General features: G+C 44.1%; 47 protein-coding genes (2 of these 47 cut by a window edge). 20 read left to right on the top strand and 27 right to left on the bottom strand.

Annotated features, from left to right (window positions below; genetic code table 11):
* The 3 genes from emrD to xthA all read left to right on the top strand — a co-directional run.
* Positions 1-388, top strand: partial view of a multidrug efflux MFS transporter EmrD gene (gene emrD, locus CWO08_RS14145; protein WP_048659687.1) — the 3' end only. It extends 818 nt beyond the left edge of the window; 388 of the gene's 1,206 nt are visible here — the last part of the coding sequence; the start codon falls outside the window, past its left edge; its stop codon occupies positions 386-388.
* A gap of 336 nt (positions 389-724) precedes the next feature.
* The gene (locus tag CWO08_RS14140) at positions 725-2,815 is read left to right on the top strand and encodes a S9 family peptidase (RefSeq protein ID WP_181360053.1); all 2,091 of its coding nucleotides are present in this window, start codon (positions 725-727) and stop codon (positions 2,813-2,815) included.
* Positions 2,816-2,985: 170 nt separating this feature from the next.
* Positions 2,986-3,792 carry an exodeoxyribonuclease III gene (xthA, locus tag CWO08_RS14135; RefSeq protein WP_019824400.1) on the top strand — a complete coding sequence of 269 codons (807 nt, stop codon included), beginning with the start codon at positions 2,986-2,988 and terminating at the stop codon, positions 3,790-3,792.
* Between the two features lie 37 nt (positions 3,793-3,829).
* On the opposite strand, the gene CWO08_RS14130 is transcribed toward xthA, so the two are convergent.
* The 5 genes from CWO08_RS14130 to CWO08_RS14110 form a co-directional block, all read right to left on the bottom strand.
* Positions 3,830-6,667, bottom strand: coding sequence for an ImpA family metalloprotease (locus CWO08_RS14130; protein WP_108020653.1), 2,838 nt, complete (start codon positions 6,665-6,667; stop codon positions 3,830-3,832).
* 227 nt (positions 6,668-6,894) lie between these two features.
* Entirely contained in the window at positions 6,895-7,572 is a 678-nt protein-coding gene (locus CWO08_RS14125) for an ABC transporter permease (protein ID WP_048664666.1), read from the bottom strand.
* Between the two features lie 2 nt (positions 7,573-7,574).
* A complete protein-coding gene (locus CWO08_RS14120) occupies positions 7,575-8,315 on the bottom strand; it encodes an ABC transporter permease (protein ID WP_108020652.1) in 741 nt (246 codons plus the stop codon).
* 79 nt (positions 8,316-8,394) lie between these two features.
* The gene (locus tag CWO08_RS14115) at positions 8,395-9,165 is read right to left on the bottom strand and encodes an ABC transporter substrate-binding protein (RefSeq protein ID WP_107898506.1); all 771 of its coding nucleotides are present in this window, start codon (positions 9,163-9,165) and stop codon (positions 8,395-8,397) included.
* A 136-nt stretch (positions 9,166-9,301) separates the two neighbouring features.
* Positions 9,302-10,072 (bottom strand): ABC transporter ATP-binding protein, encoded by a 771-nt coding sequence (locus tag CWO08_RS14110; protein WP_004736532.1) that lies wholly within the window; start codon positions 10,070-10,072, stop codon positions 9,302-9,304.
* Positions 10,073-10,864: 792 nt separating this feature from the next.
* Between CWO08_RS14110 and CWO08_RS14105 the strand changes: the two genes are divergently transcribed.
* The 5 genes from CWO08_RS14105 (at position 10,865) to CWO08_RS14085 (ending at position 17,819) form a co-directional block, all read left to right on the top strand.
* Positions 10,865-12,406, top strand: coding sequence for a DUF3360 family protein (locus CWO08_RS14105; protein WP_048664665.1), 1,542 nt, complete (start codon positions 10,865-10,867; stop codon positions 12,404-12,406).
* A gap of 307 nt (positions 12,407-12,713) precedes the next feature.
* Positions 12,714-14,990, top strand: coding sequence for a formate C-acetyltransferase (gene pflB, locus CWO08_RS14100; protein WP_055319744.1), 2,277 nt, complete (start codon positions 12,714-12,716; stop codon positions 14,988-14,990).
* 200 nt (positions 14,991-15,190) lie between these two features.
* The gene (locus CWO08_RS14095) at positions 15,191-16,192 is read left to right on the top strand and encodes a lipid A deacylase LpxR family protein (RefSeq protein WP_108020651.1); all 1,002 of its coding nucleotides are present in this window, start codon (positions 15,191-15,193) and stop codon (positions 16,190-16,192) included.
* A 164-nt stretch (positions 16,193-16,356) separates the two neighbouring features.
* Positions 16,357-17,097 (top strand): pyruvate formate lyase 1-activating protein, encoded by a 741-nt coding sequence (gene pflA / locus CWO08_RS14090; RefSeq protein WP_102432542.1) that lies wholly within the window; start codon positions 16,357-16,359, stop codon positions 17,095-17,097.
* Positions 17,098-17,318: 221 nt separating this feature from the next.
* Entirely contained in the window at positions 17,319-17,819 is a 501-nt protein-coding gene (locus CWO08_RS14085) for a YfbU family protein (protein ID WP_017631241.1), read from the top strand.
* 106 nt (positions 17,820-17,925) lie between these two features.
* On the opposite strand, the gene CWO08_RS14080 is transcribed toward CWO08_RS14085, so the two are convergent.
* Positions 17,926-18,681 (bottom strand): MipA/OmpV family protein, encoded by a 756-nt coding sequence (locus tag CWO08_RS14080; protein WP_108020650.1) that lies wholly within the window; start codon positions 18,679-18,681, stop codon positions 17,926-17,928.
* A 354-nt stretch (positions 18,682-19,035) separates the two neighbouring features.
* Here CWO08_RS14080 and CWO08_RS14075 point away from each other — a divergent pair, with 354 nt between their 5' ends.
* The 3 genes from CWO08_RS14075 (at position 19,036) to CWO08_RS14065 (ending at position 23,918) form a co-directional block, all read left to right on the top strand.
* Entirely contained in the window at positions 19,036-20,970 is a 1,935-nt protein-coding gene (locus CWO08_RS14075; protein ID WP_048659697.1) for a PrkA family serine protein kinase, read from the top strand.
* Between the two features lie 102 nt (positions 20,971-21,072).
* A complete protein-coding gene (locus CWO08_RS14070; protein ID WP_048659698.1) occupies positions 21,073-22,344 on the top strand; it encodes a YeaH/YhbH family protein in 1,272 nt (423 codons plus the stop codon).
* An 11-nt stretch (positions 22,345-22,355) separates the two neighbouring features.
* Complete coding sequence (locus tag CWO08_RS14065; protein WP_107898508.1) at positions 22,356-23,918, top strand: SpoVR family protein; 1,563 nt, start codon at positions 22,356-22,358, stop codon at positions 23,916-23,918.
* 169 nt (positions 23,919-24,087) lie between these two features.
* Here CWO08_RS14065 and sohB read toward each other — a convergent pair whose 3' ends face one another.
* Entirely contained in the window at positions 24,088-25,149 is a 1,062-nt protein-coding gene (gene sohB, locus CWO08_RS14060) for a protease SohB (RefSeq protein ID WP_107898542.1), read from the bottom strand.
* Between the two features lie 143 nt (positions 25,150-25,292).
* Here sohB and CWO08_RS14055 point away from each other — a divergent pair, with 143 nt between their 5' ends.
* The 4 genes from CWO08_RS14055 (at position 25,293) to CWO08_RS14040 (ending at position 31,555) form a co-directional block, all read left to right on the top strand.
* Positions 25,293-26,033 carry a YciK family oxidoreductase gene (locus tag CWO08_RS14055; RefSeq protein WP_017629695.1) on the top strand — a complete coding sequence of 247 codons (741 nt, stop codon included), beginning with the start codon at positions 25,293-25,295 and terminating at the stop codon, positions 26,031-26,033.
* 154 nt (positions 26,034-26,187) lie between these two features.
* Complete coding sequence (gene imuA / locus CWO08_RS14050) at positions 26,188-26,895, top strand: translesion DNA synthesis-associated protein ImuA (protein WP_048659701.1); 708 nt, start codon at positions 26,188-26,190, stop codon at positions 26,893-26,895.
* Between the two features lie 3 nt (positions 26,896-26,898).
* Positions 26,899-28,368 (top strand): DNA polymerase Y family protein, encoded by a 1,470-nt coding sequence (locus tag CWO08_RS14045; protein WP_108020649.1) that lies wholly within the window; start codon positions 26,899-26,901, stop codon positions 28,366-28,368.
* A 94-nt stretch (positions 28,369-28,462) separates the two neighbouring features.
* A complete protein-coding gene (locus tag CWO08_RS14040) occupies positions 28,463-31,555 on the top strand; it encodes an error-prone DNA polymerase (protein WP_108020648.1) in 3,093 nt (1,030 codons plus the stop codon).
* Between the two features lie 333 nt (positions 31,556-31,888).
* On the opposite strand, the gene CWO08_RS14035 is transcribed toward CWO08_RS14040, so the two are convergent.
* Positions 31,889-32,830, bottom strand: coding sequence for a chemotaxis protein CheV (locus tag CWO08_RS14035; RefSeq protein ID WP_048659704.1), 942 nt, complete (start codon positions 32,828-32,830; stop codon positions 31,889-31,891).
* A 167-nt stretch (positions 32,831-32,997) separates the two neighbouring features.
* Entirely contained in the window at positions 32,998-34,215 is a 1,218-nt protein-coding gene (locus tag CWO08_RS14030) for an ROK family protein (RefSeq protein WP_048607464.1), read from the bottom strand.
* Positions 34,216-34,534: 319 nt separating this feature from the next.
* On the opposite strand from CWO08_RS14030, the gene pyk reads away from it, so the two are divergent.
* A complete protein-coding gene (pyk, locus tag CWO08_RS14025; RefSeq protein WP_048659705.1) occupies positions 34,535-35,980 on the top strand; it encodes a pyruvate kinase in 1,446 nt (481 codons plus the stop codon).
* Positions 35,981-36,127: 147 nt separating this feature from the next.
* On the opposite strand, the gene CWO08_RS14020 is transcribed toward pyk, so the two are convergent.
* Entirely contained in the window at positions 36,128-37,342 is a 1,215-nt protein-coding gene (locus tag CWO08_RS14020) for a patatin family protein (RefSeq protein ID WP_108020647.1), read from the bottom strand.
* 41 nt (positions 37,343-37,383) lie between these two features.
* Positions 37,384-37,473 carry a YnhF family membrane protein gene (locus tag CWO08_RS14015; protein WP_102432550.1) on the bottom strand — a complete coding sequence of 30 codons (90 nt, stop codon included), beginning with the start codon at positions 37,471-37,473 and terminating at the stop codon, positions 37,384-37,386.
* Positions 37,474-37,618: 145 nt separating this feature from the next.
* Here CWO08_RS14015 and CWO08_RS14010 point away from each other — a divergent pair, with 145 nt between their 5' ends.
* On the top strand, positions 37,619-38,212 hold the full coding sequence (locus CWO08_RS14010; protein WP_048659707.1) for an outer membrane beta-barrel domain protein: 594 nt from the start codon (positions 37,619-37,621) through the stop codon (positions 38,210-38,212).
* A 93-nt stretch (positions 38,213-38,305) separates the two neighbouring features.
* Here CWO08_RS14010 and CWO08_RS14005 read toward each other — a convergent pair whose 3' ends face one another.
* From CWO08_RS14005 to yceD, 15 genes are all read right to left on the bottom strand, one after another.
* Positions 38,306-38,710, bottom strand: a complete 405-nt coding sequence (locus tag CWO08_RS14005; protein WP_048659708.1) for a hypothetical protein — start codon at positions 38,708-38,710, stop codon at positions 38,306-38,308.
* Between the two features lie 228 nt (positions 38,711-38,938).
* Positions 38,939-40,369 (bottom strand): PTS glucose transporter subunit IIBC, encoded by a 1,431-nt coding sequence (gene ptsG / locus CWO08_RS14000; protein WP_017062145.1) that lies wholly within the window; start codon positions 40,367-40,369, stop codon positions 38,939-38,941.
* A 445-nt stretch (positions 40,370-40,814) separates the two neighbouring features.
* The gene (locus CWO08_RS13995; RefSeq protein WP_102530182.1) at positions 40,815-41,582 is read right to left on the bottom strand and encodes a TatD family hydrolase; all 768 of its coding nucleotides are present in this window, start codon (positions 41,580-41,582) and stop codon (positions 40,815-40,817) included.
* Positions 41,573-42,538: a DNA polymerase III subunit delta' gene (locus tag CWO08_RS13990; RefSeq protein ID WP_102530181.1), complete on the bottom strand. Its 966-nt coding sequence runs from the start codon at positions 42,536-42,538 to the stop codon at positions 41,573-41,575. The genes CWO08_RS13995 and CWO08_RS13990 overlap by 10 nt, the downstream gene beginning before the upstream one ends.
* Before the next feature lie 6 nt (positions 42,539-42,544).
* A complete protein-coding gene (gene tmk, locus CWO08_RS13985) occupies positions 42,545-43,177 on the bottom strand; it encodes a dTMP kinase (RefSeq protein WP_048610583.1) in 633 nt (210 codons plus the stop codon).
* Positions 43,178-43,187: 10 nt separating this feature from the next.
* Entirely contained in the window at positions 43,188-44,204 is a 1,017-nt protein-coding gene (mltG, locus tag CWO08_RS13980; protein WP_017062149.1) for an endolytic transglycosylase MltG, read from the bottom strand.
* Positions 44,201-45,079 (bottom strand): aminodeoxychorismate lyase, encoded by an 879-nt coding sequence (gene pabC / locus CWO08_RS13975; protein WP_102432554.1) that lies wholly within the window; start codon positions 45,077-45,079, stop codon positions 44,201-44,203. Before pabC ends, mltG begins: the two co-directional genes overlap by 4 nt.
* Before the next feature lie 104 nt (positions 45,080-45,183).
* Entirely contained in the window at positions 45,184-46,428 is a 1,245-nt protein-coding gene (gene fabF / locus CWO08_RS13970; RefSeq protein ID WP_019821243.1) for a beta-ketoacyl-ACP synthase II, read from the bottom strand.
* Between the two features lie 93 nt (positions 46,429-46,521).
* Positions 46,522-46,755 carry an acyl carrier protein gene (gene acpP, locus CWO08_RS13965; RefSeq protein ID WP_004737381.1) on the bottom strand — a complete coding sequence of 78 codons (234 nt, stop codon included), beginning with the start codon at positions 46,753-46,755 and terminating at the stop codon, positions 46,522-46,524.
* Positions 46,756-46,921: 166 nt separating this feature from the next.
* On the bottom strand, positions 46,922-47,656 hold the full coding sequence (gene fabG / locus CWO08_RS13960; protein WP_029235138.1) for a 3-oxoacyl-ACP reductase FabG: 735 nt from the start codon (positions 47,654-47,656) through the stop codon (positions 46,922-46,924).
* A 24-nt stretch (positions 47,657-47,680) separates the two neighbouring features.
* On the bottom strand, positions 47,681-48,604 hold the full coding sequence (gene fabD, locus CWO08_RS13955; protein WP_102478249.1) for an ACP S-malonyltransferase: 924 nt from the start codon (positions 48,602-48,604) through the stop codon (positions 47,681-47,683).
* A gap of 80 nt (positions 48,605-48,684) precedes the next feature.
* The gene (locus tag CWO08_RS13950) at positions 48,685-49,635 is read right to left on the bottom strand and encodes a beta-ketoacyl-ACP synthase III (RefSeq protein ID WP_010437276.1); all 951 of its coding nucleotides are present in this window, start codon (positions 49,633-49,635) and stop codon (positions 48,685-48,687) included.
* A gap of 5 nt (positions 49,636-49,640) precedes the next feature.
* On the bottom strand, positions 49,641-50,666 hold the full coding sequence (gene plsX / locus CWO08_RS13945) for a phosphate acyltransferase PlsX (RefSeq protein WP_017062152.1): 1,026 nt from the start codon (positions 50,664-50,666) through the stop codon (positions 49,641-49,643).
* A gap of 9 nt (positions 50,667-50,675) precedes the next feature.
* On the bottom strand, positions 50,676-50,846 hold the full coding sequence (rpmF, locus tag CWO08_RS13940; protein ID WP_004737376.1) for a 50S ribosomal protein L32: 171 nt from the start codon (positions 50,844-50,846) through the stop codon (positions 50,676-50,678).
* A 35-nt stretch (positions 50,847-50,881) separates the two neighbouring features.
* Positions 50,882-51,409, bottom strand: coding sequence for a 23S rRNA accumulation protein YceD (yceD, locus tag CWO08_RS13935; protein ID WP_046222705.1), 528 nt, complete (start codon positions 51,407-51,409; stop codon positions 50,882-50,884).
* Between the two features lie 149 nt (positions 51,410-51,558).
* Here yceD and CWO08_RS13930 point away from each other — a divergent pair, with 149 nt between their 5' ends.
* Positions 51,559-52,140: a nucleoside triphosphate pyrophosphatase gene (locus tag CWO08_RS13930; protein WP_102432555.1), complete on the top strand. Its 582-nt coding sequence runs from the start codon at positions 51,559-51,561 to the stop codon at positions 52,138-52,140.
* A gap of 273 nt (positions 52,141-52,413) precedes the next feature.
* Here CWO08_RS13930 and rluC read toward each other — a convergent pair whose 3' ends face one another.
* Positions 52,414-53,358 carry a 23S rRNA pseudouridine(955/2504/2580) synthase RluC gene (gene rluC / locus CWO08_RS13925; RefSeq protein WP_102432556.1) on the bottom strand — a complete coding sequence of 315 codons (945 nt, stop codon included), beginning with the start codon at positions 53,356-53,358 and terminating at the stop codon, positions 52,414-52,416.
* Positions 53,359-53,976: 618 nt separating this feature from the next.
* Between rluC and rne the strand changes: the two genes are divergently transcribed.
* Together rne and CWO08_RS13915 are read left to right on the top strand one after the other, a co-directional pair.
* Positions 53,977-57,093 carry a ribonuclease E gene (gene rne / locus CWO08_RS13920; RefSeq protein ID WP_108020646.1) on the top strand — a complete coding sequence of 1,039 codons (3,117 nt, stop codon included), beginning with the start codon at positions 53,977-53,979 and terminating at the stop codon, positions 57,091-57,093.
* Positions 57,094-57,351: 258 nt separating this feature from the next.
* Positions 57,352-57,671, top strand: partial view of a SulP family inorganic anion transporter gene (locus tag CWO08_RS13915; RefSeq protein ID WP_060982310.1) — the 5' end (the start) only. The gene runs 1,228 nt beyond the window's last position; only the first 320 of its 1,548 coding nucleotides appear in the window; its start codon is at positions 57,352-57,354; its stop codon lies beyond the right edge, outside the window.

Below are 57,671 nucleotides of genomic sequence, written 5' to 3'. Positions count from 1 at the left end.
TGAGCGTCGCGCACTGAATGTTGGCCTAGTGTCGATCTTAGTCGGTTCAGCCGTGGTGCTGATACCGGGTCTGTTTGGTCAAACAACAGCATTAACTTTGATTGGCGGTGCAACCATTTACTTCTTGGGCGCTGGTATCTTATTCCCAGCAGCAACAACGGGAGCACTTTCGCCATTCCCATACCACGCAGGTACAGGAGGCGCGATCTTAGGGGGTATGCAGAACCTAGGTGCAGGTATCGCAACATTATTGGCATCGTTCTTCCCAGCTCAAGATCAACTGCCGCTCGGTTGCCTGATGATTGCTATGTCATTTATCGTGATGCTTGGTTTACGTTGGGTCAATCGCAAGCCTGACCACTCAAACGAAATGCCATTGGCTATCTAAAGTAAAGCTCGAATCCAGCCCAAACGAAGAAAAGGGACATACTGATAAGTGTGTCCCTTTTTTGTTGCCCGTTTTCCCTCACCTCACGCCTGCCTAAATTTCATTTAACATTACTTTGATTTTTTGAAAACAATAACAGACACTTACGTTGAAAGTGCATATCCAGAATCCAATTATAAATAACATCACTGGAAGAAAACTAACCATTGACTAAAGGATGCTGGCATTAAAACGAGTAAGGTGCACACTAAGGATCTACAGATGCGTTTCGCTTTAACCACATTAGCCGTATCGGCCGCGTTTGTCGCCGGATGCAGCAATCAAGGAATAACAACCATGAAACACTACTCTCCATCGCAACTCGTCGCTCAGCAGACACAAGCTCCTGTTGCTAAGAAAGTCCCTCATGCAATGACGATTCATGGTGATACTCGAATCGATAATTACTACTGGATGCGTGATGATGAACGCCAAGATCCAGAGATCTTGCAACATCTTGAACAAGAGAACCAGTACGCAGAGACCGTGCTGAAGCATACAGAATCAACACAAAAACAGTTATTTGAAGAGATAAAAGGTCGAATCGCGAAAGACGACTATTCGGTACCGGTGCGCAAAGGCAGCTACTACTACTCGAATAAAGTTACAGGTGACAACGAATACCCAGTTCACTTGCGTGAAAAAGACTTTTTAGGCACAGACAAGCAAGTCATCTTAGACGTTAACGAACTAGCAAAAGAACATGAATTCTTCAGTATTGGTGGCTTAACGATCAGCCCAGACGAAAACTTGTTGGCCTATGGCGAAGATACGCTGAGCCGCCGCATTTACACCATCAAGATCAAAGACCTCACCACTGGTGAATACCTAAAAGATGAAATTGAAGGTGCTTCGAGTGCTATCGCGTGGCAAAACGATAACCAAGCCTTCTACTACATCAAGAAAGATCCACAAACGCTGCTGGGTTACCAAGTCTACCGCCATGTATTAGGCACACCTCAAACAAGCGATGAGTTAATCTACGAAGAAACCGACAGCGCTTACTACACCTCTTTGAGTAAAAGCAAAGATGGTGAACAGGTCTACATTTGGCACTCGAGCACAGAAACCAGTGGTGTTTCAGTCATAGATGCCAACAACCCAAAGGCTAAAGCCGAAGCTTTTTACCCAAAAGAGGCAGGCATAGAGTACAGCATCGCTAAATTGAGTGATTGGTATTACATTTATACCAACTACCAAGCGGTCAACTTTCGTTTAATGAAAGTCGCAGCCGAAGAGATGCATGACCGCTCAAAATGGGTCGATGTCATTGCAGCAGACGATAACACTCAGCTTGTTGATTTCGAGTTGTTTGATGACCATCTTGTTTACGAGCAACGTGCGGATGGCTTGTCTAAAGTCACGGTTCGCCAACTCTCAACAGGTAAAGAGTTCCCACTTAAATTTAACGACACCGCTTTCGCCGCTTACTTAACGAGTAACTATGAGTTAGATAACTCAAAAGTTCGAATCTATTACAGCAGCTTGACTACGCCTGGAACTTACTATGATTTCGACCTAAGTACAGGTGAGTCTGAAATCAAGAAGCAAACACCCGTATTAGGTGATTTCAAAGCGGATAACTATCAATCAGAGCGAATCATGGTAACGGCTCGCGATGGTAAGCAAGTACCTGTCTCTTTGGTCTATCGCAAAGACTTATTCAAAAAAGACGGCACTAACCCAATTTACCAATACGGCTACGGATCTTACGGTTCAACCATTGAACCGACCTTCAGCTCGACTCGTCTCAGCCTGCTTGATAGAGGCTTCGTTTTTGCGATCGCTCACATCCGCGGTTCAGAAATGCTAGGGCGCCCTTGGTATGAAGACGGCAAAAAGCTGACCAAACAAAACACATTTAATGACTTTGTCGATGTAACTAAGGGCCTAGTTGAAGAAGGTTATGGCGCTAAAGATAAAGTATTTGCGGTAGGCGGTTCGGCAGGCGGTCTACTTATGGGAGCGATCATCAACCAAGCTCCTGAATTATATAGAGGCATTGGAGCACATGTTCCGTTTGTCGATGTGGTAACAACCATGCTTGATGAGTCGATCCCTCTTACGACTAACGAATACGACGAATGGGGCAACCCTAACAATAAAACCTACTATGACTACATGCTAAGTTACTCACCGTACGACAACATTAAGGTACAAAACTATCCGAACATGTTGGTGACAACAGGCCTGCATGATTCACAAGTACAATACTTTGAGCCAATGAAGTGGGTGGCGAAACTGCGTGAAATGAAAACAGACAACAATGTACTGGTGTTCAAAACCGATATGGAAGCCGGCCACGGTGGCGCTTCTGGTCGATTTAAGCGATTAAAAGAAGATGCTCTTGAATACGCCTTCTTTTTAGACTTATTAAAAACTCAGTAGACTCAGCGTAACTGTAGGTATTCACACAATTTAACGTCGCCATTTAGTCTCGACAAAATGGCGACAGAAATTATTAAGCATGGTTAAATACGATGAACCATGAAATCCACCAAATCAAAAAATCTTTGAAAACTCGCAGTGACAAAGGTTTACGAGAGGTATAAAAACAAATGAAAGTAATTAGCTTCAACATCAACGGCCTGAGAGCCCGCCTTCATCAACTGCAAGCTGTTATCGACAAACACCAACCGGACGTAATTGGTCTGCAAGAGATAAAAGTACACGATGAAGCCTTCCCTATTGCTGATGTTGAAGCAATGGGCTACAAGGTTTACTTTCACGGCCAAAAAGCGCATTACGGTGTGGCTATGCTGTGTAAGCAAGAGCCAATCTCAGTTCAGAAAGGTTTTCCAACCGACAATGAAGACCATCAAAAGCGTATGATCATGGCGACGTTTGAAGATGAAAACGGTGAAAAGGTTACCGTACTAAATGGTTACTTCCCTCAAGGGGATAACATCAAGCATGAAACCAAATACCCGTACAAGCGCGAGTTCTACAAAGACTTGATGACTTACCTAAACGATCACCACAACAAAGATGAACAAGTGATCGTGATGGGCGACATTAATATCAGCCCTATCGACGCAGACATCGGCATTGGTGAACCTAATGCGAAACGTTGGTTGAAAACCGGTAAGTGCTCTTTCCAACCTGAAGAACGCGAATGGCTAAAAACTCTAATGGATTGGGGTTTTGTGGATAGCTTCCGTCTACTGCACCCTGAAGTGAATGATCAATACTCGTGGTTTGATTACCGTTCAAAAGGTTTCGTAGACAACCGCGGCCTACGTATTGATGTAGTCCTAGCAACTCAGAAACTTGCTGATAAGTGTACTGAAGCAGGCATCGACTACGAACTACGTGGCATTGAAAAGCCATCTGACCACGCACCAATTTGGTCGACGTTTAAGTAGAAAATAGGGAGCTCATGCTCCCTATTTACTTTTTAGATTAGTTGATTGGCCAAGGGGTTGTCCCGTCGATACTAATAGGTGCTGTGGCAAACTCATCGACACAATAACCTTGGTTTGAGCTCGCGAAGTACGTTAGTGGCATTGGTGGCAAATTCAGTGTCACTACTTGTTGTTTTGCTTTATCCGTAAAACTAAAGCCCCACATATCTAGATAATTCCGCATATCCCGCTCATTGACATAACTCAGCGCAACCAACAGCCAATCGTCGTTCGTGATCTGATTTGCTTCCTCTCTTGAATAGCTGTCAAAGCCAATGGTTTGCCTATTTGCAACCCACAACTCGTCACTCGACTTTAAACGATTAAACTCACGCTCAATCAAGTGTAAACGCCCTAGCAAATGCCAACCAGAACTCAATACACCTTGCTGCTCAGTTAACATCATCATTTGAATGAAGACTCTCGCTCCCCAGCTCCAACCGGTTTGATTCTGAGCTGCCATAAAAGCATTTGGGTCAGATTGAGCTCGGCTCTGCTGCAAAAGTTCATACTGCCCTTTAAAATCTAAGCCTTGGCAAGACGATACTTTTCCGGTGTCTTTATAATATTTTGATTTACTAAAATACGAATAGTAGTTCGTTGTAGAGTGCCCATCCCAGCCGCTAAACCTAAATCGACCACGCTCTAAACCATGCCCTAACTCGTGAAGATCACCATGCCCTAATGGATGAAACGACCAATAGGCATCATACGGGTTTCCTGAACAACCATAGCCACAGTTAGCTTGGTCTGCATTCATATGCTTTACAATGTCAATGGTTGCAATTTCCCAGCCCTTGTCTTCCCCGTATTGGTGTATTTCAGCAATTTCATCAATACCCGGCCCTTTAAAGCCTGCAAGTGCATGAGGAAAGTTATGTACATAACGCTCTGTGGCAAGAGCCATATCATGAGGCTGAGCCCAATCAGCAGCACTGATAGACTCTTTCATTTTGTCTAGTTTAGAGTGGACTTCAAATCCAGGTGTTACCAGTTCTGCCCAGTCAAACTTTCCTTCTTCAAGTTGTGCCACAAAACTATCGTTGTCCGCCTCACTTCGCCAAACCGGGTGTTGAGCAACATTTTCAAAACACAACTCCACATCGATATCATTGGTATCAAAATGAACCTGTAATGTTCCACCATAGGCTGAAGTGAGATAAATCGTCTCGCCTGGTTTCACTGGATAAGTTACCGAGGTTAAAAATTTCGGCCGAGCGTAACCGTCATTGCCTGAAAACTCGTGTGTCGCGCCACTACGCAATGTATTAAATGCAATAGACGTAGCCACTTCGTTACTGTCTAAGCGAGTCACCTTAATCGTCTCACCTGGCAATGCGTACACTCCAGCTGATCGAAAGTGTCTCTTGGACTCAAAGGCAATTGTTTTGGTGACGAGCGGTACGTTTTCAAAACTCTTGGTACTGAAATTGCCTAGACTTGGTTGCGCCGCGTTATACACGCGACTGTTGTAGGTCGCGTAATCACTGTAATAAGAGCGAAGAAAATCAATTCTCTCTGTCACGCCCTTACCCATTGGGTACTGAACGTCTTGGCGATAGCGATCCGCAAGTAACAGTAACAACTTTTCATATTCGTAATCATCGGTTGAAAATAGGTCAACTTTGTTACTATCAAGTGATGTTAAGTGCGAACGAATACTGTTTGCTGCAGTATAGAACTCTTCATCCATATTGGATTCATCAGGGCAAGATTTGTCATCGCAGGTAGTCAAGTCAACGGTAAAACTATCATCTTTCAGTCTCTGTAAAAGCGCTTGTTGTTGAACAATGTTATCCGGCACCTGATTAATGAGCTGTGTAGAATCCCAATTAGACAGGCCAAGCTTGCGCCAATAGTTATCACCAACGTAGGTCATGTGCATTTCAGCAAACAAGGCATTACCTAAGTCCGTCAGACCGCCATCAAGATGTAGATATAACACTGGAATATTTTTGCTGAACGCCAAACGTAACCCTGAAATCACATCTTCAATGTCATCACCATCATTTAACTTTTGAGACAAAACTAGCAAGTCAGGGTTATTGGCTTCAATACATTGACTTAATTTACTACCATCACAAGTATTGTCAGCGTTGATAACCATAGAAGCATTAACATTGTCGGTTAACCAGTTTCGTGTTGCTTGATCATCAGGAAAATAATGAGACTGATCAAGCTGAGCTAACACAACATTTTGTGGCGAGTCAGTACTAGAAGTCCACCTAACTAAGTTCTTCAACCAAGTATCCATCTCTTCGTTGACAGAATCAGGAAAGCGCTGCTTAGTTCGAAACGGGTTACTTGCTAATGCTGCATAGCGGTTGTCGTCTGACGTATAACCCGCAATACCAATGACAAGCTCTTGGTTGGCATAGCCATCTTGCATCGCTTTATTGGTTTTTAAGATGACATCGTTAAAGCCATAGGTAGGTAAGATAATTGCCGTGTCATGTGTTGGATCCCAATGAAGATTACGTAGAGGTTCCCCTTCAGAGTTTTGGGATAAAGCTTGCTTAATATGATTGTAGTCCTCGTTGTATTGAGCAACTAATGCTTGGCTTGCCTCAATAAACTCCAAGGAATTAACAACATAAGAAGCATTACCAGTCGACAAGGCTTTTTGAACAGCGGTTTGCGGAATTGGGTTTATATCTGGCTCACCGCTTCCATCACCGTCATTACCTCCTCCTCCAGAACCTCCAGAACCTCCAGAACCTCCAGAACCTCCAGAACCAGTTTGGGCACTTTCACCACCACTACCACCTCCGCATCCTAAAAGTGATAACGTGATAACACAAAGAACCAAGTTCGCTAGTAAGTTACTCTTTTTCATCATCATTCCGTACAAGAACAAAATTTTTCCGAGTCTATCTATAGTTAAGTCTAAAGCAATTATTCTTATGAATGCGTGAACGCAATTTGAAGCAAGTTAACTGTTTTTAAAAATCTACAGTTCGTATTGACGAGTCTCTGCCCAAACCATGACTGTGTTACCTTTTCGATACAAAAAACGGCGCTATAGAAGCGCCGTTTTATTAATATGATTTGTACAGGGTGCGATTAACTAAGAGGCCTTAGGTAAGCAAGGAAACGTTTCTCTGCGAATTTGAAAATCGCGATGATGATAAACGTGAGCGCCATGTAAAACAGACCTGCCGTTAGGAAAGATTCAAATGGAGCGTAATAACGTGAGTTAACCAAACGAGCTGCACCCGTTAGATCCATAATGGTTACGATACCTGCTACCGCAGAGCCGTGAAGCATGAAAATGACTTCATTACTGTAAGCTGGCAGTGCGCGACGTAAAGCACTTGGTAAAATGATACGACGGTAAGTCTTCGGTGTACTCATGCCGTATGCTTTTGCAGCTTCCACTTCACCTTTCGGTAACCCGTTGATCGCACCACGAATGATCTCTGCAGTATAAGCTGACGTGTTAAGAATGAATGCCACTAAAGCACAGAACCATGCGTTTTCCCACAATGTGTCTTTCACTGGGAAAAACTGATCCATACCGTAGTAAATCAGGTACAGCTGAACCAATAATGGTGTGCCACGGAAGAAATAGATGAACGACCAAGCTGGAGCATTAATCATCATATTTGGACTGTTACGAGCGATAGCTAACGGTATGGCTACGAATAAGCCAATGACCAAAGCGACACAAACCATCCAAGCCGTTGTCCATAAACCACCAAGGTAAATCGGCAGGCTTTCAATTATCAATGAAAAGTCCATAACTACCTCGCGTGGATACTGAATTTACGTTCAACCAACTTAAGTAAGCCTGTCGAAACACTGGTGAAGAATAAGAAGATCAGCGCCACCGTCATGTAGAAGGTAAATGGCATTTTGGTTGAACCTGCCGCTAATGCGCTAACGCGGACCATGTCTTCTAGGCCGATAATCGAAACCAACGCAGTCGTCTTAAGCAGAACCAACCAGTTATTACCAAAGCCCGGCAGTGCGTGACGAATCATTTGCGGTAATAGAATACGACGAAACGCTAAAACGGGTCCCATGCCATAGGCCTTTGCGGCTTCCATTTCACCGCTATCAACAGCCATGATTGCACCACGGAAGGTTTCAGCCATGTAAGCGCCAAAGATGAAGCCAATGGTTAAGACACCAGCAATGAATGGGCTGACATCAATATAATCTGGTAAGTAAGAGGTCCATTCGTGGTTAGGATCACTTGAGGTGAACCACTCATTGAGCCACTCATTGATGGAATACAAACTGTTGTTTAAAAGGATTTGTCCACCAAAGAAAATCAGCATCATCAAGACGAGATCAGGAATGCCTCGAATAACAGTTATATAGAGGGTTGCAATAGCACGAGCCCAACGATAAGGCGCTAGTTTTGCTAAGGCACCTAGCATACCAAGAACCATAGCTAAAATTAGCGACAGCAAGGCAACTTCGATTGTAAGCACCGCCCCTTTCAGGATCGAAGCTTCATATCCTTGTAAATCAAACATAATGAATTCCAACAGAACTGCGAAAAAGTTGGTAAGACAGGGAGAGGAGAACCTCTCCCTTAAGAAGTGACGCTAGAAATTACTGACCGTATACGTCGTAGTTGAAGTATTTAGCAGCGATATCTTGGTAGATGCCTTTCTCACGTAGTGAAAGGATTGCAGCATCTAATTGCTTAGTCAGATCTTTGTCTTGCTTACGTAGAGCAATACCAAAACCTTCACCGAACCACTTAGGATCTGTTAGTGATGGACCAACAAACTCGTAGTCTTCACCACCAGCTTTGTTTAGTACGCCTTCTTCTAGAGCAGATGCATCACCCAGTACAGCAGCAACACGACCGTTAGCTAGATCAAGGTAAGCTTCATCGAATGAACCGTAACGAACGATTTCTACTGTGTCACCGTAGTTGTCTGTTAGATATTTATCGTGAGTTGTTGCACGTTGAACCGCAATTTTTTGACCGCTTAGATCATCGAAGTTAAGACCTGCACCTTTTTTAGCGATGAACTTGTTTGGGATAAGTGCGTATTTGCCAGTGAAATCGATCTTTTTCTTACGCTCTTCCGTGATAGACATTGCCGCGATGATCGCATCATATTTACGAGCAAGTAGAGAAGGGATAATGCCATCCCAGTCTTGTGCAACGATCTTACACTTCACCTGCATTTCAGTACAAAGTGCGTTAGCCATATCGACATCGAAGCCTTTTAGTGAACCGTCAGCTTCTGTCCAGCTAAATGGAGGGTAAGCACCTTCAATACCGAAACGTACTGTTTTCCATTCTTTTGCTTGAGCTACGCCCGTTGCAGCAGTTGCAGCAAGTGCCGCGACTAATAACCACTTTTTCATATCCCTACTCCTGTGATTTAGGTTTTTATGTTTTGCTAATTTTAATATTGTGTTTGTTGTTACTTATTAACTTACTTGTTGTGTTTCATTGTTAACACTGTCGCCATTTACCTTAACAACAGCATTTCAATTCTGATTAGTAAATCGATGAGATAAATTGTTGTAATCGCTCAGATTCAGGCTCAGTAAACAGTTTAGCTGGATCGCCCTGTTCTTCCACTAAGCCTTGATGCAGGAACATCACATGGTTGGATACGTCACGAGCAAAAGCCATTTCATGTGTTACCACAAGCATGGTTCTTCCTTCTTCTGCTAGATCACGCATTACACCAAGTACTTCCCCAACTAACTCAGGGTCAAGTGCCGATGTTGGTTCATCAAACAGCATCACCTCAGGATCAACCGCTAACGCTCGAGCAATTGCCGCACGTTGTTGCTGTCCACCTGATAAATGACCTGGGTAGTAATCTTTACGCTCATACAGGCCTACTTTTTTAAGTAGTAGTTCTGCATTTTCAATCGCTTGAGCTTTAGGCACACCTAAGACGTGAACAGGCGCTTCGATAACATTTTCGAGAACGGTCAGGTGAGACCAAAGATTGAAGCCTTGAAAAACCATCGCTAAGCGAGAACGGATTCGCTGTACTTGTTTTTCATTAGCAGGAACAGATACACCTTGGCGGTTGTTTTTCATTTGAATTAATTCGCCATTAACCCAAATCTCGCCTGCGGTTGGTGTCTCTAAAAGGTTGATACATCTAAGAAAAGTACTTTTACCGGACCCTGAAGATCCGATAATCGATACAACATCGCCTTTATGCGCAGAAAGTGAAATTCCTTTTAAAACTTCATTTTGACCAAACGTTTTGTGTAGATCCTTTATGTCCAGCGCTGGTACATCTTTCATGCGCTTTCTCTCCCAAGTTTGTGAAAATGCAAGGTACTCCGACCTTTTCATGCGATACAAACTAGCACCACACGAAAAAACATGCAACAAATTATTAACCTAATAAATTGGAATAAATAGCGATTCACTCTGACTTATTATGCAAAAGGTAGCGTTTTCGCCTCAATTTAATGAATGAGTTCTATCAATAAGCTGTAATTACACCCCTTACATTGTTTAAATAAAGTTAACCAAAATGAGATTCTCGTAGCTTGATGTCTCACAAGAAAAACAGGTTTTGTGAACTTAGAAACATCGCGACCCACAAAATATAGCGCGAACATTCAGCACACCATCCTCACCATAATTCACAATTATTTTAAGGTTATTACATTGTAAGTATTTTACTCAGAGCGTGGGGCAAGCGAGTAATAGTGAGATAACTCAGTAAACATAAAGCATTCAGCCAATTCCATAGCGGTAAAGGCTCGGAGAAGATAAGAAAACGTCAATTTGTGAAAACTAATTACACGATTCATCAATGGAAAGTTAATGAATCGCTGCGTTTTGTAGCTTTCTTTCACATACACTCATAAAGTGATCAAGATCAATCACCCTAAAGGGTAAGCTTGTTAGACTCCTCAGCAAAGAATAAGGCATTAAAAATGCCAAACATTTCTTTTAACTTAGCTGCATAAAGCACATCAAGACCGTGCAACATAATGTTAATGAGTTATAACTAAGAAATAACGCAATTACGCGAACTTATAGAATTCAATTTTAGAATTACTAACATAAAAATATGAGGAATCTATGTCAGACGTTGTGAACAATGCGAACTCTGAAGTAGAAGAGAAAAGCTATAAAGAGCTACACCGCCCTGCTTCTGAATTTGAGAGCCGCTCAGATTATCTAGATCATGAGCTTCAAATCATGAAGCCTCGCCGCTTCGGTTTAAACCTTCCTGGTCGTGACTTCCGCTTTGAACTTGAAGACCTTGTTCCTGCACTTGCTGGTACCATTGGTATCATCGCGATGTACTCAGCAGTAATGATGTCTTGGGCTGATGGCCTAACTCAAGCTTGGGATCACGTAAACTTGGGTAAAGAGTTTGCGATTGAAGTCGCTCGTGTAGAAATGCTTATCCCTGCACTGCTGTTTTGTATCCTTGCTTCTGGTTTCTTTAACCCTAAAGCAAACCTTGCCGGTAACCACGGCCCAATGATTCCTCTTATTGGTACCATTGCTTTAGCTGGTGCTCACCCTCTTGCATTGGCAATTCTTATTGGTGTTTTCGGTCTAATCCTAAGTTTCCTAAAAGGCGGCTCCAAGCTGGTTAACCTAACTTCGGAAGGTACCGCTGGTGGCTTGCTCATTTTCTTAGGCCTAACGGGCACCATGAGCCAAATTAACTCAATTCAAACATGGGCGGTTGGTCTTCAATCTTCTACTGTTGAAGCGGGCAGTATGGGTTACGTTGGTTTAATTGTTCTTGCTATTACTATTGCTATCTACGCTTTCTTAGCAAAAGTAAACAAGCGTTGGTTGGCTATCCCAGTGTGTGCATTCACAGGCCTTGCTATTGCATTAGCACTAGGTGCAGGTTTCGATATCGTGTTCGAAACTGAAATGGGTATTCCAAACCTAAACCCAGTTTACTGGTGGGGTTCTACTTCTGAAGGTTGGATGCTTGGCTTGCCAAACGTTGAACACTTCATCGCTTCTCTACCATTCGCAATTCTTGCAGTAGCGATGTGGTCACCTGACTTCCTAGGTCACCGTATCTTCCAAGAACTGAACTACCCTAAAAAGTCTGAAAAAGTACTTATGGATGTAGATGACACAATGACTATGTGTTCAGTTCGTCAAATGGTGGGTACTGCGGTTGGTGGTGGTAACATCACATCTTCTTGGGGTACTTACATGATCCCAGCAGCTATCGCGAAACGTCCAATTCCTGGCGGCGCAATCTTGCTTGGTTCTCTATGTATTATTGTAGCGATTCTTGGCTTCCCAATGGACGTTGCGGTATGGCCACCAGTGATGCGTGTCGCGCTACTTGTAGGTGTATCTCTACCTCTACTTGAAGCGGGTATGCAAATGGTTAAGGATTCAAAAGATTCTCAAGCGGCTGGTATCTGTATCTTCGGTTCTGCGGTTGTTAACCCAGTACTAGCGTGGGCACTGACTATGCTTCTTGATAACAACGGCCTAATTGGTGATAAAGAGCGTGCGAAGCGTCTATCATTTGTAGACAAGATTGTTATCCCAGTTGGTGTTTTAGTTATCTGTCTAGTAGCAATGCTTGCAGTTGGTATGCTAGAAAGCCAATATGGTCTAAAAGCTTGGCTATAATGGTCCTTACTACACAAAAGTAGTAATCGGATTAAAAAAAAGTTTGGGTGGCAACCCCTGTCACTCAAATTTTTTCAACTTTTTTTGGCATTTATTGATTTAGTTTAAGGTTTGCAGGAATTTTTTAGCGTAGTCTTGAATTCATAGAGTAAAGACAACATATAAAAAGTAGTGACAATATATATAACCATATGACGCTTATATGCTCATATATATTGTTATTAATAAGAGTGTACTACCCTTACGAGGGGCGCTGGCTCAACAGTGTTAATGTACGTATTTTTTCTACTAAAAAGGTAGGTATGTCATGGCAGAGCAATTTGCTAAAGCTTGGGAAGATTTTGCTGCAGGTGAGTGGCAAAGCGAAGTAAACGTTCGTGATTTCATTCAAAAGAACTACACGCCGTATGAAGGCGACGAGTCTTTCCTAGTTTCTGAGGGTACTGAAGCAACTAACAAGCTTTGGTCTTCGGTAATGGAAGGTATCAAACAGGAAAACGCAACTAAAGCACCTGTAGATTTCGATACTTCTGTTATCTCTACCATTACTGCTCACGATGCAGGTTACATTGAGAAAGATCTTGAGACTATCGTTGGTCTACAAACTGAGAAGCCACTAAAACGTGCAATCATCCCTAACGGTGGTGTACGTATGGTTGAAGGTTCTTGTAAAGCATACGGTGAAACTCTTGACCCAATGGTTTCAAAAATCTACTCAGAATACCGCAAAACACACAATGCTGGCGTTTTCGATATCTACACTCCTGATATCCTAAAATGTCGTAAGTCTGGTGTTCTGACTGGTCTTCCTGATGCATACGGCCGTGGTCGTATCATTGGTGACTACCGTCGTGTTGCACTTTACGGTATTGATTTCCTAATGAAAGACAAAGCTGCTCAATTCGCTTCTCTACAAGAGCGTTTCGAGAACGGCGAAGATCTTTCTGCAACAATGCAATTGCGTGAAGAGATCTCTGAGCAACATCGTGCTCTAGGTCAAATCAAGCAAATGGCTGAGAAATACGGTTTCGATATCTCTGAGCCAGCTCAAACTGCTCAAGAAGCTATCCAGTGGACTTACTTCGGCTACCTAGCTGCTGTTAAATCTCAAAACGGTGCTGCAATGTCTCTAGGTCGTACTTCGACTTTCCTAGACATCTACATCGAGCGTGATATCGCTGCTGGCAAAATCACAGAAGACCAAGCACAAGAAATGATCGACCACTTCGTAATGAAGCTGCGTATGGTTCGTTTCCTACGTACTCCTGAGTACGATGAGCTATTCTCTGGCGACCCAATCTGGGCAACAGAATCTATGGGTGGCATGGGTATCGACGGTCGTACGCTAGTAACGCGTTCGAACTTCCGTTTCCTAAACTCGCTATACACTATGGGTCCTTCTCCAGAGCCAAATATCACTGTTCTTTGGTCTGAGCAACTACCTGACGGCTTCAAGCGTTTTTGTGCGAAGGTATCTATCGATACTTCTTCTATCCAGTACGAAAATGATGACCTAATGCGTCCTGACCTTGAGTCTGATGATTACGCTATCGCTTGTTGTGTATCTCCAATGATCGTTGGTAAGCAAATGCAGTTCTTCGGTGCTCGTGCTAACCTTGCGAAAACAATGCTTTACGCAATCAACGGCGGTGTGGACGAAAAACTTAAGATGCAAGTTGGTCCTAAAGAAGCTCCAATGACTGACGCTGTTCTTGATTACGATAAAGTAATGGACCGTCTAGATCACTTCATGGACTGGTTAGCTAAGCAATACGTGACTGCACTAAACAGCATTCACTACATGCACGACAAGTACAGCTACGAAGCTTCTCTAATGGCTCTTCATGACCGTGACGTTCGTCGTACTATGGCTTGTGGTATTGCTGGTCTATCTGTTGCAGCTGACTCACTGTCTGCAATCAAATTCGCGACTGTTAAACCAATCCGCGACGAAGATGGCATCGCAACTGACTTCGAAATCGAAGGCGATTACCCTAAATACGGTAACAACGACTCTCGTGTAGATGACATTGCTTGTGAACTAGTTTCTACGTTCATGAACAAGATCCGTAAGCTTAAGACTTACCGTGATTCAATCCCTACACAGTCAGTTCTTACTATCACGTCTAACGTGGTTTACGGTAAGAAAACTGGTAACACTCCAGACGGTCGTCGTGCTGGCGCTCCTTTCGCTCCTGGTGCTAACCCAATGCACGGTCGTGATGAGAAAGGCGCAGTAGCTTCACTAACGTCTGTAGGTAAACTACCGTTTGCTGATGCACAAGATGGTATCTCTTACACGTTCTCTATCGTGCCAAACGCACTAGGTAAAGAACAAGACAGCCAACGTGCTAACCTTGCAGGCCTAATGGATGGTTACTTCCACCACGAAGCTGGCATTGAAGGTGGTCAACACCTTAACGTTAACGTTCTTAACCGCGAAACTCTTGAAGACGCAGTTAAGCACCCTGAGAAGTACCCTCAGCTAACAATCCGTGTATCTGGTTACGCTGTTCGCTTTAACTCTCTAACTGCAGAGCAACAAGCTGACGTAATCGCACGTACATTTACTGAGTCTCTATAAGCTCACGCTAAATAGACAGTAAATAATATTAGCCTCGCCAATGTGCGGGGCTTTTTTATATCCGTTGTAAATCGCACAAGCTTAACCCATCCCTCGAAGTGTTAGATTGAGCAAAAAAGCACCCTGCCATTCACTTTTTTTCCACAAATCCTGTCAAATTACGGTAATATCTCGGTTCATAATTTAAGAGTAACTGCTCCATGAAATACCTGCGTTGTTTACCCCTGATTCTCCTTTCTTTTTCATCTTTGGCATCTGATCGTTCTACGTTAACTTTCGCTTTAGATAACGATGGTATTTTTGGTGTCGACCAAGACTATACCAACGGCTTATTTCTGGGTTACACATCATCAAGTATTACACCATACAACTGGGTAAAACCACTGAGCCTTTCTTACTGGGGCGCAAGCTCTCTAGATAAGTGGGAAATCACCATTGGCCACAAAATGTATACGCCTTCAGATATTGAATTGGAAACACCATCTGCCAATGATCGCCCGTATGCAGGTTACCTACACACCGAACTCAACTACATCAGCTTAAATCCACAACAAGCTCAGCGTTTTAACATCACGTTTGGTACGACTGGTGAGCGTGCACTTTCAGAAGATGCTCAAAAGCTGGTTCACTCAATCACAAAATCAGATGAGCCTATGGGCTGGGAATATCAAGTTGATGATGAGTGGGCGGGAAGCGTTGGCTACCTAAGCCATTTCAACTTAATGCGTAATCAAGCTCTAGCGAATACTGACTACGAAATCTCTAACGTTTCAGAAATCAACGTGGGTAACTTTAGAAGTGATATCTCGACTGGTTTTATGTTCCGTTGGGGTACGGACTTGGGCGGTAACTTTGGTGCAGCCAACATCACCACAGAAAACCCATTCAAACCTGGCATGATCGGCGCATCAAACGCTGGTTGGTTTACCTATGCAGGCCTTGAAGGTCGTTACCGATTCAACGACCTAACAATTGAAGGCGATCGCTCAGGTGTTGATGAGTACGCTCATAAAAACAACGAAGATCCCGCTATCTACGATGTGACTTTAGAGAATATTCAAGCGACTGCTGTATTGGGTGTCGCTTGGTATAACCGATACGTTGGTGCCTCTTTCGCACTAACAGCAAAAACACCAGATTACGAAGAAGCAAAAGAGTCAGTGTACACCACTGGCGGTATCACAATGTTTGCTTTCTTCTAGCCACCAGTAAGAGCTTTCGTCCTTTACTTTCCAAGTTTAATAAAGGCAATCATCTTAACGGGTGATTGCCTTTATTTTTAAAGACCTCGTTACCATTTGACCCTATTTTATGTACCGTTTTTGTAATAAAATAAAGGGTATAAATTCCTCTACGAGAATAGCTCATGTCTACAACTGGTCGCATTCACTCATTCGAATCTTGTGGTACTGTCGATGGCCCTGGTATCCGCTTTATTGTGTTTCTTCAAGGCTGCTTAATGCGTTGTATGTACTGTCATAACCGTGATACATGGGATCTTCATGACGGAAAGGAAGTAACGGTCGAAGAGATCATCAACGAAGCAAAATCATACCGTCATTTTATGAAAGCATCGGGCGGTGGTATCACCTGTTCTGGTGGTGAAGCGATGCTACAACCTGAGTTTGTTCGTGACTTTTTCCGCGCAGCTCAAGCTGAAGGCATTCACACTTGTCTTGATACTAATGGCTACATTCGTAAGCACACTGAAGTGGTCGATGAAGTACTAGAAGCCTCTGATCTAGTAATGCTAGATCTTAAACACATGCGAGATGAAATTCACCACGATTTCATTGGAGTATCAAACCGACGTACTCTGGATTTTGCGCGCTACTTGCACAAAATCGGTAAGAAAACTTGGATTCGCTATGTGATTGTTCCTGGCTACACCGATACGCCTGAAGATGCTCATCTTCTAGGTGAATTCATCAAAGATATGGATAACATCGAGAAAGTAGAACTGCTTCCGTACCACAAGCTTGGTGCTCATAAATGGGAAGCGCTTGGTTTTGACTACCCGCTTGAAGGAACAAACCCACCAAGCAAAGAAAAAATGGACGAGATTGTTGAGGTTCTAAGCCAGTACCATTCAAACGTAAAATACTAATCTAGACTTACGTCCATAGCGATTTCAAACGCCTCAATTTCGATTGGGGTGTTTTCTTTTTCGAGCAAAACAATCCTTTCACTTTTCTTTACAACTTTTGTTTATCAATTCAAAAAATCATATTAAATCCGTGTTGAGATCATGTTTCCACTCGTAGGAATGCTGTTACTCTTACTGCAACAAAAAAATACAACATTTAGTTTTTTAGTGAGGTTCCTCCCATGGAAATGACCAATGCTCAGCGTCTAATTCTATCAAATCAATACTACCTAATGTCTCAAATGGATCCTGAGAACTCCGCTAAATATCAACGCCTACAAACGATTGTAGAGCGCGGTTACGAACTCCAAATGCGTGAGCTTAACAAAGAGTTTGGTTGTTTGACTGAAGCAGAATGTCGCGAAATTATCGACATCATGGAGATGTATCATGCAATGCAAGAGTCAAACAAAATGCTTGCAGAGCAAGAACGTGCTGAAGTAGACCAACGTCGCCTACAGTTCTTAGGTTTTGATATCGCTTCTGAAGCGCAGATCGTACATTACGTGCGTTTCCTTGTAGATTCTGAAGGTCTTTACCCTCAGTTCGACAAAGCGGATCACCACTTCAATAGCCAAATGCCAATGCTAGACAAATACCGTCGCATGCTAACAACATGGCGCAACTGCCCTCGTCAGTACCACCTATGTGCGACAGAGCTATCTCAAATCTTCAGTGCTTAATGCATCAAAAGATAAGCCTCAGCTGGCTTAAAAAATTTCAAAAAAGGGTTACTCATCACGAGTAACCCTTTTTTAATATTCGTATACAAAGAGAAAACCAAAGTAACTAGAAAACGTAAGCAACACCGACGTTTGCAGCCATGTTGATACCACTTTCAAGTATTGGGCTGTTCTCAATACTCCCTTCTAGATTGGTATAACGAACGCCACCCGTCACTCGGATATTTGGCGTCACATGCAAGTAACCACCTAAACCAATAAAGTACTGGCCATCCCAGTCTGCGTCGAATTCATTGAGGTTTGTTCTTGCCGCTTCAGCTGAACTCACACCATATAAGTGATTGTTCAAACGCTCACTGTTATAGGCGTAACCAATAGAAGGAGTAATCGCCCAACCATTTCGGCGAATAGGTAGGCGCCATGCCGCTTCTGCGTAAATACCGTTATGCTTAAAACCTAAGTCCGAACCTGCTGTCGCTTCAAACATCCCAACCAGAGTAATCACTTGATAACTGATACCACCCAATACAGAGGCATCACGTTCATCCAACTTTTGAATATCAACGTTATCAGAGTCACCCGGCTTTAATGTTCTTGAATCATAAACGGCTCGAAACACAATATTTTGCGGTGAACCTGCAGGTAATAAGCGATAGCCTGCACTGAAACCACGCATAAAGAAGTGCTCACCTTCATAACCAATCATAGGGATCACGGCACGGTTTGACGGAGTGTCTTTGTAAACAGCAGGAGAATAAGAGGCAGCAACGCCTAGTGACCACTGCGAGATTTTTGCATGTGTTGCTGTCGAAGCCAGTAACGCAGCACTGATAGCCACTATTTTTAACCCATTGTTCTTCACTACATCTACCTATTTATTGAGCAATTTTTGATAACGCCGCGCATTATATGGTACTTCGTTCCGGAAAATCAATAGAGCCCAATTATACATCTAATACACATAAATCCATTGTGAGTATTATTAAGCGACCTAAAATCACAAAACAAACGGCTAGATCCCCTCGAATGTAAAATAATTTGATTCTACACGCCTCAAGTTGCCTATTGAGCTCGCTACGTTTTTCACACACAAAATTGTAAATAAATACATAATTGTTAAGCAAAATTGTCGAAGCGGGTCTAACCTTAAAATGTAGGGAGAGCCTATTTTTCAATCGCTCGTCAGTTTTGACTGGTTAACAAGGGGAATGTGACTATGAGTATTTTTGACCACTATCAATCACGTTATGAAGCAGCCAAGGAAGAAGAGCTGACATTGCAAGAGTTCTTAGCGCTGTGTAAAGACGATAAAAGTGCTTACGCGAATGCTGCCGAGCGCTTATTACTAGCCATTGGCGAACCTGAGGTCATTGACACCGCTCAAGACCCTCAACTGAGTCGTATTTTCTCGAACCGTGTCATCTCACGCTACAGCGAATTTAAAGATTTCTACGGCATGGAAGATGCGATTGAACAGATTGTGTCTTACTTAAAACATGCAGCACAAGGTTTAGAAGAACGCAAACAAATCCTTTACCTACTTGGCCCTGTGGGCGGTGGTAAATCTTCTCTTGCTGAAAAACTCAAAGCCCTGATGCAGAAACTACCAATCTATGTATTGTCTGCTGACGGTGAACGAAGCCCAGTAAACGATCACCCATTCTGTCTATTCGATGTCAACGAAGACGGTGACTTATTGAAGAACGAATATGGCATTGAGAAACGCTATCTTCGCTCAATTATGTCTCCGTGGGCTGCAAAACGTCTGCACGATTTTGGCGGTGATATTTCCAAATTCAAAGTCATCAAACTACGCCCTTCTATTCTCGATCAAGTTGCGATCGCTAAAACAGAGCCTGGTGATGAAAACAACCAAGATATTTCGTCTCTGGTTGGTAAAGTGGATATTCGTAAACTTGAGCACTTCTCTCAAGATGATCCTGATGCCTACAGCTACTCTGGTGCGCTATGTAAAGCCAACCAAGGTGTGATGGAATTCGTGGAGATGTTTAAAGCGCCAATCAAGGTATTACACCCACTACTAACGGCAACACAAGAAGGTAACTTCAACGGTACCGAAGGGCTTTCTGCACTGCCATTTGACGGTATGATTCTGGCTCACTCGAACGAATCTGAGTGGCAGACCTTCCGTAACAACAAAAACAACGAAGCCTTCCTCGACCGTGTGTACATTGTAAAAGTCCCTTACTGTTTACGCGTCTCTGAAGAAGTCAAGATCTACAAGAAGCTGCTTGAACACAGTGAGTTATCCAAAGCCCCTTGTTCACCAAGCACGCTCGACCTGCTATCGCAATTCAGCATCCTATCGAGACTGAAAGAGCCTGAAAACTCTTCTCTGTTCTCAAAAATGCGGGTTTACGATGGTGAGACTCTAAAAGACACCGATCCAAAAGCGAAGAGCTACCAAGAGTACCGAGACTACGCAGGCGTTGACGAAGGTATGTCTGGGCTATCGACACGTTTCGCCTTTAAGATCCTGTCTCGCGTGTTTAACTTCGACCAAGCCGAAGTGGCCGCCAACCCAGTGCACCTGTTCTACGTTATTGAGCAGCAAATCGAACGTGAGCAGTTCCCTCAAGAAACCGCCGAGAAGTATCTAGAGTTCTTGAAAGGATACCTAGTACCACGCTACGTAGAGTTCATCGGTAAAGAGATTCAAACCGCTTACCTAGAGTCTTACTCTGAGTACGGTCAAAATATCTTCGACCGCTACGTGACTTACGCTGACTTCTGGATTCAAGACCAAGAGTACCGCGATCCAGAAACAGGCCAGCTATTTGACCGCGCTTCTCTGAATGGTGAACTTGAGAAAATAGAGAAAACAGCCGGTATCAGTAACCCTAAAGACTTCCGAAATGAGATTGTGAACTTTGTGCTTCGTGCCAAAGCCAACAATAACGGTCAAAACCCTGTGTGGACGAGCTACGAGAAACTGCGCACTGTGATTGAGAAGAAAATGTTCTCTAACACAGAAGAGCTACTTCCTGTTATCTCATTCAACGCTAAGACCTCAACGGATGATCAGAAAAAACACGACGACTTCGTTGCTCGTATGATGGAAAAAGGCTACACCGAGAAACAAGTGAGACTGCTATCCGAGTGGTACCTAAGAGTTCGTAAATCCTCATAACCAAACTGTATTGAGCTGCTCAAGTGAGCAGCTCGTACAAAGCAATAACTCTTATACCCTAATAAAAAGTAGGATCGTGACATCAGCTGAGAGGGAGTTCTTATGGCACAATTTATCGATCGGAGGCTCAATGGCAAGAATAAGAGTGCTGTGAATAGACAGCGTTTCTTACGACGCCATAAAGAGCAAATCAAAGAATCTGTGGCCGATGCAGTTAACCGACGCTCAATCACCAATACTGAAACTGGTGAAGACGTCACTATTCCCCATAAAGACATCAAAGAGCCAAGCTTTCACCAAGGTCAAGGCGGCGTAAGAGAACGCGTTCACCCAGGTAATGATCAGTTCATCACTGGCGATAAAATCGAACGTCCCAAAGGGGGCGGTCAAGGTGGTGGCTCAGGCCAAGGTGACGCAAGCCCTGATGGCGAAGGCCAAGATGAATTTACCTTCCAAATTTCAAAAGATGAGTATCTTGATATTCTCTTTGAAGATTTAGCTCTACCTAATCTAGAGAAAAATCAGGTCAATAAAATCACCGAATGGAAAACGCACCGCTCTGGTTATCAAAGCGCGGGGATTCCATCCAACATCGCTATCGTTCGTTCACTTCAGCAATCTCTAGCTCGTAGAACCGCGATGACAGCAGGTAAAAAGCGCGAGCTTAACCTACTGATGGAGCAACTTGACCAAGTTAAAATGACGGAACCGGCACAACCCTTCGAAGAGAGTCGCTTAAAAGAAGAGATTGCCGAGCTACGCAAAAAAATTGAAAACGTTCCATTCATTGATACCTTCGACTTACGTTTTAAAAACTATGAGAAGCGCCCTATTCCATCTAGCCAAGCCGTGATGTTCTGTTTGATGGATGTGTCCGGATCTATGGATCAAGCCACCAAGGACATTGCAAAACGCTTCTACGTACTGCTTTACTTATTCCTCAATCGCACCTATGAGAATGTCGATGTGGTGTTTATTCGTCACCATACTCAGGCAAAAGAAGTCGACGAGCATGAATTCTTCTACTCGCAAGAGACCGGCGGCACCATCGTTTCTAGTGCATTGAAACTAATGAAAGAAATTGTTGCAGATCGCTACCCAGCTAACGAGTGGAACATCTATGCGGCACAAGCTTCTGATGGCGATAACTGGGCTGATGACTCGCCTCGTTGTAAAGAGCTATTGGTGAATACGCTTCTGCCAACTTGTCAGTATTACTCTTACATCGAAATCACACGCCGCTCTCACCAAACGCTTTGGCACGAGTATGAGAAGTTAGAAGCAAGCTTCGACAACTTCGCAATGAAAAACATTAAAACGGTGGATGATATTTTTCCTGTGTTTAGAGAACTGTTCCAGAAAGAGACAGCGTAAGGGAGTTTGCCATGACAGCGAAATCAAACGTTGCAGAGAAAGACAAAGCTGCAAAAAAGAAAAACAACAAGATGCTGCCTGATGGTCCAGATTGGACATTCAATCTCTTGGAACAATATCACGTCGAAATTAAGCGTGTGGCGCAGCATTACCGTTTAGATACTTACCAGAACCAAATTGAAGTGATCACTTCAGAGCAGATGATGGATGCATACTCAAGCATTGGTATGCCTATCAATTACAACCACTGGTCATTTGGTAAGAAATTCATTCAAACTGAGCAAAACTATAAGCATGGTCAGATGGGCTTAGCATACGAAATTGTGATCAATTCAGACCCTTGTATCGCTTATCTGATGGAAGAGAACACGGTCACGATGCAGGCACTGGTAATGGCGCACGCTTGTTACGGCCACAACTCTTTCTTTAAAGGCAACTACCTGTTCCAGACCTGGACAGACGCTAGTTCTATCATCGATTACTTACTGTTCGCTAAGAAGTACATTAGTGGTTGTGAAGAGAAGTATGGCGTCGCTGAGGTCGAGCAACTCCTTGATTCTTGCCATGCATTAATGAATTACGGCGTAGACCGATACAAACGTCCTGAGAAGATTTCCATTGCCGAAGAAACCGCAAGGCAGGAAGAGCGAGAGGCTTATCTGCAATCTCAAGTCAACGAGCTATGGAGAACTGTGCCAAAAAATCAAGACAAGGAAAAAGAGACCAAAATCCGCTTTCCTAGCGAACCTCAAGAGAACATTCTGTACTTTATTGAGAAGAACGCCCCACTGCTTGAACCTTGGCAACGTGAGTGTGTTCGTATTGTTCGCAAGGTAAGCCAATACTTCTATCCTCAGAAACAAACTCAAGTAATGAATGAGGGTTGGGCAACCTTCTGGCATTACACCATTCTTAACCACCTTTACGACGAAGGCTTGGTGAGTGATAAGTTCATCTTAGAGTTTCTACACAGTCACACCAGTGTGGTTGCTCAACCCGCCTACAACAGCCCTTATTTCAGTGGGATAAATCCTTATGCACTTGGCTTTGCGATGTTTAGAGACATCCGACGCATCTGCGAAGAGCCCACCGATGAAGATAAAGAGTGGTTCCCTGAATTAGCCGGAAGTGATTGGTTAGAAGCGGTGCACTTTGCGATGCACAACTTCAAAGATGAAAGCTTCATCAGCCAGTACCTTTCTCCAAAGATCATTCGTGACTTTAAGCTGTTCTCAGTACTCGACGACGACCGTAAAAATACCATTGAAGTCAGTGCGATTCACGATGATCCGGGCTATCGCCTGATTAGAGAAAAACTCGCGGCGCAGTACAATCTAAGCAACCTTGAGCCGAATATTCAGGTATTTAATGTTGATGTTCGTGGTGATCGCTCAATGACACTGCAATATGTGCCTCATGACCGTATCCCGCTAGATAAAGGCTACGATGAAGTATTAAAACACCTTTATCGCTTATGGGGCTTTGATGTGATTTTGGAAGAGCTCAAAGACACAGGTCATAGAGAAATATTGACCACCTGTCCGAAACGAAATGATTATGGAGCCAAGATTTAATGCTAATCACAATAAGTAAGTGATTGGTATAAGACTCCGCTCCCCCTACAACATAGTGGTTAAACCCGCTCGGAAGTGGAGCAATAAAAAAGCGCATAAGTCTGATGACTTATGCGCTTTCTTTTTAAGGCTTAAGCGTCTTTAAATGAAAAACTAGAACTAAATAAGCTTAAACAATCGGCTTTTGACCGCGTTCAATCAGCTTCATCAGCACGTTGTCTGCAGATTTACCTGCAACGCCTGCTAGCTTATCTGATAGTTTTTTCTTCTGTACGTAGTGAATCGCTAGAACCGTCTTGTCCTTACATGCCGCTACGACTAAATCATCAGAAGTGCTAATCTCATCCACCAGCCCAAGTTCATGCGCTTGTGTACCAAACCAGTGCTCACCCGTTGCGACTTTTTCAAGATCTAGCGCTGGTCGATGGTCACGAATGAAGTCCTTAAACAAACCATGAGTTTCCTCTAGCTCTTCTTTAAACTTCTCGCGTGCTTTATCACTGTTCTCACCAAACATAGTAAGCGTGCGTTTGTACTCACCTGCTGTTAGCTGTTCGAATTCAATGTCGTGCTTTTTAAGCAGTTTGTTGAAGTTTGGTAGTTGAGCGATAACACCAATAGAACCAACAATAGCAAAAGGTGCAGATACGATTTTGTCTGCGATACATGCCATCATATAACCGCCACTTGCTGCTACTTTGTCTACCGAGATAGTCAGAGGAAGACCTGCCGCTTTGATACGGTCAAGTTGAGAAGACGCCAAACCATAGCCGTGAACCATACCACCGCCAGATTCCAGTTTAAGCAACACTTCATCACCTTCGCGAGCAACAGCCAAAACCGCAGTTACCTCTTCACGTAAAGAAGCCACTTCTTTAGCATCAATGCTGCCATTAAAATCGAGAACAAATAGGTGTGGTTCACGCTTGCTATCAAGCTCACCCTCTTTCGCTGCTTTCTTCACTTCTTTGCCACGTGATTTTACTTTCTCTTTTTCCGCTTTCTTTTCTGCTTTATCACGGGCTTTGATGAAAGCATCATCGTGTAGATGGTGCTCTAGTTGTTCAATCGTCTGTTTATGGTGTTCAGATAGGTTCGTGATTTCCAGCTCACCTTTAATTGCGTTTGATTTCCCACCCACAGATTTAGCAATCACTAAAATTGCGATGATGGCGATTACAACGGTCGCAATCTTGGCTAAAAACAAGCCGTAGTCCAACAAAAATTCCAATGTCATATCCCCTATTGTATGAATTAGTGTATTGTAACCATCTTGTCACGATTACCAAGAATTTCTCATCATTCCTGCGGTTATCTGTGTGATTAAACATCAATGGAATGACGAACATAATAAAAGAAAGAAGGATAAGCACAGTGGATTACCCAATCTCTACAGATGCCCTCAAAGATAAAGTAATTTTGGTTACAGGTGCCGGTGCTGGCATTGGTCGCCAAGCAGCACTAAGCTTCGCTCAACATGGTGCAACTGTCATTCTGTTAGGCCGCAATGTTAAAAACCTTGAATTCATTTACGATGAAATCGAAAGTGCTGGTTACCCACAGCCTGCGATCATCCCATTGGATCTAAAAGGCGCGACAAAGCAGAACTACATTGATATGGCTGAAACCATTGAGTCACAGTTCGGTCGTTTAGATGGCCTACTTCATAACGCTGGCGTTCTCGGTACTCTGAGCCCGTTTGAGCAGATTGATGAAGAAACCTTTGATGATGTTATGCAGATCAATGTGAAGTCTGAGTTCTTGATGACTCAAGCACTACTGCCTGCACTTAAGAAAGCAGAAGCGGGTCGTATCGTATTTACCTCTTCAACGGTTGGTCACTCTGGCCGTGCATTCTGGGGCACTTACGCAATTTCTAAGTTTGCTACCGAAGGTATGATGCAAATCCTAGCGGACGAGCTTGAAGACACAAATATCCGTGTTAACGCAATCAACCCAGGTGGCACTCAAACACGTATGCGTGCAAAAGCGTACCCTGGAGAAGATGCGAATAAGCTAAAAACGCCACTCGACATCATACCGCTGTACCTACACTTAATGAACCCAAGTGTGACGGACATTAATGGCCAATGTATCGATGCTCAACCTAAGTAGTTGATATTATAACCAATCGTAAAAAGTCGCTTTAATAGCGGCTTTTTTTGTATCTAAATCAAGCACCTAAAACTTAGTTCCTCTGATTTTCATCATTTTGCTTTGCATCTTTTTCATTGTTAAATATACTGTATAAATATACAGGTATTTAATTATGCATGAACTCATAAAAAACTTACAAGACCGCCAGCTAATCTGGAAAGGGCTACAATCAACAACGCTAGGAAGTACCACTTCTACAGGCTATCCGCAATTGGATAAACAGCTTGATGGTGGCTTTCCGACACACGGCGTTATTGAAGTTGAATCACAGCAAGGGATCGGTGAACTTCGCCTTCTTACGCCCTATTTAGCTCAGAAAAACTCGCAAAAACTGGCCATATTCATTAACCCGCCAGGGAAGATTTGTGCCGAGTTTTTTAGCAGCCAAGGCATTGAATTAGAGAACATTCTCATTATCCAGCCGCAACGCGAACTCGATGCGTTGTGGGCGGCTGAGCAGTGCCTCAAAAGCGGCGCTTGTCACTCTGTATTGCTATGGGGAGCCGATCTAGAAATCCACCAAACCAAGCGCTTACAAGCAGCCAGTGAAACCGGTAAGTGCCTGCAGTTTCACTTTAAAGCCACCAGCCATAATCAACTATCCCTACCCGTTTCTTTGAGCATGAAGCTGTCTTCTCACGCCCAAGGATTGAAGGTAGAGGTAACAAAAAGAAAAGGCAGTTGGTCATATGGCAGCTTTATTCTAGACATGACACACAACTGGCCGTTACTCACAGAGAAAGTCGTTTATGAAGACAATTCAGACCGCGCTTTGTCTGGTAACACTGTGCTGGCTTTTCCTATTGCGAAGCAAGGCTAGCGTATGTTGTGGCTTTATATTCACTTTCCATCTCTGCAGCTGGATACCTTGTTTAACTCTAATGAATTGGGTTCGAGCGAAGACTCACGCGAACAACCTATTATCATCGTGGATGAAAAAGATCATCGTGTGCTGCAAGCTAATCCAGCTGCGCTGCAATCGGGAATTTCGCTTGGTATGGGCTTAGGTTCTGCGGCGGCGCTGTGCCATAACTTACACGTCCATCCTTACAGTATTGAGCTGGAGAAAAGTAAGCTCAAAGAGATCGCTCAATGGGCTTATCTAGTCACTTCCGACATGGCACTATTGCCACCTAATGGTTTATTGATTAAAGCCTCTAACATGCTGTCACTTTACGACGGGTTAGATAACTACTGGCATGAACTCAAAAACCATATTGCAGCCCTCAACATTAAGTTCAGTTTTGCCACAGGTTACTCGCCGCTTGCTGCGACCCTTTTGGGTAAGCAAGCGATCAACCAAGCAACAAACAATGTTGAGCAAATGAAAGCTTGGGTCAATCAGCAAGCATTGAGTTCCAGTGAACTACCGACCAAGCAAGTTGAACGCCTGAACCGTGTCGGTATCAATATCGTTGAAGACCTATTAAAGCTGCCTTTGCAAGAGGTCGCGCGTCGCTTTGACATCGACTTGGTCAATTATGTTGGTCGTCTTAATGGACAGTTCAAGCACCCGATTGATTTTTATCACCCGCCAGAGAATTTCCAACAATATCTGGAGCTGTTGTTTGATATAGAAAATATTCTATTTATCGAAAAGCCATTGCTGAAATTATTGAATCAACTGGAATGCTTTTTGAAGCTGCGTGACCGAGTGGCTTTCGAGTTAACTCTGACTTTGCACCTAAGAGATAAAGACGATCACCCTGTCTCTTTTTATTCGGCACAAGGAGATTACCTTGCTGAAAAATGGGCGAGCCTTACTCATCTCACCTTAGAGTCACTAAAGCTCACAGCACCGGTTCAAGGGCTGACCCTCAGCTTGGTTCGTCATGGAGAACCGCAAATGGCCTACCATGATCTTTTTGATGGTAATACCGGAACACTTGCCGCGTTAGATTTGCTATCACTACTGCAAGCGAAGCTTGGGCTGGCCTGTATTCAAACACCGAAAATACAGCATGACCCAAGGCCAGAAAAAGCCAATCAGTACTCGATCCCAACACTGAGTAAATCTGTGTCAAAGAGTAAAACTCCCTCAGAGTGCGAGCAACAAACCACAGATCTCAGCGTCAATCAACAACGACTCAGGCCCAGTATTTTGCTGCCGGAGCCCGAAGCACTAACCGAAAGCGTCACTTTATCTCAAGGCCCTGAACGCATTGTTTCTGGCTGGTGGGATGGCGAGAAAATCGTTCGTGACTACTTTATTGCTCACAGTGAGAACGGTCGATGGCTATGGGTATACAGAACACCCGATAAACAGTGGTTCTTGCACGGTTTGTTCAGTTAGTAAGGCAGTTTGGTAAGCCGTTCTTACCACTTGTTCCATTTAAACGCCCCTTTTTCAATCATGTTTACTCACAATGATTAAGTGAGATTACGTTATGTCTCAGCAATACTCAGAACTTTTCTGCCAAAGTAATTACTCCTTTCTTGAGGGAGCTTCGCACGCGGAAGAGCTGGTTTTACAAGCCGACTTTTTACGTTACAAAGCACTCGCGGTCACTGATGAGTGCTCGGTCGCGGGTATCGTTAAGGTTCACTCTGCAATCAAGCAACACAAACTGTCGCTCAAGCAGATTGTCGGAAGCATGTTTTGGTTAAATGAAGAGTGCCAAGTTGTCTTGTTATGTCCAAATAGACAAGCCTATGCCGAACTGTGCCGTATTATTACCAACGCTAGACGTCGTAGCAGCAAGGGACATTATCAGCTCTCTGAGTGGGATATCATGTCGGCTAAGCACTGCTTCATCCTGTGGTTGCCTCAACAAAAAAATGAAGACGCACATTGGGGACAGTGGCTTTCTCAGCACCACTCAGGTCGGTTATGGATTGGCTTACAACGACACCTGAAACAGACCGATCAACAGTACATTGATTACTGCGTTGTTCTGTCACAACATCACCAACTGCCTATTACAGCTTGCGGTGGCGTGTTGATGCACAATGCTAACCGCCTGCCCTTACAGCACTCACTCACTGCGATTAAATACCAAAAGCCAATAACCGAAGTGGGAAGCCATCTGTTGGCGAATGCCGAGCGCTGTTTACGAAGCATCAATAAGCTCTCTCATATATTCAAAGCTGAGTGGCTGGAAGAGAGCAACCGAATTTCTGAGCTGTGTGAATTTGATTTAGGTAGCCTACGCTACGAATACCCAAGTGAACTGATTCCTCAGGGTGAGACACCCATGAGTTATCTGCGCATGTTGGTCGAGAAAGGGAAACAGGCTCGCTTTCCACAAGGTGTGCCTAATGACATTCAACAAATCATAGATAAAGAACTCGGGCTGATTGGTGAGCTTGACTACCCTTTCTTCTTTCTCACCATTCACGACATCGTCATGTTTGCCAAAAGCCAAGGCATTCTTTATCAAGGTCGAGGTTCAGCGGCCAATTCTGTAGTCTGTTACTGCCTAGAAATCACCTCTGTTGACCCAAGGCAGATCTCAGTACTGTTCGAACGCTTCATCAGTAAAGAGCGTGATGAGCCGCCTGATATTGATGTCGATTTTGAACACGAACGCCGTGAAGAAGTCATCCAATACATCTACCAGAAATACGGCAGAGAACGGGCTGCACTTGCTGCAACTGTCATCTCTTATCGCTTCAAAAGTGCGGTCAGAGATGTCGGTAAAGCATTGGGACTACAAGAAACTCAGCTCGACTACTTCATCAAGAATACCAATCGCAGGGACAAAAACCTAGGTTGGCAAGCTCAGTTAACTCAATTGGGGCTACAACCTGATTCTTTGAAAGGGCAACAGTTTATCCACTTAGTCAATGAGATCATCGGCTTCCCACGTCATCTGTCTCAGCATGTGGGCGGCTTTGTGATCTCTTCTGGGCCCTTGTATGAATTGGTTCCTGTCGAGAACGCTGCTATGCACGATCGCACCATTATTCAATGGGATAAAGATGATCTTGAAACCTTGGGGCTACTAAAAGTGGATGTGCTCGCGTTGGGTATGCTGTCTGCGATTCGTAAATGTTTCGACCTGATCAAACGCATTCACGGGCGATCACTGACTATTGCTGAGATCACTCGCCTTAAAGACGACCCTCAGGTTTACGGCATGATTCAGCGAGCAGACACGGTCGGGATATTCCAAATTGAGTCTCGCGCGCAAATGAGCATGCTGCCAAGGCTTAAACCGAGAACTTATTACGACTTGGTGATTCAAATCGCTATCGTACGCCCAGGTCCTATTCAGGGCGATATGGTGCATCCATTTCTCAAGCGTCGAGATGGCATTGAGCCAATCAGTTATCCATCTAAAGACGTGGAATCAGTACTGTCGCGCACCTTAGGTGTACCTATCTTCCAAGAGCAAGTGATTAAACTCGCGATGGTGGCTGCAGGGTTCACTGGTGGTGAAGCAGATCAACTCAGACGCGCAATGGCCGCTTGGAAGAAAAATGGCAACGTCTTTAAGTTTAAAAACAAACTCATCGAGGGAATGCAAAAGCGCGGCTATGAGACAGAGTTTGCCGAACAGATCTTTAAACAGATATGCGGCTTCGGCGAGTACGGATTTCCGGAAAGCCACTCGGCTTCGTTTGCGGTGTTAGCGTATTGCTCAGCTTGGTTGAAATGCTACTACCCTGAATGTTTCTACGCTTCTTTGTTGAACAGCCAACCCATGGGCTTTTATAGCCCATCACAGTTGGTACAAGATGCACAGCGACATAATGTGGTGATACTTCCGGTATGTGTGAACGCTTCTCAAAACGACCACACGGTTGTCTCTCATCAGAATGGTCTAGCGATTCGCTTAGGGCTGCGACAAATCAAAGGGTTCAGCGAGCATGGGATTCAAAGCGTGATCGCCAATCGTCCACCATCCGGTTATCGCCACCCTAGCCAGGTGAAACAGTTATCGATGAATAAGAAAGACATCGAGCTACTGGCATCGGCCAATGCGCTACATAACGTCTCTGGAGACCGCTTCCAAACTCGCTGGGCGATAATGGATTCCGCGTCTGATCTACCTCTGTTTAGCCAGGCCTATGACGATACTGAGGGTGAGCATGGCGAACACACACTGCACAAGCCCAACGAAATGCAAGATCTACTCGAAGACTTCACCAGTGTCGGAGTTTCATTGAACAAGCACCCAATCACTTTGCTCGAAGAAGCGGGACGATTAGGCCGATTCACACACATGAAAGATTTAATACAACAAAGACACAAATCTATGGTCACCGTTGTCGGATTAGTCACAGGAAAACAATCCCCCGGCACCGCGGCAGGTGTCACCTTTGTCACTCTGGAGGATAGCACTGGCAATATTAATGTCGTGGTATGGGGAGCAACCGCGCGCGCTCAACAGCAAGCCTACCTCACAGCCAAGGCGTTAAAAGTACAAGGGATATTAGAAAAAGAAGGAGAAGTCGTGCATGTTATCGCGGGGAAACTTATCGATATTACCGATGAAATTGTTGGCTTGAAAACCAAATCTCGGGATTTTCATTAGCGAAGTACCAACTGTTCTCAATAGGTCACTGGCTAAAGGAACGAGAGAAAGAGCAACGAAAAAGGGAAGCATCCGCTTCCCTTCAATTCCAATTGTTGAGTTACACCTCAACGTCAGCTTCCGTACGTCTTTTCTTAAATTCCCTATATAGTAATAAGCTCAAAGTCATAACGACTTTAGACGTTAACCATATCATTAAAAGGAACTACCTTAGATTGTGTGTGAAAAGTTACGTAAGTAATTGAGCATATTTTGTTACGAGAAATATGCCGCATCAATAATAGCAAACGTTTTCTATAAGGCCACTCAAAACAAACTGCATGTCGGTATAAATTACAGGATCTGACGCATACGCTCTTGAGTTACCTCAACCAGCAAATCTGGTTGGAACTTAGAAATAAAGCGGTTACACCCTACTTTCTCCACCATCGCCTCATTAAAACTTCCACTTAATGAAGTATTTAGCGTAATGAACAGATCATGCATTCTAGGGTCAGTACGTACTTCGTGTGTCAGTTTATAGCCGTCCATTTCAGGCATTTCAGCATCGGTGATCATCAACAATATTTCTTGATTAATGTCTTTGCCTTCATCACACCAGCCCTTAAGTAAGGTCAGTGCTTCTAAGCCATCACAACACTCAATAATATTCAACCCAAGCTGCGACAAGGTGCCTTTGATTTGATTACGCGCTGTTGAAGAGTCATCAACGATAAGCACGTTACGTCCTATCATTTCCTGAGCTAACTGCTGATCTAACACACCTTCAGATATCGATACATCGTAATCAATGATCTCAGCCAACACTTTCTCAACATCGATGATCTCGACGATCTTGTGCTGCTCATCTTCTTGAATATGCGTGATAGCGGTTAGGTAGTTTGCGCGGCCTGTTGTCTTTGGCGGCGGTTGGATTTCTGTCCATGTCGTGTTCACGATATTACGAACTTGCCCAACCAAGAAACCTTGTACGGTTCGGTTGTATTCCGTAATGATCAGGTTGCTCTCTTGAGATTCCGCACGAGATGGCGGAAAGCCAATGGCACTTCGCAGATCAATCACAGGTACCGATTCACCACGTAGAGAAGCAACACCGGTAATATGGTGGTGAGAGCCCGGTAAGCGAGTAAGTACTGGCACTTTTAGGACTTCTTTCACTTTAAATACGTTAATCGCAAATAGTTGACGACTATTTAAGCTGAATAATAAGAGTTCCAGACGGTTTTCACCGACTAGCTTGGTTCTCTGATCAACCGAATTTAAAACGCCAGACATACAACACCTTAGTGACAAATAATAACTGTGGCTACAATAGCCTACTTCAATAGGTTAAAGCAAAGTGCTAATGCACAGAATGCTTAAACTAAGTACAACAAATGATGTTATACAAAGCTTAAGTACATGGAAAGGTTCGGGGTAAGGCTTAAAGAAGAGAAAAAGAGTTAGCCTTCAATCACTTTCATTAGCAGTTGACCATCATATAAAGCCTGCTTGATGAGAGCAGCACCTGGCATGGTTGCCTGCTTATAAAAACGAGATTCCACCAGCTCTAAGTCTTTATGGTAAACCGATAGGCTCTGCTCTTCGATGCACTTTTGAATCGCTGGGTATAACACGCTCTTCGCCTGATTGATAACACCACCCACCAAGATTTTCTCTGGGTTGAATAGGTTAATCACAATCGCAATCGCAGAGCCTAGGTAACGGCCTAACTGCTCAATCACTTCGACAGCCAATGGGTCACCATCAGCAGCGGCAGCGCAGATCTGTTCGATAGTGACGTCTTCAAACACAGTTAGCGTGGATTCTTCACCATTTGCCAGTCGCTCTTTGACTTGCTCACGGATCGCCTGAGAACTCGCGACCGTTTCTAAACAGCCTCGATTACCACAGTGGCAAAGCTTGCCTTCCTTATCGATCTGGATATGCCCCAACTCACCGATGTTACCGTGGCGACCTTGCAGAACGCGACCATCGAGAATGATCCCGGCACCTAAACCGTGGTGAATCGAGATAAGAACAGAGTTGTCGTTATCTTGTGAGTTACCAAACAGCTTCTCTGCTAATGCCCATGCTCGGGTATCATTGGCAATAAAAACTGGCAGACCGGTTTCTTTGTAGATCTCCGGCCCTAACGCTAAATTTTCAACGTTGTAGTGCGGCATTTGCAACACAATACCCTGCTCTGAATTCACAAGGCCTGGCAGTGTGATAGCGATACTCGTCACCCTGTCGAGTTGCTCAGCATAGGTTTGGAAGAACTCATCGATTTCATGAAGAAGACGCGCCAGCACATCATCTTGATCACGTTCGTGAATATCAATTTTGGTATCGATAAGCACGTCGCCGCCCAATTCATGGAGCGCGATCGTCAAGTATCCGCGACCAAGACGCATCGACAAAAATTGCCAACCTTCGTTATTGGTTTGTAGACCGACAGCAGGACGTCCACGAGTCGTGGCTTCTTGAACCGTGGTTTCGTGAATAAGGTGAGCTTCAATGAGTTCACGGGTAATTTTAGTAATACTCGCCGGAGCCAACTCACTTTGCTTGGACAGATCGATACGAGAAATAGGACCTTTAAGGTCAATTAGTTTATATACACGACCAGCATTGACCTGTTTGATATGATCAATATGGCCCGGTTGAGCCATGTACATTTTACGCTCCAGAAATCATCAACGAGGTAATTTTTTTACTTTGCGAAGTAATTGTGAAGTCACTTGGTATATCGCCGTGACCAGTATCACGTATATACATGAATCTTTGTGTATCGAGTCAAATTGTTCGAGGAAAATTAACACCCACATCGATAAATCGAGACTTAATTTTCATAAAAAAACATCGCGCTTGAGTGCTAAATACAATAAATATCAGTAAATACAGAAATATCTTCCTAGCTCCCAATAAATTATCAATTAATGCATATACTTAATTCAGTCTTGTAAAAGATTACTTGGTCTCACTCTAGGAGTATTCATGACAGCCGAATTAAGAAAAACGAAAATCGTCACAACGCTAGGCCCTTCAACAGATAAAGGTAACGTGCTTGAAGAAATCATCAAAGCAGGTGCCAATATCGTCCGTATGAACTTCTCTCACGGCACCAGCGACGACCATATACAACGCGCAGAAAAAGTCAGAGCAATAGCAAAAAGACACGGTACTCAAATCGCCATTCTCGGAGACTTACAAGGTCCCAAGATTCGTGTGTCGACATTCAAAGATGGCAAAATCCAACTTGCCGTAGGCGACCTGTTCACTCTCGATAGCAGCCTAGGTTTAGGCGAAGGCAATCAAGAAGCCGTTGGCCTTGATTACAAAGAACTGCCTAACGACGTATCCGCCGGCGATATCTTGTTGCTTGACGATGGTCGTGTTCAACTCAAAGTAACCAAGGTCGAAGGTTGCCGTGTTCACACCGAAGTTATCATTGGCGGCCCACTCTCAAATAACAAAGGCATCAACAAAAAAGGCGGCGGCCTTTCCGCAGAAGCGCTAACAGAAAAAGACAAACGCGACATCGTCACCGCCGCACAAATCAAAGTGGATTACCTAGCGGTGTCTTTCCCTCGTAATGGTGAAGACATGCACTACGCTCGTCAGCTTGCACGAGAAGCCGGCTTAGAAGCTCACCTCGTCGCAAAAGTGGAGCGAGCAGAGACAGTCGCCACTGTTGAGAACATGGATGACATCATAATGGCCTCAGATGTGGTCATGGTGGCTCGTGGTGACCTCGGAGTGGAAATTGGTGACCCTGAGTTGGTCGGTGTACAAAAACAGCTTATACGCCGTGCCAGAGCGCTTAACCGAACGGTGATCACCGCAACTCAAATGATGGAATCAATGATTTCTGCGCCAATGCCCACTCGTGCCGAAGTGATGGACGTTGCCAATGCAGTACTCGATGGCACCGACGCAGTCATGCTTTCCGGTGAAACTGCTGCCGGTGATTACCCAGTCGAAACCGTAAAATCGATGGCAGAAGTGTGTATTGGAGCTGAGAAGATGGCGGGGGTTAACCAATCGAATTACCGTATTGACCGCACCTTTGTTACCGCTGAAGAAACCGTTTCTATGGCAACCATCTATTCGGCAAACCATATGGAAGGCATTAAAGGTGTAGTCACTCTCACCGAATCTGGCCGTACTGCGTTGATGATGTCTCGCTTAAGTGCTGACATGCCTATCTACGCGCTGTCTCGTAACGAAGGAACGCTCAATCGCTGTACCTTGTACCGAGGTGTTACACCTATTTACTTTGAGACAGAAGCCAAAGACAGCTTTGATATTGCGCTATCAACACTCACTTGCCTGAAGGAGAAAGGACACCTTAAGTTTGGCGACCTAGTGATCGTCACTCAAGGTGATATCATGGATGTAGCAGGCTCAACCAACTGTATGAGAATCTTGCCTGTCACTTAGTGTGTGGCCGTAAGGCGAAACGATTTGCCTAGTCTCAAAAGCAAAAAAGGGTTATCGAACCACGTTCAATAACCCTTTTTCATTTCAGAACATTCTTCGTTAATGACACGGCTAACTCGCGGTATGCTAACTCATCAAGATTGAGTACTACTTGTCAGCAGCAATGGTGGCCAACTGTGGCATGTGTGAATTGCGAGCGTTTTCCGTTGAAGTGTAGGTTTCTACAAATCGGTAACCGGCTTCTAAGCCCAATTCGTAATCGTGCAACAGATCTTCTTTGTCACTCATTAATGAACTCGATTTTAGCGGCTGACTTGGCGCTATTTGCACCACAAACGCATCGTCCGGTGGCGAATTCAAAAAGTCCTGAGTTAATGAATAAGTTTGGTAATGCACCATCAACATATCAGCTAAGCCTGAATCAAACTTATCCCCAATTAAATGACTCAAACGATAAATGTCATCCGCTCCAAATAGCCAGCGACCACCGTTCAGCAGGTCCAAATGCCCACGGTCACGCTTCTGCTCTTTTGAGCGCATAATTTGTTGTTGGAAGAAAGAGGCCCAGTCGTTTTTCCACTGTTCCACTTTCTGTTGCCAATGACCTTGAACACTGTCAAAAGATTCGCGGAACCATTCCAATTCTTCGGCAGATATCGGTTTAGGTGCTTTAATTGAAGACTTAGTCACCTGAGCTTCAGCTAAATCCACATCTTCATCCTCTAGCACGGGCTCAGTACGAATCACAACAATGGAACGAGCTTGCCTGCGCCATGCTTCTTGGACCGGTATGCATGCTGATACGCCACCGTCCACATAAGCACTGTCACCAATATAAATTTCATCATTGTACAAACGAGGAATGGCGCAGGTCGCAATCATCACCTTATACCAATCTTCGCCCAATAACGGAAAGTAGTGATCTCGCAGATCTTTAGAATCCGTTACAGCCGCATAGAAGTGGCGATCACCTAGCGTTTGTCGTCCCAAATCCAGATCGAGTTTGTATGGATAAGCCATGATTTGTTCTAAGGCCCACTCTAATCCAAGGTTCTTTCTGTGGCGTATATAGGAAAAGAGATTAAAGAACTCCGGTGCAGTAGTGAGGTCGAGAACGAAAGAACGACCAAGGCCTTTATCGCGGCACAGATAAGCACATAAATTAAGAGCGCCTGCTGAGGTGCCAAAAAATTCGTCGAAGGGGTCAAAATTAGAAAGAAGAAAGGCATCCAGCACTCCAGAAGTAAAAATACTTCTCTGTCCGCCACCTTGAGCGACCAGTGCTGTTTTTCCAGCAATAAACTTAGCGTAATAGTCTAAGTCTATTGCTGTATCAATATTGGTTATAATCCCACTATTCATTATTCCCTGAGTATAAAAACTCAGCCTCGAATTGGAAGGTATTAACTACCAATCGCAATAAAGCCAAATGAAAGAATGACTGTGTAGATAAACGCTGTTATTTGTAGGGCATTTTTCAGATTATGGTCCATAGACACCTCTGGCTTATTATTAATTTGTCGAGTCTCTATTTAAGTACTATCAGGTGTGTGAAGTATCTTCAAGAATCGTCGAAATTAGTCGCACAATATTGATGTAACCATCACAATTAGTAAGTGTATGGATAAGGATATACTCATGAATAACAAAGCAAATATGATGGCACTGATTGCGTTTCTCTCCGTTTCAAGCGCACATGCTTCGCCGGAGATCATCATTACTCCGATGGTGGGTTATACCGGCGGTGGCAGTGTCGAAGACCAGGACGGTAAAACCTATGACATGAAAGGCTCTGAAAACTACACCTTTGCAATTGAAACGCCACTTGAAAAAGGACGCATCGGCTTCTTCTATTCCAATCAGAGCTCGGAATTAGAAACACTCAACCTAAGCTCCTCCATCCAATACCTACACTTTCAAAGTAGCATCTACTACCCGGCCTCCCCCGTGTTGTCGGGTTATCTAGGGTTAGGTCTTGGGGCTTCTTACGTCGATGTAGACTGGGCAAAAGATAAGTATGGGTTCTCAACCTCAATCTTTGGTGGCTTAGAGTACAAATTTAGTGATCGATTAGCGTTGAACACACAAGTACGTTGGTTAGGTACCGTCGTGGATAACGACACAACTGGCGTGTGTAACATCCCAAGCAATGGACAAGAGTGCATTATTCGCTTTGATACCGACTGGATGAACCAATTCCAAGCCAATATCGGACTCAGTTTTACTTTCTAAGCGGCTCAATGAAGCAAAAATATAAGATCGGCCCAAATGAAAAAACCAGCTAAGTGCTGGTTTTTTTCATTATTAAAACGGTTTCGGTTCAGATTAAAACTTGTAGGTAACACCTAAAGCGCCACCTACTTGCAACTCAACACCTTTATACATATCGAGCTCAGGGTGCACTTGTGCGTAAGCATTCCAACCTTCGTAGAAGTTCACTTTTACGCCTAACGGCAAGCGTAAGCCAAAGTCGTCATTCCATTCAGCCCAAGCACCAGCACCGACGTACCAACTCAATGGAGCTTCAGTCTCGAACTGACCACGCTTCCAAATGTAGTCAAATGCAGCACCGTCATTCCCAATCGTAGCACGGTATTTCTGATCAAATTCCACAACGACACTCAGGTCTTGGTCAATGGCAAGTCCAACTTCCAAAGCTGGAGCTTCAGAAGCGTGAGCAAACGAGGCTCCGCTGCAGCACATAAGGCCGATCAAGTAACGATGTTTCATAATATTCTCAGACTGTGTTTAAAAGCGGTAGTTTACTGGAATAATAACGAAAGGTGTCATCGCTAGGTAAAAGATAAAAGACACGAAAAATTTAAGAGCAACCATCAACTGATCGAGTTGAATGATAAGTATCTGAGTTAATGGAGATTAAGCATAATAGGTCTTTCATAGAGCTGAAAATAAAAAAGGAGGCCTTTCGGCCTCCTTTCAATTTATTGAATCAGTGAATTAACCGTTGTTACGGATCCACTCATCCATGTCTGTCTTAAGGTTGTCAGACTTAGTACCGAAGATAGCTTGTACGCCACCAGCAACTACAACAACACCTGCAGCGCCTAGTTTCTTCAGTTTGTCTTGGTCAACAAGAGCTGTATCAGCTACTGCAACACGTAGACGAGTAATACAAGCGTCAAGACCTGTGATGTTCGCTTTGCCACCGAATGCAGCAACTAGCTCACCAGCAAGTTCAGAACCAGTCGCAACTGACTCTTCTTCAGTCTCGTCTTCACGGCCTGGAGTTTTAAGGTCTAGAGCTTTAATCACAGTGCGGAATACGATGTAGTAGATTGCAGCGTAAGCAATACCACATACAACCATTAGACCCATCTTAGACGCGTTGCCAGATAGAACTAGGAAGTCGATTAGACCGTGTGAGAAAGATGTACCGTGTACAAAACCTAGAGTGTTCGCAAGAACGTAAGCAGAACCAGCTAGTAGAGCGTGGATTGCGTACAGAACAGGAGCAACGAATAGGAATGAGAATTCGATTGGTTCAGTGATACCCGTTAGGAATGAAGTCAACGCAGCAGAAGCCATGATGCCCATTACTTTAGCGCGGTTTTCAGGCTTAGCTGAGTGTGCAATCGCGATTGCAGCAGCAGGTAGACCGAACATCTTGAACATGTAACCACCAGCTAGCTGACCGAAGCCATTGCCCGCTGCACGAGATGCGTCATCAGCAACTAGGTAACAAGTAAGAACACCGTTTTGAGTTTCGCCAGCAGCGTTTACACAAGTACCAGCTTCAAAGAAGAAAGGTACGTTCCAAACGTGGTGAAGACCAAATGGAATTAGAGAACGCTCAACGATACCGTAGATACCAAACGCCACTTGTGGGTTTTGGTGAGCAGCCCAATCAGAGAACGCAGAGATAGCGCCGCCAACTGGTGGCCATACTACAGATAGTAGGATTGCTAGACCAATCGCAGAGAAACCTGTGATGATTGGCACAGCACGCTTACCAGCGAAGAAGCCAAGGTACTCTGGTAGTTGAATACGGAAGAAACGGTTGAATGCCCAAGCAGCAACACCACCGACTAGGATACCACCTAGTACACCAGTATCGATTTTATCAACGCCCATTACACCAGCCATTACGCCAAGTGTAGCAGTCATGATGCCGTAACCAACGATAGCAGCTAGACCAGCCACACCATCGTTGTTAGTAAAGCCAAGTGCAACACCTACTGCGAACAGTAGTGCCATTTGACCAAATACTGAACCACCAGCTTGTTCCATTAAGTTTGAAACGATTTCTGGAATGAAAGGAAGATCTGCTGCACCGACACCTAGCAAAATACCCGCAACTGGTAAAACTGATACTGGAAGCATCAGAGACTTACCAACTTTCTGCAGGCTAGCAAAAAGGTTCTTAAACATGTTTATGCTCCTGATAAAGATAAAATAATTATATTGGGTTCTAACGGCACACCCCCGTAGCCTATATGTTAGCACCCTGCGAAAATGTAACCATGTATTGCATTATATTTTCTGCCGCTAAATATATATTGATGGGGAACTAACTTTCTAGTCACTTACGAAATTTAGTTTCAAAACACGTCTTGGATCACATGTCAAATCTAGAAATGCAATGCTTTACAATTATTTAATTAATTGAAATACATAGATATTTTTCAAGAGCCCTATTATTTTACTGGGTAAATAAAATAGGAGCTAATGTTATTTTTAGTAACAAAATTACAAATGTTATAATTAGCGCTCTCAAGTTCAACATAATTCGTAAACATTAAAAAAAAACGCATTTTTGGTGATCAAAAACACAAAAAGGGAGCTTTCGCTCCCTTTTATTTGTTTAGTTAGATTTTTATCGCAAAAAAAGTTTCTGGTAATTTTTGGTCGTTTGTTCAGCAACCTCTTTCATCGACATACCTTTTAATTGCGCAATATAGGCCGCCACTTCCACGACATATGCAGGTTGATTCTGCTTGCCACGATATGGAATTGGCGCCAAGTATGGAGAATCCGTCTCGATAAGCAACCTGTCTAGCGGTAGGTTCTTAACAACTTCTTTAAGTTCTGTAGCCTGCTTAAAGGTCACAATACCTGAAATTGAGATATAGAAACCCAGTTCCATTGCCGCTTCAGCAAACGCTTGATCTTCAGTAAAGCAGTGAATCACACCACCACACATCTCAGCTCCGCCATCACGTAAAATAGCTAATGTGTCTTCACGCGCATTACGAGTGTGGATGATCAAAGGTTTATTAAGCTCAACGGCCAATTCAACATGCTGCTTAAATCGTAGCTGTTGTAGCTCTGCAGTCTCTGGTTGATAGTGATAATCTAAACCTGTCTCACCAATCGCCACCACTTTAGGGTTACTCGCGTACTCACGCATTGTCTCTAGACAGAAATCACTTTCAACATCGAGAGGGTGAACGCCACAAGAGGCTTTAACGTTATCAAACGGCGAGATCATCTCGAGCATATTTTCAAACGAATTCAGTGTCACACCAACAGACAACAGCTGGTCTACGTTTGCTGCCTTCGCTTTGTTCACAACGTCTTCTACGCTTGTGTGTAAATCTTGATAATCCAGTTTGTCTAAATGACAGTGGGAATCTACGAACATGTTTCCTCGCAAGTGGCTATCAGCCAATTCATTATGAGTAGCTCCGTATTGAGCCCAGGGTGTTGCTTTAACTGCTCAATCAATATCAGCAGTTTATTCGATGCTGCGTAAGCACTTTGATAAGACATCACCTCAACCAGAGCTTTCGCGCTCGGAGTGATAGCCTGATTCGCCAAACCAAAATGCAGCTTCTGTACATCTGACAATAAATGCCAAAGCCAGCCAAGTTGAATCAAAGGGTCTTTGCTAAGCTCTGTCGAGAATTTTAGCATGTCAGGTTGAGTGCCCTTAATGACATTAACAAAGCCATCAAGCGCTTTGGTCGAAGCCTCTACCCCACCCTGCTCAAACATCGCCTTTGCTTTTAAAGGCGCGTTGTCATTAAGCGCTAAAATATATTGTGGGACAGCCTTACCAACTTCACCATCTAACCAAGCAGACCCCACCTCCAACTGTGGGCTTACCACATTAAATTGTTGGCAACGGCTAATGATAGTCGGCATCAAACGGTTACTATTACGAGTAGAAAGAATGAAGATACATTTGCTTGATGGCTCTTCCAGAGTTTTCAGTAGTGCGTTGGAAGCCGATTCGTTCATTGCTTCAGCAGGGTTAAGCAAGATAACGCGCAAACCACCTAACTGAGAAGACTCTTGAGCCCAACGGTTACTGGCACGCACTTGATCAACCGTGATCGACTTACCTTCTTTCTCTGGTGAGATCACATGAAAATCAGGATGGCTGCCCGACTTCATTAATTCACAGCTGTGGCAAAACCCGCACGACTCGCTTTCATAGTTCGTACACATCAATGCGTCGGTAAGTTGGCTAATCAACGCATCAACGCCTAGCCCTTCCGGCGCATTAACAATTACAGAGTTAGGAAAACGCTCCGCATCGAGACTTTTTTTCCACTCACTCCATACCGGTGTGAGCCAAGAATACACTTCAGCCATGACTACCTACTGTTTATCGAGCCAAGCAGTTAGCGCGACTTTAATATCAGCGGCTACTTGCTCAATTTCTTGCTGCGCGTTAATCACAAGTACAGAATCATCTTGTTCTGCAATTTCTAGATAGCGCTCACGCGTACGGTCAAAAAACGAGATATCCATCTTTTCAATTCTATCTAGCTCACCACGACCTCTAGCACGCTCTAGCCCTACTCTAGGGTCTAGGTCCAAATATAGCGTTAGATCGGGTTTAAAGCCGCCTAGCGTGGTTGCTTTCAGTGATTCCATAGTAGTGCGTGCAATCTGGCGACCACCACCTTGGTATGCCTGTGAAGACATATCATGACGATCACCCAATACCCATTGACCACTGTCTAGTGCAGGCTTGATAACGTTTTCTACTAATTGAACACGTGCTGCGTACATCAGCAGCAACTCAGTCATGTCTTGAAGCTTCTCACCTTCGTGCTCTTCTTTAACCAATGAACGCATCTTTTCAGCTAAGACAGTACCACCCGGCTCGCGAGTATTAACAATATCCTCAACACCCGATGCTTTTAATGTCTCAACGATGGCATTGATCGCTGTACTTTTGCCAGCGCCTTCAAGGCCTTCAACCACGATAAATTTCGACTGATTCATAATTATTTCTTTATCTGTTTTTTCTTAATTGTTTTAAGTAAGCTCGTACTGCACGGTTGTGCTCAGTCAAACTCTTTGAAAATACGTGACCACCTGTTCCACTCGCAACGAAATACAAGTAGTTACTCTTCTCTGGATTCAACGCCGCGTTGATAGACGCTTTGCCTGCCATAGCGATAGGGGTCGGTGGCAAGCCACTCATTGTATAGGTGTTGTATGGCGTTGGCGTGCGTAAGTCTTTTTTACGGATATTGCCATCGTAGCTGTCACCCATGCCGTAGATAACCGTTGGGTCAGTTTGCAACCGCATACGCTTGTTCAGACGGTTAACAAATACAGAAGAGACACGCTCACGTTCTGACGCAACAGCGGTCTCTTTCTCAATGATAGACGCAAGAATTAACGCTTCGTATGGCGATTTCAGAGGAAGCTTATCCGCTCGATTTTCCCACTCTTCATTCACCACGCTCATTAGGTCGCGATGCGCGCGCTTCAACAAATCTAAATCAGTGGTGCCGTAGGTGTAATGATACGTTTCTGCTAAGAAAAGACCTTCTAGCTTCTCGTTTTCAATACCCAACTTTTCAGCGATCTCTTTTTCAGAAACACCGTCCAACGTCTGTTGAATGAATTCGTTGTCTTTTAGCTGGACAAGCCATTCATCAAAGCGACTGCCTTCAACGAAGGTAATAGTGAATTGGTGCTCTTTGCCCTCAACAAGCACTTGTAGTGCCTGCTCTAATGTTAAACCCGGTTCAAGCAGGAAAGTCCCCGCTTTTACGTCTACAAGCTCAGGGTGTAATTTACGAATTAACTTCTCGTAAGGAGAAGCCTCAAAAAGCCCCTCGTTAATCAACTGGGCTAGAACGCGGTTAAAGCTGCTACCTGAAGCAACAGTCACGACTTGTGGTTTTTCTAATTGAATAACTTGTTTCAGGTTATCTTGTGCTTGGTTGTAAACATAAAAACCAGCAGCACCAGCTGCGATTAAGCACAAGATAATAAAAATAAATAACTTTTTGATCACGAGTTTAGTTGTCCTTGAAGGCTACGAGTAACGGTTCCAATGTTAAATTGGGTATCACTAATACGGGTAACTGGGGCAACCCCTAAAATGGAGTTGGTCATGAAAACCTCATCAGCTTGCATGAGTTGAGATAAGCAGTAGTCACTAATTGTAACGGAAAGTTCAGCTTGATTCAGCGCGGTTAACACTTGCTTACGCATAACCCCTGCTACACCACTTTGAGTGAGTTGAGGTGTGTATATCGCCTGACCCTTGCGCCAAAACAGGTTGGCCATTGTGGTTTCAATCACATTGCCTGAAATATCAAGAACCACACCATCCACTTCATTGGTTTGGTCCATTTCGTCTTTCATCAAAATCTGCTCAAGACGATTATTATGCTTATGGCCAGCAAGTAGTGGGCTCAAACCTAGCGCTTGATGGCAAACACCGAGTTCAACACCAGAATCTTGCAACGCTGAATAATGGCTTGGGAAATCAAAAGTACTGATGGTGACCGTAGGTTTAGCGATATTCTTGGTGCTGTAGCCACGCCCACCCGCTCCACGGCTAACGTGCAGCTTAATCCCTGCTTTTTCATTATGAGGTTTGTTTGCGTTATGGAACTTCTTTGAGCCAGAAAGGTTCTTTGTGCCATGAAGAGCGTTATGTTGGATGTGTTGAAGCGCAGTATCGAGCCAAGGACTAACAACATCCCAATCAAGAGCAGAAATGCGTAGCGCTTTCAGGCATTCATCTACACGATGCTGATGATCGTGAAAATGTTGAATTTGGCCACCTTTTACAAGCATGGTTGTAAAACAGCCGTCTCCGTACTGAAATGAGCGATCCAATATATCGACAGTTTGCTGGCTTTCTCCATCAACCCAAAACATGTTTTTCCCCATAAAAAGAAACGGCTCAATGCTAAAGCATCAAGCCGTTTAAAAACAAGTCTAATTGTGACTATCTACGAGTGTTTATGTCTTTAATAAGATGATTAAATCTTTTTGAAGATCAAACAGCCGTTTGTACCACCGAAACCGAATGAGTTACATGCAGCATATTCCATGTTGCTAACTTCACGCGCAGTGTGAGGTACTAAGTCAATATCTAAGCCTTCTTCAGGATCATCTAGGTTGATTGTTGGTGGAACAATTTGGTCAACCAGAGACATAGCCGTGATGATAGCTTCAGCAGAACCTGCAGCACCTAGAAGGTGACCAGTCATTGATTTCGTAGAAGAAACCAATACTTGCTTGCTGCCTGCTTCGCCAAGAGCACGCTTAATGCCCTTAACTTCCGCTACGTCACCCGCAGGAGTCGACGTACCGTGTGCGTTAACATAACCGATTTGTTCACCAGTAATGCCAGCATCACGCATAGCCGCTTCCATCGCTAGTGCGCCACCTGAGCCATCTTCACTTGGAGATGTCATATGGTAAGCGTCACCCGACATACCGAAGCCAACTAGCTCACAGTAAATCTTAGCGCCACGAGCTTTCGCATGTTCGTACTCTTCAAGAACCATCATGCCTGCACCGTCACCAAGAACGAAACCATCACGGCCTTTGTCCCATGGACGAGAAGCTTTTTGAGGCTCATCGTTACGAGTAGACAGTGCTTTAGCCGCACCAAAACCGCCCATACCTAGTGGTGTAGATGCTTTTTCAGCACCACCCGCTAGCATTGCGTCAGCATCGCCGTATGCAATCATACGAGCTGCGTGACCAATGTTATGTAGGCCAGTCGTACATGCAGTAGAAATCGCGATGTTTGGACCGCGTAGGCCACGCATGATAGACATGTGACCAGCAATCATATTCACGATCGTCGACGGTACGAAGAACGGGCTGATCTTACGAGGGCCTTTTTCAGTTAGAGCTTGGTGACCGGCTTCGATCAAACCAAGACCACCAATACCAGAACCGATAGCAACACCCACACGTGGAGCGTTTTCTTCAGTAATAGTTAGGGCTGAATCATCTAAAGCTTGAATACCTGCTGCGACGCCGTACTGGATGAACAAGTCCATCTTACGAGCATCTTTTTTAGTCATATACTCTTCGCAGTTAAAGTCTTTAACTAGACCTGCAAAACGAGTTGAGAAATTGGTTGCATCAAAGTGCTCGATATTAACGATACCACTTTGACCAGCTAGCAGGGCTTTCCAAGAAGATTCTACAGTGTTGCCTACCGGTGACAACATACCCATGCCAGTGACAACTACACGACGCTTGGACACGATTTTACACTCCGGGGATTGAGGTGATTTAAGATGAGGATAGATGAGTTAGATAAAACACAGGCGGTCGAGGTGACCGCCTGGGAGAGATTATTACTGAGCGCTAGTTACGTAATCGATAGCTGCTTGAACAGTAGTAATTTTCTCAGCTTCTTCATCTGGGATTTCAGTGTCGAATTCTTCTTCTAGAGCCATTACTAGCTCAACTGTGTCTAGAGAATCTGCACCTAGGTCATCAACGAAAGAAGCTTCGTTTTTAACTTCAGCTTCGTCTACACCTAGCTGTTCAACAATGATTTTCTTTACGCGTTCTTCGAGGTTGCTCATTTTTTCTTTTCCTTTACAGAGTTCGCTTTATGCGATGTTTTCCGTAGTTTATTCAATCTATTGAAAGTTGCAAGGTCAACTTTTCTGGTCAAACCACAATTTTCACGATTTTAACCGAAATTACGTATGATCTTGACTTAAATCATGCACAAATGTTGCACATAATTTACACCATGTACATACCGCCATTGACGTGAAGTGTTTCACCTGTGATATAAGCTGCCGCAGGTGACGCCAAAAATACCACAGCTTCAGCGATTTCGCGAGGGTCACCTAGTCGACCTGCTGGTACATTCGCCAAAGTTGCTGCACGTTGGTCATCATTTAGCGCTTTAGTCATGTCAGTTTCGATGAAACCAGGAGCTACAGTGTTCACTGTAACGCCACGAGACGCAACTTCACGAGCCATTGATTTAGTAAAACCAATTACGCCAGCTTTTGCAGCTGCGTAGTTAGCTTGACCAGCGTTACCCATAGTACCGACTACAGAACCAACGTTTACGATACGACCTTGACGCTTCTTCATCATGCCACGCAATACAGCTTTAGACATGCGGAAGATAGGCGTTAGGTTAGTGTCGATGATGTCATTCCATTCGTCGTCTTTCATACGCATAAGTAGGTTATCACGAGTGATACCTGCGTTGTTAACTAGAATGTCAATCGCACCGAATTCATCGTTGATGGTTTTCAGTGTAGCAGCAATTGAGTCAGTATCCGTTACATTAAGAGCAAGACCTTTACCGTTCTCACCAAGGTACTCGCTGATTGCAGCAGCGCCGCCTTCAGATGTAGCAGTACCGATAACTTTAGCACCACGCTCAACTAAAAGTTCAGCGATTGCACGACCGATGCCACGGCTTGCGCCTGTAACTAGTGCAACTTTGCCTTCTAAATTCATCATAACTTCTCTATTAAGTGGTTATTACTTAGCAGCTTCTAGTGATGCAGTGTCATTAACTGCAGCAGCTGTCATAGTTTTTACGATTCGTTTTGTTAGGCCAGTAAGAACTTTACCAGGGCCTAATTCAAGTAGCTTCTCGACACCTTGTTCATTCATCGCTTGTACACCTTCAGTCCAACGAACTGGACTGTATAGCTGACGAACAAGTGCGTCTTTAATTTTTTCAGGGTTTGTTTCAGCAATAACATCAACGTTATTGATAACAGGCAGTGCTGGCGTGTTGAACTCTAGAGCTTCTAGAGCCACTGCTAGCTTGTCTGCTGCTGGCTTCATCAGTGCACAGTGAGACGGCACAGAAACAGGTAACGGAAGTGCACGCTTAGCGCCCGCTTCTTTACAAAGCGCACCAGCACGCTCTACTGCTGCTTTGTTACCCGCGATAACAACTTGGCCAGGAGAGTTAAAGTTAACTGGAGACACAACTTCGTCTTGCGCAGCTTCTTCACACGCTTTAGCAATCGCTTCATCGTCTAGACCAATGATTGCGTACATTGCACCAACACCAGCAGGAACCGCTTCTTGCATCAGTTGGCCACGTAGTTCAACCAGCTTGATCGCTTCTTTAAAGTCGATAACGCCCGCACATACGAGTGCAGAGTATTCGCCTAGGCTGTGACCTGCTAAGTTTACAGGTTGCTCTAGACCAAGCTCTTGCCATACACGCCAAATTGCAACAGACGCTGTTAATAGAGCCGGTTGAGTACGAAAAGTTTCATTTAGATTTTCTACTGGACCATCTTGAACCAATGCCCATAGATCGTAACCAAGTGCTTCTGAAGCTTCAGCAAATGTTTGTTTAACAACATCATACTGTTCGCCTAGGTCAGCAAGCATACCGATAGCTTGAGAGCCTTGGCCTGGGAATACGATAGCAAACTTGCTCATTGTAATTATCCTTTAAGCAAAGCAAAAAATTGAATAAGGCACATAAGTTATGTGCCTTGTTTGTTGATTATCGCTTGAGGTTAGAATTTAACTAACGCAGAACCCCAAGTGAAGCCGCCACCAAAGGCTTCAAGAAGAAGCGTTTGACCACGCTTAATTCGCCCGTCGCGAACAGCCTCATCAAGGGCCGTTGGTACGGTAGCTGCTGAAGTGTTGCCGTGCTTATCAAGGGTAATAACTACTTGATCAAGCGACATCGTCAGCTTTTTAGCCGTTGCCGAGATAATACGGTAGTTCGCTTGGTGTGGAACTAACCAATCAAGCTCTGACTTATCCATATTATTCGCAGCTAATGTGTCTTTAACTAGCTTAGAAAGCTGAGTTACCGCCACTTTAAATACTTCGTTGCCCGCCATGTGCAGCCATTTGTCTGCATCACCGCCGCGCTCTGGTACTTCTAGGCTTAGAAGCTCACCGTATTTACCGTCAGAGTAAATGTGAGTAGACAAAATACCTGGCTCTTCGCTTGCGCCTACAACCACCGCGCCTGCTGCATCACCAAATAGGATGATAGTAGAGCGGTCAGTCGGATCACAGGTTTTTGACAGTGCATCCGCACCAATTACCAAAACGTTCTTACACATGCCAGTCTTGATGTGTTGATCAGCAACAGACAGTGCGTAAACAAAACCAGAACACGCTGCAGCCAAATCAAACGCAGGGCAGCCTTTAATACCAAGCTTACCTTGTACCTGACATGCCGAAGACGGGAATGTGTGGCTACTGCTGGTTGTCGCAACGATGATTAAATCAATATCTTCTTTGTCGATACCTGCCATTTCAATGGCATTTTCAGCAGCGTAAAACGCCATATCAGCAACGGTTTCGTTTTCCGCTGAAATACGACGCTCTTTAATACCAGTTCTAGCAACGATCCACTCATCGCTAGTCTCTACCATTTTCTCTAAGTCTGCGTTCGTACGCACCTGAGATGGCAAGTAGCTGCCAGTACCTAAAATTTTGCTATACATGAAGACTAATAATGCCTCTCGAGTAAAACCGCTTCCAAACGATCGCTAATGCGGCTGGGGACTTGTCGTTTGACCTCGTGTACTGCTTCACCAATCGCGTTGACGACTGCAGACACATCAGCACTTCCATGACTTTTAATGACAATGCCGCGCAATCCTAACAAACTTGCGCCGTTATACTGGTCGGGGTTCAAGGTTTTTAATTCAGTAAATAGCTCAGAAAACAACATTCTGGCTATCCAACCCTTTATTGTTGAAGCCATCATGCGCGTTTTTAGCTTATCAATAAAGAGCTGAGCTGTACCTTCGCACGTTTTTAAGCAGACATTGCCCACAAAACCATCACATACGACGACATCAGCAGCATCTTGAAGTAATTGATTACCTTCAATATAGCCTATGAAGTTCACAGACTGAGTGTTCGACAACATTTCAGCGCATCGTTTTACAAGGTCATTACCTTTGATTTCTTCTGCACCTATATTCAAGATAGCGACACGTGGAGCGCGACCTAAATGTTGTTCCGCTAATGCACTGCCCATGACAGCAAACTGAAAGAGTGAATCCGCGTCACTAGAAACGTTTGCCCCTAAATCAAGCATCCATGTGCGATTCCCTGATGCTGTAGGCAAAGCTGAAACCAATGCAGGCCTATCAATACCAGGAAGGAGTTTAAGTCGGAAACGGGATAAAGCCATCAGTGCGCCAGTGTTACCACCACTCACACAAGCATCAGCCTGTGATTCGGCAACTAGATCGATAGCGGCACGCATAGAGCTACCCTGACTGTTACGTAAGGCTAGTGAAGGTTTTTCAGAATTGGAAATAACTCGATCACAATGCTGGATACTCAAACGAGAATCAGGCATTCGACCTAATGAAGATAATTGAGATGTGATCGCGTTTCGATCACCTATGAGAATGACTTTTAGCTCTGGGAAATACGACAGTGCCTGCACGGCGGCAGGCACTGTTACACGAGGACCGAAGTCCCCGCCCATTGCATCAAGCGCAACGGTTAGATTTTGCAAAGGTCAACCTTACTTGTTGATAACCTTTTTGCCGCGGTAGAAACCTTCGGCAGTCACGTTGTGACGTAGGTGAGTTTCACCTGAAGTTGCGTCTACAGAAAGTGCAGCTGTAGTTAGTGCATCGTGTGAACGACGCATGCCACGCATTGAACGTGATTTCTTGCTCTTTTGTACGGCCATTGACCCTACTCCTATGTAAATTCTTAAAGAAGCAATTACTTCTTTAAGCTTTTTAAAACATCAAATGGATTCGGCTTTTTATCTTCCTCAATTTCTTCAGGAAGTTCACCAAATACCAAATTATTTGAGTTAACGCTACAGTCCGCATCGTCGTGCATTGCTATTTGTGGCAATCCAAGGATGAACTCGTCTTCAACTAATTGAATCAGGTCTAACTCACCGTACTCGTTCAGATCTACCAAATCGTACTCTTCCGGTGCTTCCTCTTCACTTTTCTCACTGTAAACAGGAGTATAAGTAAATTGGACATCGCACTCATGTGCGAAAACCTCATTACAACGTTGACACTCTAAATCGACTTCGACGTTAGCTTTACCAGAGATAACGACTAATCGTTGTTCATCAAGCCCAAATGACATTGAGACTTGCGCGTCACGTTTTACGCCTTCAGTTGCTTCGGTTAAACGCTTTAAAAGACTGACCTGAATGATACCATTCACATCGAGTCGTTTTTGAGCCGTTCTTGCCGGATCAACTGTACGCGGTATTTTTTCCTTTTGCATAGGGCGCGAATCTTATCTTCCAAATCATGTTTAGTCAAAGGAAATGGCAAAAAAAATGTACTTTCCTGCCTTTCCTATTCAGAGCATTATGAATAGCAGGACAAGTTACGTTATCCTGAGATAAATGCTTCCTTGAATTGTAAATTAAAATGAGAAATTACCAACTAGTTTTAGCCTCTACATCACCATTTAGGCAAGAGATCCTCAAAAAACTACAGTTAAGCTTCATTACAGCCAAGCCAGACTGCGATGAAACGCCGCTTCCAGAAGAGACACCTCAACAGTTAGTGATGCGCCTTGCCGAGGCCAAAGCTAAGTCGTGCATGGTACAACAACCAAGCTTGGTCATTGGTTCTGATCAGGTTTGTGTTATTGATGGAGAGATCATAGGTAAGCCTCATACTCGAGAAAAAGCAATTGAGCAGTTATCGCGCCAAAGCGGTAAGAGCATCACTTTCTATACTGGCCTTTCTGTTTGGAACAGCGAGACCAACAAAGCTGACACGCGTCTCGACACCTTCATTGTGCATTTCCGTGATTTAACCGAACAGCAGATCATCTCTTATGTTGAGAAGGAACAACCTTATTACTGCGCGGGCAGTTTTATGTGTGAAGGATTAGGTATCGCGTTGTTTAAACAGATGGAAGGAAAAGACCCGAATACTTTGATCGGCTTACCGCTGATCGATCTGGTCGATATGTTAGAAGCGCAAGGAATGAATGTGCTGTAACGGATACGCTCTCTTTGTTAGAGATTCCCTACTCCTTCCTTCGTCAGTCTAGGGAATGACGGAACACGCAATTTTATCTAACCAGCTAATGATATAGAACTTGATTTTAAAAAGTCGTCATCCTCAAGAGCGAGGAACGAGCGACTTGGGGATCTTCAACAACAGATGAAAACAAAAAAGGTTGACGATATTCGTCAACCTTTCTCATTTATGGATACTGAAGAACAAATTTAGAGGCACTCTATGCCTTCGTATCTCGTATCTCGTATCTTCTTAAAGCTTACGTAAACCAGTTAGGGCTTTCTCTAGCCTTCTTTCCATTGGCGCCGAGATATCCATCTTCTCTTCACTACCTGGGTGCGTGAACTTAATGTTTGCTGCGTGTAGGAACAAACGATCCAGACCAACCTTACCCGTGTAAGCATCAAAACGACGATCACCGTAGCGATCATCCCAAGCAATTGGGTGGCCAGTATATTGAGTATGTACACGGATTTGGTGTGTACGCCCCGTAATTGGACTTGCTTGAACTAACGTCGCATCTTTGAATTTTTCTAAAACTCGAAAACGCGTCTCAGAGGCTTTACCGTTCGGGTTCACGCGAACAATACTGTTCACTTCATTTTTCAATAATGGAGCGTTAACAACCTTACAGCTGTTCTTCCATTCGCCCATGACTAGAGCGAAGTAATATTTTTGAACCGTTTTTTCACGGAACTGTGCTTGAAGGTGTCTTAGCGCCGAGCGCTTCTTAGCAACAAGCAGAATACCAGATGTATCTCTATCGATACGATGCACTAACTCTAGAAAACGAGCATCAGGACGAAGTGCACGCAATGCTTCGATTGCGCCAAACTTCAGCCCACTGCCACCATGAACGGCAGTACCCGAAGGTTTGTTTAGAATCAGCATGTGATCATCTTCATAAATGATGCACTGTTCTAATTCTGAGACCTTGTTGAGTTTCGTGCTTGGCACGTTCTCTTCTGTTTTCTCTTCAATAGTAACCGGAGGGATACGAACTAAATCGCCAGCTTTTAGTTTGTACTCAGCCTTGATACGTTTTTTGTTAACGCGGACTTCGCCTTTACGCACGATTCGGTAAATCATGCTTTTCGGGATGTTTTTTAATTGGTTGCGTAAGAAGTTATCAATACGCTGACCAGCCATATCTTCGTCAATGTCGACGAATTGGACTTGGGTTCTAATTTCGCTCATTGGGCTATTGTATCACTGTCACTTTTGATAATTGAGATTTTCTTAGCTCTATTCCGAACTTATTTATTCATAATCCCTGCCGATCTATCCTCAAATGCTCAATGAAGTTCTATATTTCTTTGATTCTTCGAACAAAAAAGCACCAAGATTCCTGCAAATTAAAATATCAATTGATAAATTATTTATAGACAGTGAGTTAGAGCTATCAAAACCCAAACAAAAACTGTTTTTTTTACAGCATTCCGACAAAGCAGATTGCTGTGTTTACCGACCGCTGCTATAGTTCACAGCTGCTATTAGTGGTTTGACTATTATTTAAACAGCTAACCATTCATAAGCAAGTAAATGAGTAGATAACTCAGATTAGACAGTGCTGCAATCGGCGTAAGACACGGTCAACTGAGTTCCTTATCGCTCTACTCACGTACGCTCATGTTGAGTATTCACCGCCACATCGCGGATCATAGGCTAACTCCCTATGATGACTGACGTGCCCCAGAGCATCCCTCTCCAGCCGGGAGGCTGCACCGATAAAGCCATGGGATCTGGCACCATGAGAAACGAAATAAAGCGATAAGAACAATGATGAAAATAAGAAAAGACAATGAGAATTTCTAAATGAAAAGAATGTTAATTAACGCAACTCAAAAAGAAGAGTTGCGTGTCGCTTTGGTTGATGGCCAGCGACTGTTCGATCTAGATATCGAAAGTCCAGGTCACGAGTCAAAGAAAGCGAATATCTACAAAGGACGTATTACCCGTATTGAACCAAGCCTAGAAGCGGCATTCGTTGATTACGGAGCAGAACGTCACGGTTTCCTCCCTCTTAAAGAAATTGCCCGCGAATACTTCCCTGAAGGTTATACATACCAAGGCCGTCCTAGCATTAAAGAAGTGCTAAAAGAAGGCCAAGAAGTAATCGTGCAAGTAGAGAAAGAAGAACGTGGTAGCAAAGGTGCTGCACTGACAACTTTCATCTCTTTGGCTGGTAGTTACTTAGTTCTTATGCCTAATAACCCTCGTGCTGGCGGTATTTCTCGTCGTATCGAAGGTGATGAACGCACTCAACTGAAAGCAGCATTAAGCACTCTTGAGCTTCCTCAAGGTATGGGCCTAATCGTGCGTACAGCGGGTGTTGGTAAAAGTGCAGAAGAGCTAGAGTGGGACCTGAATGTTCTATTGAATCACTGGGGCGCTATCAAGCAAGCTTCTGATTCAAATGCGGCTCCTTTCCTAATTCACCAAGAGAGTAACGTTATCGTTCGTGCGATTCGTGACTACCTACGTCGTGATATTGGCGAAATTCTAATCGACAGCAATACTATTTTTGAACGTGCACAAGCGCACATTCAATTAATACGCCCAGATTTCATGAATCGCGTTAAGAAATACGATGGTGAAGTACCACTATTCAGCCATTACCAGATTGAAAGCCAGATCGAATCTGCTTTCCAACGTGAAGTTCGCCTTCCATCTGGTGGTTCTATCGTAATCGACCCAACAGAAGCACTGACTTCTATCGATATCAACTCTGCTCGTGCAACAAAGGGCGGCGATATTGAAGAAACAGCACTTAACACTAACCTAGAAGCTGCCGATGAAATTGCACGTCAATTACGTCTACGTGACCTAGGTGGTCTTGTTGTAATCGACTTCATCGATATGACTCCGGTTCGCCACCAACGTGAAGTAGAAAGTCGTCTACGTGATGCCGTTCGTTTAGATCGCGCACGTGTTCAGATTGGTCGTATTTCTCGCTTTGGTCTTCTAGAGATGTCTCGTCAACGTTTGAGCCCATCACTAGCAGAAGCAAGCCACCACATTTGTCCTCGTTGTACAGGTACTGGTGTTGTTCGTGATAACGAATCTCTAGCACTGTCTGTTCTACGTTTGATCGAAGAAGAAGCTCTGAAAGACAACACAGCGCAAGTACTTGCAGTTGTGCCTGTGCCAATCGCTTCTTACCTTCTGAACGAAAAACGTCGCTCAGTAAACCACATCGAGAAGAACCAAGAAGTTAAGATCACTGTTGTTCCTAACTCAGACATGGAAACACCACACTTTGAGGTTATCCGTGTTCGTGAAGGCGAAGAGTTCGATCTACTGTCTTACTTGCTGCCTAACAAGCTAGAAGCTCTAAAAGAAGCAGAAAGCAAAGAACCAGCAGAACAGACTATTCGTCCTAAGAAGATCGAAGAGCCAGCTCTGAAAGGCTTCGCAGCCCCTGCTCAATCAGCACCAACTCCTGCTCCAGCACCTAAAGCTGCAGAAGAGAAGAAAGCTGAGTCAGCAGCGACTCAAGAACCAGGTCTAATTGGTCGTTTCTTCAAAGCTATCGGTAGCTTCTTATTCGGCTCTTCAACTCAAGAAGAGAAGAAAGAAGAAGAGAAGAAAGAAGAAGAAAAACCTAAGAACAATCGCAACAACGGCAACCGTCAACGCCGTGATCGTAACGATAACCGTCGTCGTAACCAACGTGGCGAACGTGGTGATAATCGTAACGAAAACCGCGACAACAAACGCCGTCGTAAGCCAGCTCGTGATGAGAAGCCTGAAGAGCAAAAAGAAACAGCTCCACAGCAAACTCGTCAGCCTCGTAAGCCAAAGCAAGACCGTCGCAACAAGCCACGTGATGAGCAGAAGCAACGCGAAGAGCAAGCTCCATCTAAATTAGCAGAAGAAGGTCTACAGCTAGCGGCAGAAGCACAAGCTGGAAAACCGGAAGCGCCTAAGGCTAAGCCTGAAGCGAAAGCAGCTAAGATTAAAGAGCGTCGTCAGCGTCGTAAACTGAACAAGCAAGTTCGCGTTAAAGACCAACAAGCTCAAGCTGAAGATAACGCTTCAAAAGAGCAAGTTGTTGCTAAAGAACTATCTGTTTCAAAAGAACAGTCAGTAGCTCAAGAGCAAAAAGTTGCGGAACAAGTAGAAGCAACTCAAGCGAATGCAGAGCAAACTGAACAGGAAGAGCCGAAACAACGTCGTAACCGTCGTTCTCCACGTCACCTACGTGCAAGTGGTCAGCGTCGTCGTCGCGGTCGTGATCGTCGCCCTAACCCATTCCGCCTACGTAAAGGTGGTGTAGCTTCTCCTGAGATGGCTATGGGTAAAGTGATGCCTCGCTTCATTCCAAAACCTCACCACAAGCAGGCAAAACCTGAAGTGACTGAAGTTCAAGTAGCAGCTGAAGCTCAAACATCTGTTCAAGATCAGAATGTTGCTCTCGAGACGGCACCACAAAGCACAGTAGTAATGGCAGGCGGTTTCGCATGTCCTGAACTTGCAATGGGTAAAGTTATCATCCGCCGTGAAGATGCTGCTGTTGAAGCTCAAGTAACTGAGACTCCTGCTGTAGTTGCAGAAGCACCAGTTGTTGAAGCACAAAAAGTTGAAGCTCCGGTTGAAACTGTGAAAGCAGAAGAAGTCGTAGTTGAAGCACCAGTTGTTGAAACTGCTGTGGTTGAACCAACAAAAGCAGTTGAAGCTCCTAAAGCTGAAAGTGCAAAAGTTGAAGAAGCACCTGTCGTAAAAGCAGAAGCTCCTAAAGCGGCACCAAAGGCAGCAGTTGCTAAGAAGCAAGCCAGTTCACCAATGACTAAAGCTCCTGGTCCTCAAGAGATCAAAGAGATTGAAGTGATTGCAGCTCCGTTCCGCACTGAACGTTTTGTATCGAAAGGTGCAGGCAGTCAGGCAGCGTCGAACAAGGCTGGCGCGGCGATGACTAAGCCAAACTACTAGTGATTACTGATAGATAATCGCAAGTAAATAGAATCAAAGGCTGCTTATTAAAGCAGCCTTTTTCATATCTACTAATCGAATAAAAATTAACAGATATATTACTCAAAGTTAGGTTCAACCTTGAACTTAATCACATTTTTGGGTAGCATTCGCGCACTTATCTTTTCGACACTTCGCTATTGCCGCTCTTTTCCATCACTGTTTGGCTACGCAATACACCCGTGTCGGTAAATCCATCTTAAGCATAGCTGAGCAAACATGTTCGAATTCCCACAATTTTCAAAGCACTCTGTAAAGAATGACGTGCTTTCAGGTCTTACAGTAGCCCTAGCTCTGGTACCTGAAGCCGTAGCATTCGCCTTTGTTGCTGGCGTTGACCCAATGGTTGGTCTTTACGCAGCATTCATCGTAGGTTTAATCACTTCTGTCTTCGGCGGTCGTCCAGGTATGATTTCTGGTGCTACCGGTGCAATGGCCGTTGTAATGGTTAGCCTAGTAGCAACCCATGGCGTTCAATACCTATTCGCAGCAGTCATGCTCGCGGGCCTTCTGCAAATTGCGGCGGGTGTATTCAAGTT

It is taken from the genome of Vibrio sp. 10N.286.48.B8 (genome assembly GCF_003050085.1).
Lineage (GTDB): Bacteria > Pseudomonadota > Gammaproteobacteria > Enterobacterales > Vibrionaceae > Vibrio > Vibrio crassostreae.
This window is presented reverse-complemented; position numbering and strand designations above follow the sequence as displayed.

What these genes read in the sequence shown, in the direction of transcription:
- CWO08_RS14035 (WP_048659704.1), bottom strand. Translation starts at nt 32,830, where the DNA reads ATGTCTGGCGTTTTAAATTCGGTTGATCAGAGAACCAAGCTAGTCGGT.
- CWO08_RS14030 (WP_048607464.1), bottom strand. Translation starts at nt 34,215, where the DNA reads ATGTACATGGCTCAACCGGGCCATATTGATCATATCAAACAGGTCAAT.
- acpP (WP_004737381.1), bottom strand. Translation starts at nt 46,755, where the DNA reads ATGAGCAACCTCGAAGAACGCGTAAAGAAAATCATTGTTGAACAGCTA.
- tmk (WP_048610583.1), bottom strand. Translation starts at nt 43,177, where the DNA reads ATGAATCAGTCGAAATTTATCGTGGTTGAAGGCCTTGAAGGCGCTGGC.
- pflA (WP_102432542.1), top strand. Translation starts at nt 16,357, where the DNA reads ATGTCTACAACTGGTCGCATTCACTCATTCGAATCTTGTGGTACTGTC.
- xthA (WP_019824400.1), top strand. Translation starts at nt 2,986, where the DNA reads ATGAAAGTAATTAGCTTCAACATCAACGGCCTGAGAGCCCGCCTTCAT.
- pyk (WP_048659705.1), top strand. Translation starts at nt 34,535, where the DNA reads ATGACAGCCGAATTAAGAAAAACGAAAATCGTCACAACGCTAGGCCCT.
- CWO08_RS14020 (WP_108020647.1), bottom strand. Translation starts at nt 37,342, where the DNA reads ATGAATAGTGGGATTATAACCAATATTGATACAGCAATAGACTTAGAC.
- CWO08_RS14115 (WP_107898506.1), bottom strand. Translation starts at nt 9,165, where the DNA reads ATGAAAAAGTGGTTATTAGTCGCGGCACTTGCTGCAACTGCTGCAACG.
- CWO08_RS14065 (WP_107898508.1), top strand. Translation starts at nt 22,356, where the DNA reads ATGACAGCGAAATCAAACGTTGCAGAGAAAGACAAAGCTGCAAAAAAG.
- rpmF (WP_004737376.1), bottom strand. Translation starts at nt 50,846, where the DNA reads ATGGCCGTACAAAAGAGCAAGAAATCACGTTCAATGCGTGGCATGCGT.
- CWO08_RS13930 (WP_102432555.1), top strand. Translation starts at nt 51,559, where the DNA reads ATGAGAAATTACCAACTAGTTTTAGCCTCTACATCACCATTTAGGCAA.
- CWO08_RS14110 (WP_004736532.1), bottom strand. Translation starts at nt 10,072, where the DNA reads ATGAAAGATGTACCAGCGCTGGACATAAAGGATCTACACAAAACGTTT.
- CWO08_RS14070 (WP_048659698.1), top strand. Translation starts at nt 21,073, where the DNA reads ATGGCACAATTTATCGATCGGAGGCTCAATGGCAAGAATAAGAGTGCT.
- CWO08_RS13995 (WP_102530182.1), bottom strand. Translation starts at nt 41,582, where the DNA reads ATGTTCGTAGATTCCCACTGTCATTTAGACAAACTGGATTATCAAGAT.
- CWO08_RS14075 (WP_048659697.1), top strand. Translation starts at nt 19,036, where the DNA reads ATGAGTATTTTTGACCACTATCAATCACGTTATGAAGCAGCCAAGGAA.
- CWO08_RS14105 (WP_048664665.1), top strand. Translation starts at nt 10,865, where the DNA reads ATGTCAGACGTTGTGAACAATGCGAACTCTGAAGTAGAAGAGAAAAGC.
- CWO08_RS14040 (WP_108020648.1), top strand. Translation starts at nt 28,463, where the DNA reads ATGTCTCAGCAATACTCAGAACTTTTCTGCCAAAGTAATTACTCCTTT.
- fabG (WP_029235138.1), bottom strand. Translation starts at nt 47,656, where the DNA reads ATGAATTTAGAAGGCAAAGTTGCACTAGTTACAGGCGCAAGCCGTGGC.
- CWO08_RS14045 (WP_108020649.1), top strand. Translation starts at nt 26,899, where the DNA reads ATGTTGTGGCTTTATATTCACTTTCCATCTCTGCAGCTGGATACCTTG.
- pflB (WP_055319744.1), top strand. Translation starts at nt 12,714, where the DNA reads ATGGCAGAGCAATTTGCTAAAGCTTGGGAAGATTTTGCTGCAGGTGAG.
- CWO08_RS14120 (WP_108020652.1), bottom strand. Translation starts at nt 8,315, where the DNA reads ATGTTTGATTTACAAGGATATGAAGCTTCGATCCTGAAAGGGGCGGTG.
- CWO08_RS14015 (WP_102432550.1), bottom strand. Translation starts at nt 37,473, where the DNA reads ATGGACCATAATCTGAAAAATGCCCTACAAATAACAGCGTTTATCTAC.
- CWO08_RS14085 (WP_017631241.1), top strand. Translation starts at nt 17,319, where the DNA reads ATGGAAATGACCAATGCTCAGCGTCTAATTCTATCAAATCAATACTAC.
- CWO08_RS14130 (WP_108020653.1), bottom strand. Translation starts at nt 6,667, where the DNA reads ATGAAAAAGAGTAACTTACTAGCGAACTTGGTTCTTTGTGTTATCACG.
- CWO08_RS13990 (WP_102530181.1), bottom strand. Translation starts at nt 42,538, where the DNA reads ATGGCTGAAGTGTATTCTTGGCTCACACCGGTATGGAGTGAGTGGAAA.
- CWO08_RS13950 (WP_010437276.1), bottom strand. Translation starts at nt 49,635, where the DNA reads ATGTATAGCAAAATTTTAGGTACTGGCAGCTACTTGCCATCTCAGGTG.
- pabC (WP_102432554.1), bottom strand. Translation starts at nt 45,079, where the DNA reads ATGTTTTGGGTTGATGGAGAAAGCCAGCAAACTGTCGATATATTGGAT.
- CWO08_RS14005 (WP_048659708.1), bottom strand. Translation starts at nt 38,710, where the DNA reads ATGAAACATCGTTACTTGATCGGCCTTATGTGCTGCAGCGGAGCCTCG.
- rne (WP_108020646.1), top strand. Translation starts at nt 53,977, where the DNA reads ATGAAAAGAATGTTAATTAACGCAACTCAAAAAGAAGAGTTGCGTGTC.
- rluC (WP_102432556.1), bottom strand. Translation starts at nt 53,358, where the DNA reads ATGAGCGAAATTAGAACCCAAGTCCAATTCGTCGACATTGACGAAGAT.
- CWO08_RS14010 (WP_048659707.1), top strand. Translation starts at nt 37,619, where the DNA reads ATGAATAACAAAGCAAATATGATGGCACTGATTGCGTTTCTCTCCGTT.
- CWO08_RS14125 (WP_048664666.1), bottom strand. Translation starts at nt 7,572, where the DNA reads ATGGACTTTTCATTGATAATTGAAAGCCTGCCGATTTACCTTGGTGGT.
- ptsG (WP_017062145.1), bottom strand. Translation starts at nt 40,369, where the DNA reads ATGTTTAAGAACCTTTTTGCTAGCCTGCAGAAAGTTGGTAAGTCTCTG.
- CWO08_RS14140 (WP_181360053.1), top strand. Translation starts at nt 725, where the DNA reads ATGAAACACTACTCTCCATCGCAACTCGTCGCTCAGCAGACACAAGCT.
- fabD (WP_102478249.1), bottom strand. Translation starts at nt 48,604, where the DNA reads ATGAGCAAGTTTGCTATCGTATTCCCAGGCCAAGGCTCTCAAGCTATC.
- yceD (WP_046222705.1), bottom strand. Translation starts at nt 51,409, where the DNA reads ATGCAAAAGGAAAAAATACCGCGTACAGTTGATCCGGCAAGAACGGCT.
- imuA (WP_048659701.1), top strand. Translation starts at nt 26,188, where the DNA reads ATGCATGAACTCATAAAAAACTTACAAGACCGCCAGCTAATCTGGAAA.
- CWO08_RS14095 (WP_108020651.1), top strand. Translation starts at nt 15,191, where the DNA reads ATGAAATACCTGCGTTGTTTACCCCTGATTCTCCTTTCTTTTTCATCT.